This is a genomic window from Chlorobaculum sp. MV4-Y (assembly GCF_025244685.1).
Taxonomy (GTDB): domain Bacteria; phylum Bacteroidota; class Chlorobiia; order Chlorobiales; family Chlorobiaceae; genus Chlorobaculum.
On the sequence record NZ_CP104202.1, the window covers coordinates 1160849 to 1218519 of the forward strand.

The following is a 57671-nucleotide window of genomic DNA, read 5'->3' on the forward strand; positions in this document are numbered from 1 at the left end:
GCTTCTCCACATCGTAACCATCAAGAGCCATGAAGGTTTTGGAGAATCCCTTGATGCCGATGCCGACGGGGTCCTGATCCTTTTTGAGAGCGTAAACGCCATCTCCGATGAAGGCAACGGAGAGATCCTGCTCGTAAGCCGCCATGATGAGGATCATTTCCAATCCCTCGTAGGTGTAGATCGAACCATGCGGCGCGCGGCGCATCACGTGCATGATCTTCTTGATATCCTGTTCTTCACTCATGTTCAGTCTCCGAAAGTTAAAAGTCTGTCGTTACGGATGGCGATGTCGGTCAGGGTGCCAAGGCCGGTGATTTCACCGCCTTCGATCATCACATCGTCGTTGATGCCGCGGCGCTTCGAGGCCGCGATGCAGGCAAGTATTTCGACGCCGTGCTTCTGGCTCAGCTCAGTCCAGCGAGCGGCGATGTTGCGGTCGTCCTGCGGCGGATCGCCCAGCCTGGTCGCGTTGATGACGCCGTCATTGTACAGAAAAATGGCATCGACCTTGTGCCCTTTCGCGATAGCTGCCTCGGCGAACTTGAATGCCGTGTCAGCCGCCTGATGGTTGTAAGGTCCCTCCTTCAGCAGGATTCCTATGTTCATCTTCGGTTCTTTCTTGAGAGATTAAAGAAAATCACAGTCCGTCGCCCATGCCCATCTGGATGTAACCGCAGGGGCAGACCAGAGAGCAGAGGTGGCAGCCGACGCATTTCGAGTAATCGGTGTAGACTTTTTCGCCTGCCGGGTTGTCGCGGAAGCGGGTGATGGCCTCCTGCGGGCAGAACGAGACGCACTGCTTGCAGTCGAAGCAGAACCCGCAGCTCATGCAGCGCTTCGATTCCGTGAGCGCCTGTTCGTGCGTCAAGGCTTCGAGCAGTTCGTCGTGGTTGCCTACCACCACCTCCGGCTCGATGCTCGTGCGTTTGGCCTGCGGGGTGTGCAGAAAGTAGAGCAGGTCCTGCTTGTGCGGTTTGGTGATCTCGCGGTACGGCGTCTCGGGCATCGGTTCGCCTTTCAGGAAGGCGTCGATGGCGTAGGCGGCTTTGCGGCCGTGGCCGACTGCCGTGGTGATGAGATCGACCTTCAGGGCGTCGCCGCCGCCGAAGAGTTTGTCGCGTCCGGGGATGCGGAAGTTGCGGTCAACCTTGAGCCACGGGCCGCTCGCCGCGCTGCCGAGACCCGACAGGTCGGTCGCCTGGCCGATGGCTGCAACCACCATGTCCGCTTCGATCTCGAAGGTTTCGCCATTGGGCTTGTAGCGCAGGAACGGGATCGGTGAGTTCCAGCCTTCCTCGCCTTTTTCTTTTTTGACCATCTTCGTGCAGCGCAGGCCGGTGACGCCCGACGCTCCGCCGAGCACCGCTGTCGTGCCGGTGAGGAAGTGCATCGTCGTGCCCTCTCTGTTCGCGTCGTCGAATTCGTTCTCGAAGCAGGCCATCTCTTCGCGCGGTACGCCGGAGATGATGGTGGCTTGCGAGCCGAGACGCAGCGCAAGTCTGGCGACGTCCATGGCGACGTTACCGTCGCCGATGACCACTACCTTCTTGCCAACCGGGATGTCGTCGCCCAGCACTTCGTAGCTTTTCAGAAAGTCGATGGCGTTGGTGGCACCGGGCGTGCCGTCGAAGCCGGGCACGGGCAGACCTCTTCCCTTCTGCGCACCGACGGCGATGAAGACCGCGTCGTAGTCAGCTTCGAGCTGTTCGAGGGTGATGTCTTTGCCGATGGTGACCCCCATCTTCGTCTCGACGCCGAGCTCGATGATACGGCCGATTTCGGCTTCGAGCACCTTGCGATCCACGCGGTAGCCCATGATGCCGTAGAGCACCATGCCGCCGAGCTTTTCGTTGGCGTCGTAGATGGTGACGGCGTGGCCTTTGCGGCGAAGCTGGTAGGCTGCCGACAGGCCTGCCGGGCCGCCGCCGATGATGGCAACGCGTTTGCCGGTGTCAGCGCCGGGGCCTTTGAGTTTCAGATTATGTTCGATGCCATAGTTGCCGAGCACCTGCTCGATGGCGTTGATGGCTACGCTTTCGTCGTGCACGCCGCGATTGCATTTGCTCTGGCACGGGTGCGGGCAGATGCGGCCCATCACCGCCGGGAACGGGTTGGTGTCGGTCGCCGTTTCCCAGGCCGATTTCAGCGGGTCGTCCGACGGATCGGTGCCGTTCAGATACCGGTTGATGGCCCGGATGTCTTCGCCTGCCGGGCACTCGGCGGTGCACGGCGGCGTCTGCTTGACGTAGATCGGGCATTTATGGCTGTGATCCCCGAAGGCGACGATCTTGTCGGTCCCTGTCAGTTCGCTGAAGGCAGGAAAGACATACTCTGTCGCAAAATCGAGAATCGGGTTTGATTCTGCATTCATGAGGTTGCTCCTTTGCTTTTCAGCTTAAAAACGGATGTGCGCCGACTGGTTGAAGGTGGTTCGGGCGTGACGGTAGCTGTCGATCATGTTGTCGTCGAACTTGAGGCCGGTCTCTTCGAAGAACCGTTTCCAGCCGATCCGGTTGATCCATTCGCCGATGCGCTCCCACGGACGGCCTCCGGCTTTGTAGGCCGTCAGGATGCGGCCAACCACGTCGGTCACTTCCGGCCAGCGTGGCGGGTTGTTCGGCAGGTTGTGCGCGACGAGGCTCATCGTCGAGGGCTTGCTTCGGGCGTTGCTGTTTTTGCCGCCGACCCAGACGGCGAACTTGGAGTGCTCGGGGTGGTTGATCTCCATGGCCGGGCAGGCGCCGAAGCACGCGCCGCAGCAGATGCACTTGGCTTCGTCAACCATGAGCGTCTTTTTGCCGTCGACGACCGTCGGGCGGATGGCTGCAACCGGGCAGCGGGCGACCGCTTTGGGAAGCTCGCAGGTCTTGACGAGGTGGTCGTGGTTGATGCGCGGCGGGCGGGTGTGCTTGACGACGACCGCGATGTCGGCCTGGCCGCCGCAGTTGATCGAGCAGCACGAAGTCGAAAGACGCACCTTGTTGGGCATCTGCATGTCCTTGAATTCGTTGTAAACCGTGTCCATCATCGACTTCACCACGCCCGAGGCGTCGGTGGCCGGAATGTCGCAGTGCAGCCAGCCCTGGGTGTGCGAGACCGCCGAGACGCACATGCCGGTGCCGCCGACCGGAAAGCCGAGCGATTCGAGTTCCTGGATCATCGGTTCGATGTTGCCCTCGTTCGGCGTCAGGAATTCGACGTTGTTGCGCACCGTGAAGCGAAGGAAGCCGTCGCTGTATTTGTCGGCGATGTCGCAGAGCTGGCGCACCTTGTCGACGGTGTCCTGGCGAGGCGTGCCCGCGCGGACGGTCCAGATGATGTCACCGCTCTCGGCTACGTGCTTCAAGACGCCCGGCTTCGGAATTTCATGGTATTTCCACTTGCCGTAGTTTTTCCTGACCACCGGATGCAGCGCCTCTTCGTAGGTGTGCGGACCCGACTCTATGGTCTTCCAGGTTCTTTCCTGACTGCTCATGCTCGTTCCTGTAGGTTGATGCGCACCGGCTCCTTTCGCGGGAGCCGGTACGGCTGAGTTTGTGCTGTTGTTTCGTAGCGTCTCTGGTGCTGTCCAGAAAGGCGGCTCTCAGTACTTGGCTTTGAAATACGGGTTGTCCCTCGGGCGCGAGATCTGGTTGATGTCGTACTCGATGCCGACGCCGTCGAGGAACTGTTTCAGACCCACGCGCTCAATGGTTTCGCCGATGCGCTCGTGGTCGAGGCCGGCGTCGTCCCACCAGTCGATGATCTCTTCGATCAGTTCGATGAAGGCTTCACGGTCTTCGTCCGTCTCCATCTTCATGAACGGCACGATGAGCGAGCCCATGTTGACACCGACTTTCAGCGTGTTCTTGCCGCCCATCAAAAGCGCGATGCCCTTTTCCTTGCCGGGCGAGAGCGCTTTGGACATGGCGTTGATGCAGTGCATGCAGCGCACGCAGTCGCGCGTCGAGATGTCGATGTCGCCGTCCTGCAGCCGGATCGCTTTGGTCGGGCAGTGGTTGATGACGTTGTTGACCAGAGCATCGACGCCCTTTTCGGCGATCCACGCTTTCACCTCGTCGTGGTCGATCTGGATCGCGTCACGCCACGTGCCAATGACGGCCAGGTCGGAGCGCATGATGGCGTTGGTGCAGTCGTTCGGGCAGGCGGAGAATTTGAATTTCAGCTTGTAGTTCCATTCGGGGCGGTGCACCTGCGGAGAGAAGTGTTTGAGCGCGTCGAGGTGCAGCTTGAGGTTGTCGTAGCAGGCGTTGTCGCAGCGGCCTGGCCCGATGCACGACACGCCGGTGCGCATGCCGGCGCCTGCGCCGCCGAGATCCCACCCCTTCTGGTTCAGCTCGTCGAAGCACGCCTGCACCTTGTCCTGCTCGATGCCCTGCAGCATGATGTCGCCCGTCTGACCGTGCAGGGTGATGATGCCGCTGCCGTATTTCTCCCAGATGTCGCACAGTTCGCGCAACATCGCCGTGTTGTAGTGCAGGCCCGGAGCCGGCTGGATGCGCATCGTGTGGAATTCGGCCGCTTCGGGGAACTTGTCTTTAATCATCGAGTAGCGCGTGATGATGCCGGCGCCGTAGCCGTCCACCGTGACGAGACCGCCTTTCCAGTAGCCCATCTTCGTTTTGTAGGAATATTCGAGCTGGTCCAGCACGCCACGAAGCATCGGCTTCTCTGTCCGCTCCGCAAGCTCCTTGAAGCCCGAGATGAAGCTCGGCCACGGTCCGCTTTCAAGCTGGTCGAGCATCGGCGTTTCGTTCAGGAACTTGCCGTTGACCGATGATCCGCACCCGCCGCAATGGCACGACTCGTTCACAGCGCTGTCGTTAGCACTCATGTTGCCTCCTTTGGTTCTCAGATACTTTGGTGACCGGCGCACGCTCCGGTGCGCCCGTCAATTTCGTTGTGGGTTTGCATCAAGCGCCGCGACTCAGACGCAGCCGGTCGGCTTGGGAAGGCCGGCAATCTTGCAGGCCTGCAACGCCGGGCCTTTCGGGAACATCGCGTACAGGAACTCTGAGGCCTCTTTCTTATCCATCCCCTTCTCGGTGGCTACCGCCTTGGTCAGCACCTTCACGGCTGGCGCAATCTGGTACTCCTTGTAGTAGTTCCTCAGAAACTTCACCAGATCCCAGTGCCCCTCTTCCATCGTGATATCCTCACCTTCAGCGATCTTTACCGCTACCTCTTCCGTCCAGTCATCCAGATTCACCAAATAACCGTTCTCGTCCGTCTCGACGCTCATGCCATTGACTTCAATTGCCATAATGAAGCACTCCCTTTAAAATAATTGTGGTAATTGTGATTTATGATCCTGAACCGGAGAACGCTCCTCAAGCAAGGAGACTCGATTCTGAATCAGGGCAATCGTTATTGAAAAACCAAATCGCGCTGTGTGTTGCTCGGAATAACCTTGTAGCTGTATGATTATATAGTTAATTATCAGAATTTTTCAAAGTGGCCACTGTTTTTTTCGCGCCCTGCCAAAAATTCGCATCAGGGTAACGGTAAAGATTGTTCGCAGCGTTTTTAAGCCATGAGGCATTTCCGGAAACGGAGAAATTCAAGACTCCCGAAAGGAGATCAAAAAGGGAAAGAGCCGCTTTGCGAACAGAAACCATCGGGAAAAAACAGTTTGTGAAGATCGGTATCGCTCCGTACCGGAACCGCTGACTCGGCATGACAAGACAGCCGCTGGCGTGCCTATGGCGTGAAAGCAGGTTCGAGGTCAGGAAAAATCGATAGTTCATCGCATTCGGCATGGCTGTGGTTTCAGTCTCGCCATAATGATTGATCATCATATGTCAGAACTGTTCAGAAAACCGGGATTTCAAAAAGCGATACCAAAAAACCCAGTCAGCCCCAAGATGTTCAGAAACGGCGCTCTCCACGCCTTTGGGCAAAAAAGAGAGCGCCGCGCCGCATTATTTTTTCTTGATATAGAAGGTATGCTTGCCACCCTCTTCGGTGTGCTCGACCAGATCGTTGCCGGTGCGCTTTGCCCATGACGCCATGTCGTTGACCGAACCGGGATCGGTGGCGATCATTTTGAGCACCTGACCGCTCTGCAAGCTGTCGATGGCTTTCTTGGTTTTGAGGATCGGCAAAGGGCAGTTCAGGCCTTCACAGTTCAGCTCCAGATCGCTTGCGATTCCGCTCATAAAAAACTCCTTCTTGAAATTGCTTGGAGATTGTTTTTCCTGTAACAAAAAACAGCTCGCCACTCGCATTTAATTACAATGCTACGGGGCAGCCGAAAAGTCTTTTGCTGATTTTCCGGCTATTATTGATTGCATCCGGGGTGAATTGCTGCTATCAGGTGAAAACCTTTTTCATTCAGAGACCCAATGAACGCAATAGAAATTCGGCAAAAAATAATTGAGAAATTTAAACAAATAAACTCATTCCGGTCAAAACAAAAAACACATGAAACGCAAAAAAAGCGCATATATCAAGCAAGAAACCCGTACAATAAAGCGTGGCTTCCTTTTCTACCGACGCGCAACCTTTTGCCAAAGTGACCAGCGAGCCGCCGGGCGCGGTCACGACATCCAGACCACCGAGCCGAGCACAAGCGCAGCGAGAAACACTGTCTCTGCGATCATGATCGAAACCGGCTTCCAGCCAACCTCGAACAGCGATTTCAGCGACGTTTTCATGCCGAGTGCACCAATGGCTGTAACCAGGCACCAGCGGGAGGCGTCGTTGATGAACTGAGTGGCCGGTTTCGGCACAACGCCAAGACTGTTGATTCCGACAAACAGTACAAAGAAGATGATGAATGGCGGAAGAAGCATGCGTTTTGGCGCGTTTCCATCTTTTTGTTTCTCGTATGGAAAATAAGTGAAAGAATAAACACGACCGGCACCAGCATGGATACCCTGAGCAGCTTGATAACGGTCGCCGTGTCACCGGTCTGCTCCGATACGGAATAACCGGCACCGACCACCTGCGCGACATCGTGAATCGTGCCACCGAGAAAAATACCCGCCGCCTGGTGGTCGAGCCCGAACCAGTGAGCCACGACCGGATAGGCGATCATAGCCAGCGTACTCAGCGCGGTAATGCTGATGACCGTGAAAATGGTATTGCGCTCGCTGTACTCGTCCTGGGGTAAAACGGCGGCAATAGCTAGCGCTGCGGAAGCGCCGCAGATGCCAACGCTGCCGCCGGTCAGCACGCCGAAACGTTTTCCGCGACCCATAATTTTGGAAAGCCCGATACCGAACAAAATAGTGAGCAGTACCGAGAAAAAAACCATCGCAACCGGCTTAACGCCAAGCGACTGGATCTGGCCGAGGGTGATGCGCATACCAAGCAGTGCCACGCCGATTCGAAGCACCGTGGTGGAAGCGAACTGGATGCCGACCAGCGCCCGGCCCTCGTCTTCGGAGAGAAAGCGAAATGCCATGCCGATGAGCAGCGCGAAGAGCATCGTCGGCGCACCGTAGTGATCAGAGAGAAAGGTGGCCGCAGCGGCAACGGTTATCGATGCCAGAACGCCGGGAAAGTATTTGTCAAACCTGATTTTGGCCGCCTGAACCTGGCCATGGAATCCGTATTTTTCAGCCTCGTGAATCTGTTCTTCGGTTGGGATTTCCGTATCGACATGTTTCAACGATTTATCGGTGACCTCGTCGTCATGGACGTGCTTCTTGCTCTTCATCAGGCTCCTCCTTTAATGTCAATGTGTGTTACTGATGCCCGGAATGCTGAGTCCAGGTACTCTTCGATGAAAACAATCGTGAGATTGCGGAATAAAATAAGAAAAGAACGCTCGAAGGCAAGCAGAAAAATCACTATATGACCATGCAGTGATATAAATTCACCGGAGTCTTTCAGGAAGCTGTCTTGGGGCGCATCTGATCGGGTCGAAGCTTGGCGGTAAAGTATTGATCCGCAAAATCAGGATCGACCGCCTCGCCCGCCTTGTTCACCAGCGGTTCCTCATAGTCGTTCCAGCCGCGCAGTCCCGATTTGAGCGAAACGACATTTTCATATCCGAGCACATGCAGCGAGTGAGCAGCAAGAATGCTGCGATGGCCCGACCGGCAGACCACCACGATTTCGCGCTGCCGCGCATTGACCAGTTCAGGCTCCGTCTCTTCGAAGTCCCATTCGCAGGCCGACTCGAGTATGCCGCGCGGCACGTTGAGCGAACCGGCAATGTGCATGGCGTCAAACTCGTTCGGCTCGCGAACATCGAGAATGAGCAGGCCAGGATTCTCCTTCAGGCGATCCACAAGATTCCAAGGCAGGATTTCCTTGACGTCCAAAAGACAGTGCCGAACCAGCTCTATAAAACGAACCATAGCCGATAACCCCTCATTGTTAATACGTTCAAAACACAAAGGAGAAAGGCTCTCCCCTTCCTGATAAACGAAGTCCCCTTCAAGGCAAACAGCAAGACGCTGTTACATTTGAGAATATCATCACTTACTCACTCTACCCACGGACGGGCGTAAATATACTCAACGCACCGGCAGGCAGACAACCAGGGACAAGCTGATTGCGATAAAACCCTTTACGTTGAGAGCCTGAACCGTGACCTCTTCAGGCAAAACAAAGCAAAACCGGAAGCTTCAAAACCCCGGTTTTGCCGGACAAGAGAGAACGGTCAACGTATCGAATCGAGGAACCGTTCGGCTTCGATGGCGGCCATGCAGCCGGTACCGACAGCGGTGACGGCCTGGCGGTAGGTGAAATCCTGCACATCGCCGCAGGCAAAGACGCCCTGGACGCTGGTCTCGGTGGAGTGAGCCTTGGTGAGGATGTAACCGTAATCGTCCATGTCGAGCTGGCCTTTGAAAAGTTTGGCGTTCGGTTCGTGGCCGATAGCCATAAAGACACCATCGCAGGCGTGCTCGGTCAGCTCCCCGGTCTTGACGTTCTTGAGCCTGATGCCTGTCACCTTCATGTCATCACCGAGAATTTCATCTACCACCTCGTTGAGCATGGTGGTGATCTTCGGGTTCTTGCTCGCCCGAAGACTCATGATCTTGGAGGCCCTGAACTCATCACGCCGGTGAACGAGCACCACTTCGGAAGCGAACTTGGTGAGGTAGAGCGCCTCTTCCATCGCCGTATCGCCACCGCCGACCACGAACACGCGGCAGTTGCGGAAGAAAAATCCGTCGCAGGTGGCGCATGCCGACACGCCGCGTCCGCGATATTTCGCTTCCGACTCGATGCCGAGCCACTTGGCATTTGCACCGGTGGCGACAATGAGCGTTCGGGAAAGAATCTCCTGGCCGTTGTCAAGCGTCAGAGAGAAGGGGCGGCGTGAGACATCGGCTTCAGTGATGCTGCCGAACTGGAACTCGACGCCGAAACGCGCTGCCTGCTCGCGCATCCGGCTCATCAGCTCCGGGCCAGGAATGCCCTCCGGAAAGCCGGGAAAGTTCTCGATGTCGGTGGTAATCATGAGCTGACCACCAGGCTGATGCCCCTCGATGACCAGCGGCTTGAGATTGGCCCGTCCGGTGTAAATGGCCGAAGTATATCCGGCAGGGCCGGTTCCGATAATGACGACGTCCCTGATTTCTTTATCCATCGTATGCCTCCGGGAGGTAGGGTTGGGATTATAACAAAACTATCCCGGCTTGAACCGGGATAGCAAAGAATAAAAAACGGATGGAAGATCAGCCGATATGCTCATCGAGCTTCTTGGCGATCATGTTCTTGGGCAGAGCGCCGACCATCTGGTCAACAACCTTGCCGCCCTTGATGATCAGCATGGTGGGAATGCTGCGGATACCGTACTGTCCGGCAGTATTCGGGTTCTCATCAACATTGAGTTTGGCGATGATGGCTTTGCCTTCGTAATCACCGGCAAGCTCCTCGATAACCGGGCCAAGCATCATGCACGGACCGCACCATGCAGCCCAGAAATCGACCAGGGCAACTTTGCCGGAATCGAGAATTTCTGCCTGGAAATTCTTGTCAGTCGCTTCGAAATATTTTCCGCTCATAAGTACTCACATAAAAGGTTAACAATTGATAAGAGAAACAATTTTACTCTGTGCAAATATAATTGAATAAAATTCAACTTGGCAACAAATGCCGAAAATCTATCCGGTTATTTTGACGTTGTCCGGCCCGAGAATCTCTTCGAGCTGATCGAGCACCTCGTCGTCAGCCTCTATCGGCGTGTTGCGGGCAAAGAGCTTCAGGGTTTCGCTGTTGGGGCCGATGGTGGCCCGCACCTCGAAATCAACCGGCGTGCCGCCCTTGTGCTTCTCGAAAATCTCGCGCACCTGTTGCAACTTGCCGAGCTGGGCTGAGTCGTCGGCGTCGATGCGCAGTACCACCTTTTTGACCATCGTCGAGCGCACCTTCTTGAGCGGCGCAACCTCGCGCACCAGCAGCTTGAGGCTGCCATCCTTCGCCTCGGCCTCGACGCTGAGCATCACCGCTTCGTCAGGCTGAAGCATGTGGCGATACTGCTCGTAAACGCTGGCGAAAACCGTGAAGTCCGCCTTGCCGGTGAAGTCTTCGAGCACGCCGAAGAGCATCTGCTTGCCCTTGCGATCCTGATAGGGCTTGACCGACACGATCACGCCGATCGCCTTGTAGAGCTTCGATGGCGTCACCTCGCGCATGTCAAGCGTGAGGTTGGCGAAGGCCTCCCAGTCACGCCGGTAGCGCTCGAGCGGGTGGTGGCTGAGGTAGAAGCCGACCAGCCGCTTCTCGTGCTGGAGCTTTTCACTGTCCGGCATCGGCTCGGCGTTGTCGAGGTCGGGATAGTGTACGCCAGCCTGCTCGTCACTGAAGTCATCGTTGAAAAAGCCGCCCTGACCAAGCGTAACCGCCTTGTTCTGAATCTGGCCGAACTTGATCGCCTTGTCCACGTTGGCAAGCAGCTTGGCGCGGTTCGGGTCGATCTCGTCGAGCGCTCCGGCCAGGATGAGGCATTCGAGCGCCTTGCGGTTCATGGCTCGCAGATCGACCGAGACCGTCAGGTCGAAAAGATTGAGAAAGGGCTTGCCGTCACGGCGCAACCTTGCAGCAACAATCGCTCTCGCTCCGCCGCCCACCTGCTTGATGGCCGACAGACCAACGCGGATGCAGGGTTTGCCCTTGAATTCTTCAACCGAAAAGAGCGCGTCGCTCTGGTTGATCGACGGCGGTAGTGTGAAAATGCCGAACCCTTTGGCCTCGTCGGTCAGGTGCTTCATGCGCTCCGTGTCTCCAATCTCGCTGTTCAGAACCGCCGTAATGAACTCGATGGTGTAGTGCGCTTTCAGGTAGCCCGTCCAGTAAGCCAGGACGCCGTAAGCCGCCGAGTGGCTCTTGTTGAAGCCGTAGCCGGCGAACTCGGCCATCAGGTCGAAAATGCGCGTAGCGAGCGCCTCGTTGACGTTGATGCTCACCGCGCCGTTGACGAACTCCTCCTTGAATTTCTGCATCAGCTTCGGGTCTTTCTTGCCCATCGCCTTGCGCAGGTTGTCCGCCTTGCCGAGCGAGAAGCGCCCCATCACCTGCGAAATCTGCATTACCTGCTCCTGATAGACGATGACGCCGTAGGTCTCCTTGAGAATCTCTTCGAGCATCGGGTGCATGTAGTCGATCTCCTCGCGCCCGTGCTTGCGGTCAACGAAGAGATCGACGGCGTTGCGATGCTCGTCGATCACGGCGTTCAGAGCGCCGGGGCGGTACAGGGCACTCATGGCGATGATGTCGCCGATGGTCGTTGGCTGGAGCCGCATCATGTAGCTCTGCATGCCGGAGGACTCGAACTGGAAGATGCCGGCCATCTTGCCCTCCTGGAAGATGCGGAAGGTCTGGCGGTCGTCCATCGGCACCTTTTCGAGATCGATATCGATGCCGTGGCGCTTTTTGATGAGGCGCAGGGTCTCGTCGATCACGGCAAGGGTTTCGAGGCCGAGATAGTCGATCTTGAGCAGGCCCGCCTGCTCGATGCAGTTCTTGTCGAACTGCGTCACCACCTGCTTCTCGTCGCTGCTGTCGGCCTTGGTGCCATCGATGTCGCGCTGGTCGAACTCGTCGGCGTACTTGCGCTCCTCGGTCTCGATCTTGTTGGAGACGTAGAGCGGCACCTGCTCTTCGAGCGCGCCATCGGTGATCACCACCGCGCCCGCATGCATCGAGACGTTACGCGCGCGTCCCTCCATCGCCCGCGCATACTGCATGAGCTGCTGGTACTGCGGATCGGTATCGACAAGCCGCTTCAGCTCCTTGACTTCACGGAAAGCATCTTCGAGTGACGTACCCGGTTTGGACGGCACCAGCTTGGCAAGCTGATCGACCGCCTTGAGCGGCACATCGAGCACGCGCCCCGCGTCGCGGATGGCCGCCTTCGCGCCGAGTGTGCCGATGGCGACGACCTTCGCCACACTGTCCGGGCCGTACTTCTGTACAGTGTATTCAAGAACCTTCTGCTTGCCAACCGGCGTAAAATCGATATCGATATCAGGCATCGAAATACGCTCCGGATTCAGGAAGCGCTCAAAGAGCAGCTTGTACTTGAGGGGATCGATCCGGGTGATGCCGGTCAGATAGGCGATAATGCTGCCCGCCGCCGAGCCTCGGCCGGGGCCGACCGAATAGCCCATTCTGCGCGAGGCGGCGATGAGATCGCTGACGATGAGGAAGTAGGCACTGTACCCCATCTTCTCGATCACGCCAAGCTCCAGCTCGATACGAGCCTTCACATCTTCAGGAATTTCGCCATCCCCTGCGCCATACTTTTCTTTTGCGCCTTCCCATGTCAGGTGGCGCAAATACTCCTTTTCGCTGTCGAAACCTTCCGGAAGCGGAAACTTCGGCAGGTGCGGCTCCTGGTTGACAAACGTATAGGAACAAAACTCGGCGATCTTAACCGTGTTGTCGAGCTCGCCGTGAGCGTTATCGAAGAGCGAGGCCATCTCCGCTGCCGACTTGAAGTAGTGCTCGTGACCCAGCAAACATTGCAGGTTCTGGCTGTTGAGCCGCTCCTTGGTGCGGTTGGCGATCATCGCCCGGTAGCAGCCGGAGTCGCGCCGGTCGAGATAGTGCACGTTGTTGGTCGCGACCAGAGGAATGCCAAGCTGTTCGGCAAGGCGGATCGTGCCGGGCACGAGCTGCTCCTCGTAAGGGGCGCCGTGCTTCTGGAGTTCGAGATAGAAGTGCTCGCCAAAGAGGTCGCGATAATACGTTGCAAGCCGCGCCGCCTCGGCATCGTCACCGGAGAGCAACGCCCGACCGACAAGACCGGAGTGCGCCGCCGAGAGGCAGACCAGGCCTTCATGATACTCTTCGAGCACGGCGCGATCGACGTGCGGCAGGCCATTCGAGAAACCGTCCCGCGCCGCCCGCGACAGGATGACGCACATGTTGCGGTAACCGATGCCTTCGCGGATGAGCAGGACAAGCGTGGCCGGTTTGCTGCTGTCACGCGAGTCAGTGCCTGCAAGATAGATCTCCGAGCCCATGATCAGCTTCACCTCGGCCTTCTTCGCCTGAGCGAAAAGCTCCGGCATGTTGAACATCGCGCCATAATCGGTCACGGCAACCGCCATCATGCCATGCTTTTTGCAGGCCGCGAAAAGCTCGCCCGGAAAGATCGGGCTGCTCTGCATCGAATAGTGGGTGTGGGTGTGAAGATGAACGAACTCCAAGGCGCTTTTCAAGTCTGGTTGCAATCGCCGGACGGCGCGGAAATCATCCTCCGTCCCGGCACGTCATCCATCATAATAACCTTTCGAGCCGTTCCTGCAAGATCAAAATTGGGGTTCAAAGCGCAACTTCTGCCCATGGTTTGGTTATGGTGCCGGAGATAGCGACTCAGCGGCCGATGAAGCAGCAATGACTTTCCGGTACAGGGCTTCATAGTTGTCAACCATGTGACGCTGGGTGAAGCGCTGCTCGAATTCGCGCCTGCACGCAGCTCTTGAAATCGCGCCGATGTTGTGAATCGCATGGATGAAATCGAGCCGGTTGTCGCAGACAAATCCGCTGACTCCATCGGAAATCACCTCCGGACTGGAGCCGCAGCGCCGCACGATCACCGGCGTACCGCAGGCGAGCGCTTCGATCATCACCAGCCCGAACGGCTCCGGCCAGTCGATAGGGTTGAGCAGCGCACGAGCGTTCCTGAGCAGTTCGCCTTTCCGGCGGTCGTCCACCTCGCCGATGTACTCGATGTAGGGACTGTCGAGCAGCGGTTCGACCTTTGCCTTGAAATATGCCTTGTCGGCGGTATCGATCTTGGCGGCCAGCTTCAGGTGAATCTTGCACGCCCGCGCCAGCCGGATCGCCTCGTCGGGCCGTTTCTCCTCCGAAAAACGGCCAAGGTAAAGAAAGTAGTTTTCCGGATCGGGGTTAAACTCGAACAGGTTCTCCGGATAGCCGTGATAGACCGTGCTGACCCAGTTGATATCCGGCACCGGCGCACGCTGCGAGTCGCTGATCGAAACCCACGCCATAGAGCTGTAGCGCTTCAGAATATCAACGTAGTCGGGCACATCGAGCCGTCCATGCATGGTCAGCACCGTCGGCATCCGGGAACGGCTGGCATAAGGCAGAGTCAGATATTCGAGATGCGAATGGACGATGTCGAACTCTCCCGACATCTCTTCGTACACCTTCGAGAGCATCAGCATGTGCATGATGATGGTCGAATGGGTTTTCCGCCCAAGCCGGAGACTCTCTTTGACCGGCGCGACCAGTCGGGCGCTGGTGACGGAGTCCCCGGATGCAAAGAGCGTCACCTCGTGGCCACGCTCAACCAACCCTTCGGTGAGGTAGTAGACAACCCGCTCCGTTCCGCCATATTTCTTCGGCGGAGACTCTCTTTGACCGGCGCGACCAGTCGGGCGCTGGTGACGGAGTCCCCGGATGCAAAGAGCGTCACCTCGTGGCCACGCTCAACCAACCCTTCGGTGAGGTAGTAGACAACCCGCTCCGTTCCGCCATATTTCTTCGGCGGCACGCTTTCAATCAGGGGGGAAACCTGCGCGATTCTGAGCTTTTTCATCGTGTCACTCCTGTTTCATCTGGACGGACAGTAACGCAGGGTAACTGGTTCATTGGTACGAATCTTGTGCGTCTGGCCGTAGAGCGTGCAGGGCAGCGTCATCTCCGAAACGGCTTCGATCGTGATCGTCACTTCGTTGTGAGTGATGTCGAGGTGGACGGTGCGATCGCGCCATTTGACCCGGAACGACAGTCGATCCCACTTTTTGGGCAGCCACGGGTTGAGCACGATGCGGTCGGATTTGAGTGCGAGGCCGCCGAATCCGTGAATAACCGTCTGCCAGCTCCCGCCGACCGACGCCGCATGAATGCCAAGCTCGGTGTTGTTGTGCAGGTTTTCGAGATCGAACAGCGCGGTCTTCATGAAGTAGCGGTAGGCGTTGTTACGCTCCGAAACGGCAAGCCCCATCATGGCGTAGGTGCAATGGCTCAGGGAGGATTTGTGCGCCGTGCGCGGCTCGTAGAAATCGTAGTTGACCTTCTTCTCCTCGAAACTGAACGAATGCGGAAAGAGCAGCATCATGAGCAGCACATCGGCCTGCTTGATGAGTTGGGTGCGACCGATGTTCCGGTAGTTCACGCCCGGCGGCAGCACCGGATGGCCTGAGCGGTCGTGGCGCTCGATCACGTGATCCTTGAGGTCAAAGTAGCCGTCGAACTGCTCAACGAGACCCGTTTCGGCATCCTGTGTAAACTTCAGTTTGCGGCTGATGTCGTGCCAGCGATCCGGTTCGCCGTCGCGGAGGGAAATCTTCTCGACAAGCTCCCGCAGCACCTCCGGCGCGGTTTTGCCCACGTGCCGGTAAAGCATGGATGCCAGCCGCAGGTGCCACTTGACCAGCCAGTTGGTGTAGGCGTTGTTGTTGACGTGCTCGTGAAATTCATCGGGGCCGATCACCTTGTGGATTTCATAGTTCTCACCCCGCCTGATCACCCGGCTCGCCCAGTACCGCGCCGTCAGGAACACCATCTCCAGCCCGCAGTGCAAGAGGAAACTTTCGTCGCCGGTCACCCTGAAGTAGCGCTCCACGCCATAAATCACGTCGGAGACGATGTGCTCCTCCTCGACGCCAGTGTAGATGAAGCGGATCGTCTTTTCAAGCTTGGAGGCGAAACGCGGCGTCACGTCCTCGCCGGTTGTGGCCGACTCCCAGGCGAACCGCGCCCCCTCGCAGCCCGACTTTTCGGCGTTCACGATCGCGCCAGGCAGCGTGTTGAAACGGTACATCAGCGCGTTGCGCGCCATCACCGGGAAGTTGTGAATGTAGAACGGCAGAATGAAAATCTCGGTGTCCCAGAACACGTGCCCCATATACCCCTCCGAGCTGAGGAACTTGGCTCCGATGGGACCGGGCCGCGCCGGACCGTTGATGAGCAGTTGGTAGATGTTGTAGCGAAGCGCCTTCTGGGCGGTGTCGTCGCCGTCGATGCGCACGTCGGCCTGCTTCCAGAGTTCTCGCCACACATCGATATGCCGCCCGATCTCGACTGGCGCTCCGGTGCGGACGTAGAATTTGAGATTGCAGATCGCCTCCCGCATCATGTTGCGCGCACGCTCCGTCGGCACGTCACGGTTGGTCATGACAACGGCGAGCTTTTCAAAGGTGGTGGTATGCCCTCTCGAAGCGTCAATGGTGATCTCGCTGGTGAACTTCTCCCCGTAAATCCTCGGCTCCCAGCGAAGCATCCGGCCCGGATCGGAAACCATCTTCCACGACGCAGCCACAGCGATACGGATGCCCCGCTCGCGGGTCTTCATTTCGAGATACATGAAGTTCCGGCCCCGTTCGATCTTTTCGAGCTGGAGGTGCTTGTACTGCTCGCGCGGGAAGAATCCGCGGTTGTACACCTGACCGTTCAGCCCCGAAAGGACGCGGATCTGCCCCGAAAAATTCCTCGGCGTGATCTTCACCCGCATGTAGCCGCGATGAGGATCGTGCATGAAGACAAGCCGCGAAGTTTCGAAGGTAAGGATTTTGCCGTGCGGATTTTTGAAGGTGGTGCGGCGGTGAAGGATTCCTTTTTTCATATCGAGCACCTGCTCGTGCTCCAGCGCCTGGCAGCACGACAGGCAGAACTTCTCCCCCTCGTGCCACACCGAAACATCGGTCCACATCGGGCACTTGACCAGCTCTTCGACATCAGCCTCTGACTTGTCGTACACGCCAGCCAGATACATGCCGCCGCAATGGCCCGGCGGAAGCTCTTCGAGGCTGCCGCGGACATTGAGGTAACCGTTGCCCGTGGTCAGCAGGGTTTCGGTGATCTGAATCGCTTTCGGAGTTTTACGAAACCCCTTCTTCCTCAACAGCCACTCTTCCGGTGAAAGCCCGAACAAGGCATCCAGCTCATCCACCGGCTTGTCAACTTCTGAAACTGAACTTCCGGTCATGACTCCTCCCCTGAGCACAGGCCCATTGCATGGCTGATCAAACGATCAACGCCGTTTCATGGAGAAATTTGCATCGGCACAGGAGCCTCATCATACAGATTTGAACCCCTCTGCCGCCCTGAACTTTAAGTAACAAAGTTATAAAACCAGAAAGTTCACTGTTTCGCAATCGAGCTTTTCGAACGCCATTGCACACTGTCGAAAAGCCCCAAGCGTCACAGAACGGAAAACCGGCGCGGGCCGGATGTGGTTTGAGGTGGTTTTTTNNTATTTTGCGCAAAGATAGCAGGCTAACCCAATCCTACAAGGTCATACCCAATTGGAGCAGAATATTTACAAGCAGTGCCCGGTCTGCGGCTTCCCGCTGACCCAGCAGAATGCGATCTGTCCGAGATGCAGCAACGACATTCTCGAAGACATCAATACGCTTGACGAACAGAATCTCGACAAGCACTACCGGATCATCGAGGAGAAAAAGGCCGACTGGTATATCCGTTGTCTGGCCGAAAGCCTTGACACCGGCAAATCGCCGGTCGTGAGCTTCCGGAACGACTACACCGGCCCGATGCACTCGGGCTTTCACAGCCGCCTGACCGCCGCCGAACAGGAGGCGCTTGCCGCATCGCGAGCCGTGCTGCTGCGAGACCCGCAGAAGCGGCACAACTGGTTCAAGGCGCTGGGCAACGACTGGAAAGAGGCGGTCAAGAACACCCTGAAAATCCAGCGTGACCCCTCGGACGAAGAACTGCTTGATTTCCTGAACGCCACCAGCGTCCGTTGCGACAACATGAGGATTCACAACCTCGCACCGACGAGCCTGCTCGAAAACCTTCAACAGTTACGATGCGACGAAACGCCGATCGAGAGCCTCGAACCGCTCCGCAACCTCCGCAACCTCAAGCGTCTGTATGCCTTCGACTGCGACTTCACCTCGCTCGACCCGCTGCGCGACATCCTGTCGCTGAAGCTGCTCTGGGTATCGAGTACCGAAATCAGCGACCTCGAACCGCTCAGCGCTCTGGTCAATCTGGAGGAGCTGTACTGCTCCGAGACGATGGTAAATGACCTGGCACCGCTCAGCGGACTTTTCAGGCTCGAAAAGCTGAGCTGCTACAAAACGGAGATTACCTCGATCGAGCCGCTCCGGAATCTGACCAATCTCTCCGAACTCGGCATCAACAGCACCGGCGTCAGTTCACTCGAACCGCTGGCCCGGCTCGAAAATCTCGAATACCTCCGCTGCAGCCGCACGCAGATTACCAGCCTCGAACCGCTGCGAAACCTGACTGCGCTGAAGGAGCTGAGCATTGAGCAGACCGCCATCCACACCCTCGAGCCGCTGTCGGGCCTTGAAGAGCTTGAGGAGCTTTTCATCACCGGCACGCTTGTCGATTCGATAGCGCCGCTGATGAACCTGATGAGTCTCGAAAAACTGGAGCTGTCCGCAGGCCGAATCCCGCAAGCCGAACTTGACCACTTCATGCAACTGAACCCGGCGTGCGAGGTAATCGTTAAATCGAATAATGGCTGACGGATTGGGCTAACGACGCAGGAATAGAATGCAAAAGGGGAAAAGTATCCGTGATAGAGCCTCTTCCCCTTTTTTCATTGGTGGATGAATTTGCTTTGTACCAAGATGGTGAAACGGTGGTAAAAAAATCACAAGATTAAGTTATACAGCTTTATCTAACACCTCACATCAACTCGATGCTTTGGTTATGTTTGCTGGATTTAGCACGAAACCTGCTTCCTGTAACCGATTAACCAGCTTTGACACAGTTTCTTTTACATGGTCATTAAACGGAATATACAATATTGCCTGAGCATCTGAGGGAACTTCAATGTCTCCCTTTTTCAGAATTGCCACATTACCACGTCCAATTGCAGAGATAAGCATGCCTATTTCAAGAACAACATTTTGACGCGCCCTTGGTTGAACATTCTCTTGTCCATCGGCTTTTGCGTATCCCATATCATCTGGTGCCATAAGAACAATGCCAAAACGAGCTTGGTTTGTGTTTGGGCCAATTTCAGATTCGAGAGCCTCGATTATTGTTAAAACACCTCCGCCAGTATTTGTCAGTACAAATGGATCAAGGCCTAATTTATGAAGTACTAACTCAAGCTGTTCCCTTGCCGTTGTGTCGTGACCATGAATAAGGAAAACTTTCTTATTCGCTATGGCAGGGTTTAATGGGGCCTCGGGATCTGGGGCGTTTGCTATTGCCAATTCTGGCTTAGATGAAGTTCCAGTATATGAACCCAATGCAGCTATTAGCTTTTCTTTTGGCGCATTTTTGCCTTGGACATTCAGCGTCCCCGTTGAGGTGTGAGGTACTCCCCAGTTATAGGACAGCTATCGAGAGAAAATAAGTTTGTTCATGCGGCTTTCGGAATCAGTCGTTTATTGGCAGAATAGACTTTTGCCGGAACCTGACCATCAAGCGCTTTGTGGCGACGAACCGTGTTGTAGTCGTTGAACCAATGCTTCAGGCCTTTGTAGAGTTCGAGACCATCGGCTGGTGGGTTCAGGTAAATGTACTCATACTTGACGCTCCGCCATAACCGTTCGATGAAGACGTTGTCAATTGCTCGGCCTTTGCCATCCATGGAGAGTGCAGACTTGGACTCTGTGATGACGGCTTCGGCAAAGACCTCGCTGGTGAACTGGCTGCCCTGATCGGTGTTGAGAATCTTGGGTGCCCCGTGCAACCGCACGGCTTCAAGCAAGACCTCGGCACACCATTTGGCATCCATGGTATTCGACACCGACCAGTTCAGCACATAGCGGCTTTTCAGGTCGATGATGGCCATCTGAGATACTCCCCAAAAATAGGACGGCTGGTTAAATTGGATCAACAAAAACCCAGCAGTCACTATGAAACAAACACGCCGCAAGTTTACGCCTGAATTCAAAACAAAGGTCGTCCTGGAAGCCCTCAGTGAACGGCTTCCCATGGCAGAACTCGCCCAGAAGCATGAGCTTCATCCGAACCAGATCACTCAATGGAAACGGGAGTTCCTCGACAAGACCTCCGATGTCTTTTCGAAAGGTGAAAAGGCTAGGAAAACCGAGCAGGATTATCAGCAGGAGAGCGAAGAACTCTACAAAACCATCGGCCAATTGAAGGTTGAGGTCGACTGGCTCAAAAAAAATTGCAGTCGTAAAATCGCTCTCGGAACGACGCTCCATGGTTGAGAAAGAACATAGCGGTATCAGCATGCAACGCCAGTGCGACCTGCTTTCGATCCACCGATCAGGCCTGTATTATCAGCCGATAAAGACCTCGAAGCTGAATCGTGAGCTCATGCGGCTGATTGATGAGCAGTACCTGCTGAGGCCATACTACGGCGTTTACCGTATGTGGCAATGGCTGAGTATGGACAAAGGCTACAAGATCAACCTCAAACGGGTACGGCGGCTCTATCGCCTTATGGGTCTGGAAGCCATCGGCCCCAAGCCGAACACCTCGAAACCGGCGCCGGGCCATAAGGTCTATCCGTATCTGCTCCGGGGACTTGCGATCAAGCACAGCGACCATGTTTGGGCAACTGATATCACCTATGTGCCGATGGCCCATGGATTCATGTACCTGATGGCCATCATCGACCTGAAAAGCCGCTATGTGCTGAACTGGTCGGTGTCGAATACCATGGATGCCAAATGGTGTGCCGAGGTCTTGCTTGAAGCCGTGCGGTTGCACGGGGCACCCAAGATTCTCAACACCGATCAGGGCAGCCAGTTCACCAGCGAGGTCTTTGCCGAAGCCGTCATCACAGAGTCCAAGTCTGCACTCTCCATGGATGGCAAAGGCCGAGCAATTGACAACGTCTTCATCGAACGGTTATGGCGGAGCGTCAAGTATGAGTACATTTACCTGAACCCACCAGCCGATGGTCTCGAACTCTACAAAGGCCTGAAGCATTGGTTCAACGACTACAACACGGTTCGTCGCCACAAAGCGCTTGATGGTCAGGTTCCGGCAAAAGTCTATTCTGCCAATAAACGACTGATTCCGAAAGCCGCATGAACAAACTTATTTTCTCTCGATAGCTGTCCTATAACTGGGGAGTACCTCATACCACTANGGGTGACGGCCTGTANTTTCATGCGGTATTCACGACAGTTCAGCTACATAGCGGCNTTTCAGGTCGATGATGGCCATCAGGTACATGAATCCATGGGCCATCGGCACATAGGTGATATCAGTTGCCCAAACATGGTCGCTGTGCTTGATCGCAAGTCCCCGGAGCAGATACGGATAGACCTTATGGCCCGGCGCCGGTTTCGAGGTGTTCGGCTTGGGGCCGATGGCTTCCAGACCCATAAGGCGATAGAGCCGCCGTACCCGTTTGAGGTTGATCTTGTAGCCTTTGTCCATACTCAGCCATTGCCACATGTAAATGCCGTGGTATTTCGCATGCTGGTTTACTGGCTCATCATCAGCCGCATGAGCTCACGATTCAGCTTCGAGGTCTTTATCGGCTGATAATACAGGCCTGATCGGTGGATCGAAAGCAGGTCGCACTGGCGTTGCATGCTGATACCGCTATGTTCTTTCTCAACCATGGAGCGTCGTTCCGAGAGCGATTTTACGACTGCAATTTTTTTTTGAGCCAGTCGACCTCAACCTTCAATTGGCCGATGGTTTTGTAGAGTTCTTCGCTCTCCTGCTGATAATCCTGCTCGGTTTTCCTAGCCTTTTCACCTTTCGAAAAGACATCGGAGGTCTTGTCGAGGAACTCCCGTTTCCATTGAGTGATCTGGTTCGGATGAAGCTCATGCTTCTGGGCGAGTTCTGCCATGGGAAGCCGTTCACTGAGGGCTTCCAGGACGACCTTTGTTTTGAATTCAGGCGTAAACTTGCGGCGTGTTTGTTTCATAGTGACTGCTGGGTTTTTGTTGATCCAATTTAACCAGCCGTCCTATTTTTGGGGAGTATCTCAGTGTACCAATTTACAATTGCCCCCTCTGAAGTTTTTATCTGATACACGTGCTTTTGATCTTTAACATCGGAAATGTTGAAGCCACATCCACGGATTATGGTTTGTAAATCTTCATGTTCCTTCATGCTTCATGATTGCTCCAATTCTTTTAATACATAGGCCGCAGATGAACAGTACTCCGCGACAGGAAATTTATTTTTCCGTGCAAAGGACAAGCTCAAGCCACGAGTGCACTCGCCTACGGCCAACCTGAAAAACGCTTGATAAAGCCATATAGAACGCTCGACTCGTTATAGACGATGACAACAAAAAACGATTACACCAAACTTACCACCTAATCAGCAAACAAAAAAAGGCAGACCTTTTGAGTCTGCCCTTTGGAATTGCACTGTAGGAAATCCTTTCCGCCCCTTCTCACTCGATATACATCAGCGCCTGGTCGGCGGAAACGGCGTCTCCGGGCTTGGCGAGAACGACTGTGACGATGCCCGATTTTGGCGCTTTGACCGGGGACTCCATTTTCATGGCTTCCATCACCGCGACCTCCTGGCCCTCCTCCACCTTTTGGCCAGCCTCGACCTCCATCTTGAAGACGTTGCCCGGCATGGATGGCATGACCGGCGTGCCCCGATGCTGCTGGGGTGCGGAGACCGTCGGCATGGGCATCACGAAGGGCTGCGCACCAGGCGCGACCGACTGCGCCATCACCATGCCGTTGGCGATCACCACGTTGAACGACTTGCCATCGACCATCACCATGTAGTTGCCCGACAGGTCGCGCGATGACGGCCTGATGAGGTCGGAGAGGCGATCCTGCAACGAGTTGCCGTGCGAGGTGACCTTCAACTCCTCGGCGTCCTTCTTGGCCTCCTCCTCGACTTCGACGTCCGCCTTGTAGCGGATACCCATCGGCTTGTCGCCCTTGAGGAAGCCGATCCCCTTCGCACCGCAGGTGGCCGCGATGAAGATATTCTCGTCGGTCACTTCGAGTCCCGCCTCTTCGAGCAGTTTGCGGTTGTGCTCGACGCCAAGCTCTGGATTGCGGTCGTTGATGTCATGCACGTCCTGCACGGTCGGTTCGAGACCGAGCTGCTCGGCGGCGAGCGCTACGACTTCGGGATCGGGCGTGGCGGGCGTTTTGCCGAAGTAGCCGAGCACCATCTTGCCGTAGCCATCGACGATCTTTTTCCACGGCCCCTGCACGGTGTTGGCGAAGGCCTGCTGGAAGTAAAACTGCGAAACCGGCGTCACCGACGAGCCGAAGCCGCCCTTGGCGACAACCTCGCGCATGTTGCGGATCACCTCCGGGAAGAAGTGCAGCGTGTCGTGGTCGCGCATCATCTGCGTGTTGGCGGTCAGCGCACCTCCCGGCATCGGCGAGAACGGAATGACCGGATTGACCTCTTTGGCTTCCGGCGGCATGTAGTATTTGTCCATGTGCTCGATGAACATCGACTCGACCTTGAGGTACTTCTCCTGATCGATGTCGAGCGTGTAGTCGGTGTCGCGCAGGCGGTGCCACATGGTGAGGATGTCAACCTCGGCGGTGCCACCGCTGACGGGAGCCATCGCGAGGTCGATGATGTCGATGCCCGCCTCGATGGCCGCATAGTTACAGGCAACGCCCATCCCGGCGGTGTCGTGCGTGTGGAACTGGAGCACGGTGCTTTCGGGAAGCATCTTGCGAGCGCCCCTGATCGTTTCGTAAATCACGGCGGGTGTTGTGGTACCGGAGGCGTCCTTGAAGGCTACGCTGTCAAACGGAATGCCCGCGTCGAGAATCTCCTTGAGCTTGTCGAGGTAGAACTGCGGTGTGTGGCAATAAGACTCGTTCAACCCCGGAGGCAAGCCCATCAGGGCGATCACCACCTGGTGCTTCAGCCCGGCGTTGACGATGCACTGGCCCGACCAGGCGAGGTTGCGCACATCCATGAGCGCGTCGAAGTTGCGGATGGTGCTGACGCCGTGCTTCTTGAAAAGCTTTGCGTGCAGGTCGATGATGTCTCGCGACTGCGAAACGAGGCCGACCACATTTGCACCCCTCGACAGGGTCTGGAGATTGATGTCCGGCCCGACCACGCGGCGGCAGGCGTCCATCATCTCGAAGGCGTCCTCCTGACAGTAGAAGTAGAGGCTCTGGAAGCGTGCGCCTCCGCCAATCTCGAAGTTATCGGTGCCCGCCTCTACGGCGGCTTCGAGCACCGGAAGGAAATCCTCGGTTTTGACCCTTGCTCCGTAACAGGACTGGAAGCCGTCGCGGAAAGAGACATCCATGAACCGTATTTTTTTCATATAACGCTCTCGCTGGTTTTATTACTACGGCGATTAAACTTCTCAAATAATTGCCCTGGACTTTAGTCCGGGGTTTATGGATAACACAAAATAAATCAGGGCGTTAGCCCAATTTCTTTTACCAGTGACTTTTGTGAATTATTGCCGCCAGGATAATAACTGAGCCATTACAGCCGCCCCCGTCACGCTGTGCAGATGGCAAAACGCCGCCTCGAAAGTAAACTGTTTTCCGAGTGAGAGTTACGCAAGCTCCTTGCTGATGGTTTCGAGCTTCTCAAACGAATCCTCATCGACCTGTTTGTGCAGGCTGTTGCCATGCGCGTCCATCGTGACGATGCACGGGAAGGCTTTGGCCTGCAGGTGCCACATCGCCTCCGGCACGCCCATCTCTTCGAGGAAATCGACGCCGGTCACCTTTTCGATGCACTTGGCGTAGTACTGCGCCGCGCCGCCGATGGCGTTGAGGTAAACCGCGCCGTGCTTCTGCAATCCGGCAAGCGTCTTCGGCCCCATGCCGCCCTTGCCGATCACCGCGCGAAGGCCGAGCTTCTCGATCACGTCCGCCTGATAAGGCTCTTCACGCGCCGAAGTCGTCGGGCCTGCCGCCACGACGGTGTACTCGCCAGCCTCGTTCTTGAGCATCACCGGGCCGCAGTGGTAGATGATGCCGCCGCGAATGTCAAGACCCTCGGGCAGATCGTGGTGCATGATGTAGTGGTGGAAGGCGTCGCGTCCGGTGTGCATTTCGCCATCGACGATGACGATGTCGCCAACCTTCAGCGAGCGGATTGTCTCTTCGCTCACCGGTGCGGTGAGCACCACCTCGCGGCCCGTCAGCGGAATGCCCGCGCCGCGCGCCATGCGCTTGATCTCGCCCGGATAGCGGTACTGCCACTCGGTGATCGAACCCTCTTTCGGGTCGATGATGACGCCAAGACGACGGTAGGCCCAGCAGTTGTAGGCGACCGAGACGTAGAAACTCGCCGGGACGCGATGTGCTTTGCCGATCTTGCAGCCAAGCAGCGTGGTCTTGCCGGCGAAGCCCATCGGGCCAATGTTCAGCATGTTGGCTTTGTCGAGAATCTCCGCTTCGAGTTCGGCCAGCGCCGCATCGGGATTGGTATCATCGACCGAACGAAGCAACTGATGCTTGGCGAGATCATAGCTGCTGGTGCGGTCGCCGCCAACGCCAACCCCGATGAAGCCGGGGCTGCACCCCTGACCCTGCGCCTGATAAACAGCGTGAAGGATGCACTTGCGCACGCCGTCGATGTCGCGAGCCGCGCGACCAAGTCCGGGAATATCAGCGGGAAGTGAGTACTGGATGTTCTTGTTTTCGCAGCCACCGCCCTTGAGGATGAGCTTCACCTCGATCTCGTCCCGATCCCACGGCTCGAAGTGAATCACCGGCACATGCTCGCCGAGGTTGTTGCCGGAGTTCTTGCCGGTGAGCGAATCGACCGCGTTCGGGCGAAGCTTGCCGGTGCGGGTCGCCTCGACGATCGCCGCCTTGATATCTTCCTTCATGGCAAGCAGATCGGCCCCTTTCGGCGCGTGCACGAAAAAAGTCGGCATACCGGTATCCTGGCAGACAGGAGCGACCCCATCGACCGCCATGTCGATATTGAGCGTGATAGCGGACATGGCCAAACCGGCCCGCGAATCGGCGCGTTCCTTTTCCGCAGCATCGGCGATAGCCTTGCGAACGTCGCTCGGCAAATTCGCGGAGGTTTCGGTGATCAAGGCTATCATTGAATCCCTGAACTGTTTCATAGTCGGCAAGCTTGTGGTGAACAGAAATAGTGGACGCTTCTCCTGCAACAGCCTTGTCATATGCATCCGGACGGACGATCAGCGAGGAACGGGACATCGCTCCGGTGAAACCGCTTGTCATCTGGTGAAGCGGGCCGTACAGACAAAGAATATGGAAACTCTATCATCGATTACGCTCTTATTTGCTGATAATTCAAGCGATAATCGAGGGCTGGCAGTGAAACGTGGAATTTACAATTTTTTTTGAGAAACCCTGAACCAGCAATGACTTCAGCGGGAAATACGCCGGAACCTGCGAGACGATGCCGCTGAAGCCAAGCTCTGGTTATACCGAAATTTTTGCCTTAGCTTGTGGATGAAACCGACAAACGCGTGAAAAACCTCGAACAAGCATGATCCAGCCAGCCGAAGCCCTTCGCCGCCCGGAAGCCTATCCCCATCCGGTCCAGCAGGAGATCGCAGTGGTCGAGACCCATATTTCGTGGATATTCCTCACCGGCACGTTCGCCTACAAGCTCAAGAAGCCGATTAATCTCGGCTTCCTCGACTTCTCGACGCTCGAACGGCGCAAGCATTTCTGCGAGGAGGAGCTGCGCCTCAACCGGCGTCTCTGCCCTGACCTCTATCTCGCCGTGCTTCCGGTCACGGCGTCAGCGGACGAAATCCACATCGGCGGGAGTGGCGAGGCGGTGGACTATGTGGTTCGCATGGCGCAGTTCGACCGGTCGTTCGAGCTCGACCGGCTGCTCCGCAACAACGAGCTCACGAAACGCCAGATCGAAGAGGCTGCCAGCGTAATCGCCACCTTCCACGCCGAAACCCCACGAGCCAATCCCGCCGCGACGTTCGGCACACCGGAGGTGATCCTCAAGCCGATGCTCGAAAATCTCGACCTGACCGAAGAGGTCGCCCGCACCATCGAGGAACGGAGCGACATCGAGAAAATCCGCTACTGGACGCTTGCCGAACACCGAAAGCTCAGCGGCATCGTCCGGGAACGCAAGGCGCTCGGCATGGTGCGGGAGTGCCACGGCGACCTGCACACGGGCAACATGGTAATACGCAACGGCAAGATCACCATTTTCGACTGCATCGAGTTCAGCCACGCGCTGAGCATCATCGATGTCATGAGCGACGTGGCCTTCCTCTTCATGGATCTGGAGCACTCCGCCCACCCCGAACTGGCTTGGCACTTTCTGAACGCCTGGCTCTCGAAAAACGGTGATTACAACGGGTTGCAGGTGCTGCGTCTCTACTGCGTCTATCGTGCGATGGTACGGGCCAAGGTCACCTCGATCCGGGTTGCACAGGAGTCAGACGAGAAGGAAAAAGCCAAAACGCTCGCCGAGCACCACTCCTACATTCGCCTCGCGCTCGCCTACACGCAGCCCCGAAAGCCGATGCTGCTCATCACCTACGGCGTCTCGGGGAGCGGCAAATCGACCTGGGCAGCGCAACTCGCCGATATGGGCGGCTTCATCCACATCCGCTCTGACATCGAACGCAAACGCCTTTTCGGCATCGACAGCCTCGAACGCAGCGCCGCAAAAGGAATCGACATCTACACTCCCTATGCGACGCAGAAGACCTACGACACCATGCTCGACGCCGCCTCGACCGCCCTGTCCGCAGGCTTTCCGGTGATCGTCGATGCCACCTTCCCCGACGCCCATCGCCGGGCCCCTTTCATCCGCCTGGCAAGAACGATGAACTGCGAGTGCCGCATTCTCTGTTTCCACGCCACGCACGAGACGCTACGCAAGCGGGTGCGGGCACGCCACGCGGCAGGAAGCGACGCCTCCGAAGCCGACCAGAAGGTTCTCGAAGCCCAGCTTCACAGCACTACTCCGCCGGACGGAGACGAAAAAACCCTCTGCATCCAGATCGAAACAGAGGGCGAAGTCACCGTCGAAAAGCTGCTGAAGGCGCTGGAAGTGTAAAAAGAGTTACACCTCGATACCGAAGAAGTAGCGGATACCAAGTCCGGCCAGAAAGCTGATGCCGGAGACAACCACAATCAGCCCGGCCATTTCGAGAAAGCGGCTTTTGAACGACACCTCCTGGGCAACGGCAACGTAGAAATTGAAAAGGGCAACCACCAGAAACGCTCCGACAAACGCCAGGGCAAGGCTCAGATAGATGTCGTCCAGCAAGAGATAAGGCACAATCAGCACCGCCACGGCGATGATATAGGCCACACCAGTGTATATCGAAGCCTTGACAGGGCTTTTCACTCCGGCTTCAGCTTTCGTGGAGAGATACTCCGAGGAGGCCATCGAAAGGGCGGCAGCAAAACCGGTGATCATGGCCGTCAGCGCAACCAGCCGGGCGTTCTGCAAGGCGAAGGTCAGGCCCGCCAAAGCGCCTGTCAGCTCGACCAGCGCATCATTCAGGCCAAGCACGATCGAGCCGGTGTATTGCAGTCGCTCTTCGTCGAGCACAGCGATCAGCGCCTGCTCATGCTCCTCCTCGTCCTTGACGAGGCCGCCGATTTCACTGCCCATGCTCGCCACGCGTTCGTAGGCCAGCTGCGCATTCCGCTCTCCGTTTTCCATCAGCTTGACTGCGAACGTGAAACCAAAAAGCATGGCAATCATCGAAAAAATCCAGATTCGGAAGCGATCAGGCTCCACATCCTGCCCGGTAAATTTTTCCCAGACATTATAATGGCGAAGCTCGTCGTCGGAAATCTGCGCAAAGATGCGACGGTTCTTCACCCCTTCAACCTTCTCGGCGAGATGCTTGTAAATGTAGTGCTCGGTAATCTCGTTTTTCTGGAATCCGGCGATATGGCGCAGATCGGTTTCAGACAACTGGTTCACGAATGGGAGTGCTTAGTGGTTAAAGTTCAGCCTGTCTGCCGGAGCGAATCGCCACTCCATCAGACCGGCTGATCATAAAAAAGAAAAGGAAGACTCCGCAAGAGTACAGTAATGGAAGAAATTGGGCTAAAGCCCTGAATTATTTTGCGGTACCCATAAACCCCGGACTGAAGTCCGGGGCAATTTTCAAGAGTTTACTTGTCGAAACAATAATTGCCCCGGCTTTCAAGCCGGGGTTCAGAACTGACAATTATTTCATGGGCTTTAGCCCCATATCTCTTTTTTCTTTTACGCCCGCGTCGCCGCCTCGACCAGTTCGTTCATGCGCGACACGTAATCGGCGACCGAGTCGAGATCACCTTCGAGCAGGAGTGCGCTCTCGAAAAGCTGCACCACCGCCGCGCGCACAACCGGATCGTTTGAAAGACCAACTGCATGTTTGCCGGCAAGGTTCCTGATGATCGGATGCGCGGTGTTGACTTCGAGAATCTTCTTCGAAGCAGGCATATCGGCATCCTTGCTCATCATCTTCATCATCTTCTCGAACTGGCTGTCGGGCGCATTCTTGTCGCTGACCAGCGTCACCGGCGAGCTGACGAGGCGCCTGGACTCAACCACATCGGCCACGCGCTCGCCGAGCACCTCCTTGAAGAGCGAAATCACACCGGCAGTGCCCTCCGCGCCGAGGCGCTCGCCTTCGGGCTCCACAGTGCTCGTGTCGATTTCAGCTTTTTCGATCGACTTGAGCGGCTTCTTGTCGTACTCGAAAATCGAGGGAATCACGAACACATCGACCGGGTCGGAGAGCAGGAGCACTTCGATGTCGCGCTTCTTGAAATATTCGAGGTTTGGATGGGCAAGCATCTGCGGGCGGCTGCTGCCGGAGTGGTAGTAAATTTCGCTCTGCCCCTCGGCCATGCGCTCCGCGTATTGCTTGAGGGTGACGTACTCGCCCTCGCCGGTTTTGGTGGTCTCGAAACGCAACAGGTCGATCAGCTTGTCGCGATTGGTGAAGTCGGTATTGAGGCCGATTTTCAGAATCGTGCCAAACGCTTTGTAGAAGGTGCGGAACTTCTCCGGCTCCTCTTTGGCGATGGTGTCGAACCAGCCAAGCAGCTTGCCGGTCAGAATCTGTTTGATTTTCGCCATCACCGGGCTTGCCTGCACCAGCTCGCGCGAAACGTTCAGCGACAGATCCTCTGTATCGACCACGCCGCTGACAAAGCGCAGGTATTCCGGAAGCAAATCGCGGCACTCGTGCTGGATGAGCACCTTTTTGACGTAGAGCTGCGGCCCGCGTTTTTCGAGCGCGCCCTGGTTGTAGAGCAGCTCCATCGGCGCTTCAGAGGGGATGAAAAGCAGCGCCTTGAAACTCACCGCACCCTCAACCGACACGTGCAGGTAGTCAAGCGGATCCTTGAAGTCGTTAGCAATGAACTTGTAGAACTCGTTGACCTCCTCCTGCTTCAGCTCGCTCTTCGGACGCTGCCAGAGCGCGGTCATGCTGTTGATCTGGCGGGTGCCGATGCAGATGGGATATTCGACGAAGTTCGAGTACTTCTTGATAATCTGCTCGACGCGGTACTCTTCGGCGAACTCCCTGAACTCCTCCTTGAGAGTAAACGAAATCCGGGTGCCGCGAGCCTCGCGCTCGACCGGCTCGATGGTATAGGAGCCCTGGCCGGATGATTTCCAGCGCCATCCCTGCGAGCCGCTCTCGATGCTTTTGGTCTCGACGGTCACCTCGTCGGTCACCATGAAGACCGAGTAGAAACCAACACCGAACTGACCGATGAGGTTGGCGTCGAGCGGCTGGCCCTCCTTCTGCTGCGCTTTGAGCGCCTCCATGAAACCGAGCGTGCCGGACTTGGCCACCGTGCCGAGATTCGAGATCAGCTCCTCCTCGCTCATGCCGATACCGGTGTCTTCAATGACGAAGCTTCCCGACTCCTTGTCGGCGGTGATGGTGATCTTCAGCTCGCCGGACTTGTCGATGCCCTCATCGGACGAGAGCATCCTGAAGCGCGCCTTGCCGAGCGCGTCGGAGGCGTTGGAGATCAGCTCGCGTAAAAAGATTTCGGGATGAGTGTAAAGCGAATGGACGATCAGGTTCAGAAGCTGCTTCATTTCAGCCTTGTATTCGAATTGCCTCACTGACGAAGTATTATGCTCACTCATTGCAAGTTGTCTTTTGATTCTGTATGAATTCGCCTGCAAGAATAGAGTAAAACAACACAGGCGAACAGATGAATTTTCGGGGTAAATTTAATGGCGAGAACCAAATAACGCAAGCGCTCATGGTAAGGACACCCGAGCGCCTGGAAGTGCATTATTCTTCTTTCGAAACAAGGGCAGGAAGAGATGAGAGTCCTGCAGGTACTGAATCAGGCAGTCAGAAAAAGTCAGGATACAGAACCACCATACCACTCAGCTCACACCCTTCTGAGCTTTTTGCGCGCGGCGGCTTCGCCATCGTACACCCGCTTGACACCGTCGCCAAGTGCTTTTTCGATATCTCGGATATTATTGACGAGCCTCGACATGCCGGAAATTTCCACCGACGCCGCCTGGTCGGAACCCCACATGGCGCGGTCGAGCGTCACGTGACGCTCCACGAAGGTCGCGCCGAGCGCCACCGCCGCCCATGTCGTGGCCAGTCCGACCTCATGGCCCGAGTAGCCGATGGGGTTGTCGGGGTAGCGCTGCTGAAGCGTGTGGATCATGCGCAGGTTCAACTCCTCGACCGGGCAGGGGTAGGTGGAGTTAGTGTGCGCGATCAGCAAATTCTCCCTGCCGAGTTCCGCGACCGCGGCATCGACCTCCTCCATGGTGGACATGCCGGTCGAGATGATGAGCGGGCGCCCCGTTGCCTTGGTCTTTTTCAGCAACGCGAGATCGGTCAGCGAGGCTGAGGCCGCCTTGTAGCACGGCGGGTTGAACTGCTCCATGAAATCAACCGCCTCCTCGTCCCAGCACGACGCGAACCAGGCAATGCCCTTCTCGCGGCAATAGGCATCGATCTCGGAATAGTCGTCGAAACCGAACTCCACCTTATAGCGGTAGTCCATGTAGGTCATCCGCCCCCACGGAGTATCGCGCTCGATCAGGCGCTGATCCATCGGCACGCACAGCTCGGGCGTCCGCTTCTGGAACTTGACCGCGTCGCAACCAGCCTGCGCCGCACCTTCGATCAGTTTTTTGGCCACTTCGAGTGAGCCGTTATGATTGATCCCAATCTCCGCGATCACATAAACACGATGGCCGTCGCCGACCATGGAATTTCCGATTTTCACTTCAGCCATAGATTTCAATTCAGTCAAATAATGAAAAAGCGCGCGCCGCAAGACGGCGGTTGATTCTATTAATACGGGAATAAACGAGAAGATTTTATGAAGCTCTCAGGGCAATCAGCCACTCGGCGTACTCCCGGAAGGCTCCACGACCGCCTTGCGCGGTGCACCGGTAGTGAACGCAGGGTTCGACCAGATGCATTGCATCACCCGGACAGGCCACCAGGCCGAATGGCGCGATAGCGTTCATGATACCAATGTCGTTCACGTCGTCGCCGATATAGGCGATTTCGGCCTCGGAGAGACCGGTATCCGAGAGCACATCCGCCAGCCTCGACTGCTTGTCCTTGACTCCGAGGTACAAGCGTTCGATATGCAGCTTCTGCGCCCTCCTGACAATGCTTGGCGAAACCTCGCCGGTCATGATGCCGGTTTCGACGCCGTGCTCGCGCAGGCGTTCGACGCCCATGCCATCGCGGATTGAATATCGCTTGAACTCTTCTCCCCTTTCTGAGTAGTAGACGCCGTTATCGGTAAACACACCGTCGTTGTCCGAAAGAACAAGCCGGATGCGCGAAGCTCTCGCTTTCTGTTCCTGCGGGGAGAGAAGAATCATGAAATGATGAGGTTTTGTAGTAAAACGCTTCTGTACAAAATACCGGCCAATATATCACTTTTCCGTAATATCTTCGACGATCCGTCTTTGCGGCGCAGAATTTCAATATCTGTCAAAGCACATTTCAACAAGTTATCCACACTCCTTCCACATGCCACCAACCCCTTGAGCAATGGCATGTTACGAACTTTTCATAGCAAAAACGGATTCACGGAAGCCAAGCGAAAAGCACCGATATCGCTATTATTCAAAATAACTTACAGCAAAAAGAGAAAAAAATTGCTCGCAGGAAGGTCACTCAACAGCCGACATCGGCGCTCCGCGCGCCCGATCGCATCTATCAACGGGTCAACATGCTCTGCCACGCCGACCGGCGCATCGACGATACAGATCAAAAAGGGCGGCATGGTTTGTATTCCATGACGCCCCTTTTCATACGCTAGATCAATAAACGTGCTTATCTGAATCAGGTATACGTTTCCTTGTAGCGCTTGATCGAATCAAGCAGAATCTGTTTGGCTGTGGCCGCGTCCTGAAATTCTTCAACCAGAACCGTCTTTTGCTCAAGCGCCTTGTACTCTTCGAAAAAGTGCTGAAGTTCCATTTTGAAGTGCTTTCCGAGATCACCAATGTCGTTGATGCCGCTAACGCTCATGTCGTCTTCAGCCACGGCGATAATCTTGTCGTCGCCCTCGCCGTGATCAATCATGCGCATAGCGCCGATCACCCTCGCCTGCACGACGCACATCGGCACGATGGAGCACTGGGAGATGACGACAATGTCGAGCGGGTCATGGTCTTCACCGAGAGTCTTGGGAATGAATCCGTAGTTCTCGGGATAAAGAAGGGAGGAGAAAAGTACGCGATCAAGCTTCAGCATTCCAGTCTTTTTATCGAGCTCATACTTGGTTTTACTGTCTTTGGAAATCTCGATGATCGCGTTAACAACATTCGGGCACTCTTCACCGATTTCAACGTGGTGCCACGGGTTAAAATTCATAGTTGACTGTCCTTATCTTGATGGTGTTGATGAAAAGGTGAGCAAAGATAGAATATTTTTTCAAACCTTCCAGAAAAAAGACAAGGCCGCCCTTGTCTGGTTACCAAAAATAATTTGCAGAAGCTGACAGATCAGCCGGATCAGCCGGATCAGCCAAATCTGACCGATCTGCCTCCATTTTTGATCACTCTTTTCGCTCAAAATAGTCCCTCGTCTCACTGGCGATCACCGGACTCAACAGCAGCAAGGCAACCAGGTTTGGCACCGCCATGAGACCATTCGCGATGTCGGCGAAGGTCCAGACCACCCGCAAAGAAGCAACGGAACCAACCATCACCGCCGCGACCCAGAGCCAGCGATATAGCTTGATCGCCCGGCCACCAACAAGATATTCGAGCGCTTTTTCGCCGTAGTACGACCAGCCAAGGATGGTCGAAAAAACGAATGTCAACAGGCCAAACGAAAGCACTAGCGGGCCGATATGTGGAATCTGCGAGAACGCGGCGTTGGTCAGGTCCGCTCCTTTCAGTCCGTTCATCCACTCACCCGAGTTGACCACCACGATACCTGTGGCAGCGCAGACAACCACCGTATCCCAGAAGGTGCCGGTCGAGGAGATCAGCGCCTGGCGCACCGGATGCGAAGTCTGCGCCGCCGCCGCCACGATGGGCGCACTGCCAAGGCCCGACTCGTTGGAGAAAAGTCCACGGGCAATACCGTAGCGCACCGCCTCGCGAGCCCCGGCACCTGCGAATCCACCGAGCGCGGCCTGGCCGGTAAAGGCCGAACTGACGATCAGGCTGATCGTGTCGCCAATTGAATGGTGCCCCATCACCAGCAACGCAACGCAACCGATCAGGTAGAGCGCGGCCATCAGCGGCACAAGGTACTCGCAAACGCGGGCAATCGACTTGATGCCGCCGATAATCACCACGCCGGTGAACACAGTCAGCACCGCGCCGCTCAGCCACGGCGAAACCTGATACTTGGTCTGCAACAGCGTGGCGATGGAGTTGGCCTGCACCATGTTGCCAATGCCAAACGAGGCCACAACGGTGAAGATGGCAAAAATAACGCCAAGCCATTTCATACCGAGGCCCTTTTCGAGCACATACATCGGCCCGCCAGCCACCGTCCCATCCTCGTTTACCGTGCGATACTTGACCGACAGCACTGCCTCGCCATATTTGGTGGCAATGCCAAACACGCCGGTCAGCCACATCCACAGCACCGCTCCCGGCCCGCCCATCGCCACGGCCGTCGAAACGCCGACGATGTTGCCTGTGCCGATCGTCGCCGCCAGCGCCGTTACCAGTGCCCCGAAATGGCTGATCTCCCCCGTCCCCTCGTGCGAGCGGGTGAACGAAATACGGATAGCATAAAGCAAGTGCTTCTGGATAATGCCGAGTCTGAACGTCAGAAACAGATGCGTCCCGAACAGCGCCACCAGGAGCGGAATACCCCAGACAAAGTCGGCGATTTGCGAAAGAAGAGCTTCAAATGATTGCATGGGAGTGGGTTAGGATGAAGTGATAAAAATTATTTCTCAGACTTCAAATTTCGCAGAAGCCGCTCGAAGGCACATTTGTACGAATCGTGATCTTTCCATCGTCTAAAATCTCCGATGTAGCGCTGACGTCGGACGTTCCCGGCCCAGCCGGTTGTGCTGTCCATCACAGATTCATCCAGACGAACAGGAACAAGAACATTCTTCTTCTCGATCCGTTCACGGTCGAGGGCGTGTTCCAGCTCGTGTTCAACCCAATCGCTCTGAACGGAGTGCTCGGATAAAATAAAGAGAAGCTTATCGTGAATCCGGATGAATTCATCGATAACCGGTCGGATTTTATCGCCAATTTTCAGATCATGAGGCGCAAACCAGCAGCCTGAAGGTCATTGTGAATCCGCTGGGCAAGCTCTTCGTCTTTGTGGCTGTAACTGATGAAACAGGAGTAGTATTGGATTGGAGTCGAGGTCAAAGAACGAGCATACTCGATCATCTGATCTGGTACACCACAGCCACGGAGGAAAACTTCGGGAATGTTTCCTTGTGAGTAGTAAAGAGTGTCAATGCCGATGGTGGATGGTGCTCCGTGTACAATTGCTTCAAGACCTTTTACTAAACTGAGATCAACTCCGCCAAAAGAAGTAAAACCTGCGATAGCATTACTTACATTTACATCAATTAGCTTGGCGTTGTTGAGATTAGTCCCATATAAATCAGCACTGGAGAGATCAGCGTTAAAAAGACTAACATCTCTGAGCATATATCTGTTAAGATTGACGCCTGATAGATTGACCTCACTCAAATCCGGATGAATATTATAATTCTCTTCCCTCCACTGATTCCAAACCTCAACGCCTTGCTTGAGAATTGCCAGATGTTCCGGATTTGCCATGATCGAGTGATGAAAGGGTAATAATGGATGCTCCTGAAACGGCTTGGGTACTGATTGGGCTAAAATACCGAATTTTGATGAGATGTAAACGCCTTCTGCTCTCCCCTCGGCAAGCGCCACCCCATGCCCGATATTCTCGAAATTTTGATATTTTCCGCCCTCATCACAGAGAACCGGACTTGACACATCAGACAGAGAGACGAAAAGCATGGAGTTAGCAAAAGAGATCGCGCGGCGGCGGACGTTCGCTATTATCAGCCACCCGGATGCGGGTAAAACCACCCTCACCGAAAAGCTGCTGCTGTTCGGCGGCGCAATCCATACGGCAGGCGCGGTGAAGAGCAACAAGATCCGCAAGACGGCGACCAGCGACTTCATGGAGATCGAGAAGCAGCGCGGCATTTCGGTGGCGACTTCGGTGATGGGCTTCGAGTATCGCGGCAAGCGCATCAACATCCTCGACACGCCGGGTCACAAAGATTTCGCGGAAGACACCTACCGCACACTGACCGCCGTGGACAGCGTCATCCTCGTGGTGGACAGCATGAAGGGCGTCGAGGAGCAGACCGAGCGCCTGATGGAGGTGTGCCGGATGCGCCATACGCCGGTGATCATTTTCATCAACAAGCTCGACCGCGAGGGGCGCAACCCTTTCGAGCTGCTCGACGAGCTGGAGCAGAAGCTCGACATTCAGGTGTGCCCAATGACCTGGCCGATCAGCCAGGGGCAAACCTTCAAGGGAGTGTACAACCTCTTCGACCGTTCGCTGAACCTGTTTGAGGCCAATTCGTCAAAGATCGGCGAAAAGCTGACCGACATCGAGGGCATCGACGATCCGAAGCTCGAACACTGGGTCGGTTCAACTTATGCCGGGAAGCTGCGCGAAGACGTGTCGCTGATCGAGGGTGTGTACGAACCATACGAGCTTGAGATGTATCGCGAAGGGTTGCAGGCGCCGGTCTTTTTCGGCAGCGCGATCAACAACTTCGGCGTCGGCGAGCTGCTCGACACCTTCATCGACATCGCCCCCTGCCCGCACGAGCGCGAGGCGTCGGAGCGCATGGTGCACGCTTCGGAAGAGACGCTATCGGGCTTCGTCTTCAAGATTCACGCCAACCTCGACCCGAACCACCGCGACCGCACGGCCTTCTTCAAAATCTGCTCGGGCCGCTTCGAGCGCAACAAATTCTACCAGCACACACGCCTCGGCAAAAAGCTGCGCTTCTCTAACCCGACGCAGTTCATGGCGCAGGAGAAGAGCGTCATCGACGAGGCGTGGGCGGGCGACGTGATCGGCCTGTACGACAACGGCTCGCTGAAGATCGGCGACACCTTGACCGAGGGCGAAAACCTGCACTTTCGCGGCATTCCGAGCTTTTCGCCGGAGATCTTCAAGGTGCTCGAAAACCGCGACCCGCTCAAAACCAAGCAGCTCGAAAAAGGCATCCGCCAGCTCACCGACGAAGGCGTGGCGCAGCTCTTCATCCAGTACGGCACGCGCAAGATTGTGGGCACGGTGGGTGAACTTCAGTTCGACGTGATCCAGTTCCGCCTCGAACACGAATACGGCGCGCAGTGCGCCTTCACACCGCTGCGCTTCCACAAAGCCTTCTGGATCACCAGCGACAACCAGGAGCAGCTCGACGAGTTCATGCGCCGCCGCGCCAATGTGATTGCATTCGACAAGGAGGATCACCCGGTCTTCATGGCCGAAACCGAGTGGATGCTCAAGATCGCCAAAGAGGACTTCCCGGAGATCGAATTCCACTCTACCTCGGAGTTCAAAACGGAAGGTAAAGACGCCTGAAGGATGAGCCAAGAGGGCGGGCGTAAAACCCGCCCCTACGAAATATTTCAAAACACCCCACCCCTCGTAGGGGCAACCCTCGCGGTTGCCCTGCCACGAAACACCTCAACGCCACGATGAATCCTTCGCCTTGCAGCCAAACCCGCCCCTACGGTGGACAACATGACCAGCGAATGACGCGGGGAACCATTGCCTGATGGGGCTGGTAGTAGTGAGCAGTTCAAAAAACCAGCCTACCTCACCATGACCACTCGTAACTACTCGGTCAAAGGGATGCACTGCGCGAGTTGCGTGGCGATCATCACCAAAAAACTTTCGGCGCTCGACGGCATCGCCAAAGCCGATGTCAATCTGGCTACCGAGAGGGCTCGCATTGAGTTCTCCGGAGAGCCGTTGAGCATTGAGGCGCTGAACGAACTGCTTGGCAAGTACGGCTTTTCACTGGTCGAGGACGCTCCGGCGAAAGCCGCCGCGCCGGAACCCGCCGCCGACCACCACGCCTCGAAAAAGCAGGAGAAGCTCGGCGAACTGCATCGGCAGAAGCGACAGGTCCAGATCGCGCTTCCGCTTGCACTGCTCTTTTTCGCGGTGATGCTGTGGCACAGCGCCGCTGCCGCCATTGCCGGATTCCCGCACTTCCCCATCGACATGGAGAGCTGGAACTCCATCGCGCTGCTCGTCGCGGCGTGGATACTCTTCAGTATCGGCAAGCCCTTCCTGCGCGGCGTCGTTTCGTTCATCCGCACCGGCGCGGCGAGCATGGACACGCTTATCGGCCTGGGCTCGCTGGTCGCCTGGAGCTACAGCGCTTTTTCCATTCTCTTTCCGACGCTACGAAACCGCCTCGGCCTGCCGCACGAGAGCTTTGCCGACGCAGCCATCGTGGTGATCGGCTTCGTGCTCTTCGGCAAATATCTCGAAGCCCGCTCGAAGCTGAAGACCGGCGAGGAGATCGAGAAGCTCATCGGCCTGCAGGCCAAATCGGCGATTGTGTATGACAACGGCGAGGAGATCGAGGTGCCGGTCGAGAAGGTGGTCAATGGCACGATGCTCCTCGTCAAGCCGGGCGCGAAAATTCCAGTCGATGGCGTGATTTTTTCAGGCAGTTCGTCGATTGACGAGTCGATGATTACCGGCGAACCGGTGCCGGTGGACAAGCGCGAAGGCGATACGGTGATCGGCGGCACCATCAACAAGCAAGGCTCGCTCATCTTCACGGCCACCGGCGTCGGCGCGGAGACGATGCTCGCCCGTATCATTTCGATGGTCGAGGATGCGCAAGGTTCGAAAGCCCCGGTGCAGAACCTCGCCGACAAGGTTGCCGCGGTCTTCGTGCCGACGGTGCTCATCATTGCCGTGCTGGTCTTTCTGCTCTGGCTCGGCGTCGGCACGCCCGCGCTCGGCTTCCGTAACGCCCTCGCCTACGCCATCATGGCGATGGTGGGGATTCTCGTCATCGCCTGCCCCTGCGCGCTGGGCCTGGCCACACCGACGGCGATCATCGTCGGCACCGGACTCGGAGCGCGGCACGGCATCCTCGTCCGCAACGCCGAGAGCCTCGAAAGCCTCAGCCGCGTCGATACGGTCGTGTTCGACAAAACCGGCACCATCACGCGCGGTGAGCCGTCGGTCACCTCCATCGAGCCGTTCGGCGAAGCGACCACGCCCGACGAACTGCTCGCGCTGGGGGCGGGCATCGAGCGGCACTCAGAGCACCCGCTCGCCCAGGCCATCGTCAACGCCGCGAAAGAGCGGAAGGTCGAGCCGGTGCAGGTAACGGAGTTCAAGGCGCTCGAAGGGGTCGGCGTCGATGCAAAAGTCGATGACGACACGGTGCGGGTGCGCAAGCCCGGCGACGGCGACAGGCAGCGGCCGGAGATCGCGCGGCTCCAGCAGGAGGGCAACACAGTGGTCGTCGTGGAGCGAAACGGCGAGGCGCTCGGCCTCGTCGCGCTCTCCGAGGCGCTGAAGCCTGAGGCGAAAGAGACGGTCGCCAACCTTCGGCGGATGGGCAAGCGCGTGGTGATGCTCACCGGCGACAACCGCCACGCCGCACAGTTCATTGCCCGGCAGGCGGGCATCGCGGAGGTGATCGCCGAGGTGCTGCCCTGCGATAAAGCCAACGCTATCAAGAAATTGCAGGTCGAAGGCCGCACGGTCGCCATGACGGGTGACGGCATCAATGACGCCCCGGCTCTTGCCCTCGCCGACGTCGGCATCGCCATGGCGACCGGCACCGACATCGCCATCGAATCGGCGGGCATTACGTTGCTCGGCGGCGACATCGGCAAGGTCGTGCAGGCCATCACGCTCTCAAAAAAAACGATGCGCGTCATCCGCCAGAACCTCTTCTGGGCCTTCATCTACAACGTGATCGGCATCCCGCTCGCCGCCGGAGCGCTCTATCCGTTCTTCGGGATATTTCTCAACCCGGTCTTCTCGGGCATCGCAATGGCCGGAAGCAGCGTCTCGGTCGTCACCAACTCGCTGCGCCTGAGAGCGGCAAAATTGGGGAAATAACCAATAAAAAGATCGGTCGGATCGGGCCGAACCGACCGATCAAAAAAATTACAGCAATGAACAACGAAATCAGCCACTACCGCGAATTCCTGAAAGACAACGTTCGCCAAAAGGTGGACTTTTCGCAAACACCGCAGAACCGCCGCGTTCCGCCGCCGCCAATCGAAAAGCCGATACCGGAAGGAGCAAAAACAATTCCCCTGCCACCGATTGAAAAGGCAAAGCTCGCAGGCAGCATCGATCTCTGGTCGGCCATCGGCCAGCGCGAAAGCTGCCGGTTCTACTCCGATGAACCGCTCTCGCTCGACGAACTCTCGCTCCTGCTCTGGGCGACGCAGGGCGCTCGGCTGAAACTCGACGCGGGCCATGCGTTGAGGACGGTGCCCTCGGCGGGTTGTCGGCACGCTTTCGAGACCTACCTCTGCGTGCTGAACGTCGAAAGGCTGGAGAAAGGCATCTACCGCTACCTGCCGCTCGAACACGCCCTGCTCTTTTCGCACACATCGGAACACCTTGAAAGCCGCATCGTCAGGGCCACGCTCGGCCAGCGCTTCACCGGTGACGCGGCAGTGCTATTCGTCTGGACGGCGATTCCTTACCGCATGGAGTGGCGCTACGGCCTGGCCGCACACAAGGTGATCGCACTCGACGCGGGCCACGTCTGCCAGAACCTTTACCTCGCCTGCCAGGCCATCGGCGCGGGAACCTGCGCCATCGCCGCCTACGATCAGGGCGAGATGGATCGCCTCCTTGGCGTTGACGGCGAAGAGGAGTTCACGATCTATCTCGCTCCTGCCGGAAAGAAAGGGTAAATCGTCAGTGCTGACGGGCAGCCCGCCATGCCGCGAAGCGGGTTCGCGCGACCAGCGCGACGAGCGCAATAGCCGAAACGATAGCGACGACTCCCCCCTCCTCGTGCGCTCTGCGGCTCACCCAGTTTTTCGGATCCAGACCGAGCCAGGCGTAGAGGTAGTTGGCAAGAATGCCGAACAGGAGCGACATCAAAACAATGACCACGAGATAGGCCACCGTGCCCTTTTTGCCAAGCAGCTTTGAGATCACCGGCAGCGATGCGGCGTTGGTTGCCGGACCGGCAAGGAGGAAGACGAGCGCCGCGCCGGGCGAGATACCTTTCAGCGCAAGCGCCGCGACGATGGGGGTTGATGAGGTCGCGCAGACGTACATCGGCACCGAAATTGCAAGCATCATGATCATGGTAAGCAGGTCGTTCGACAGGTAACGCTCCAAGAATTGCCCCGATACAAACACCGAGATGAAACCGGCAATCAGCACGCCCACAAGCAGCCAGGCACCCACGTCACCAAGCAGTTCGCCGAACGCGAAGGAGAGACCCGACCTGATTTTCTGCAACACCCCCGGCTTCTCGACACTCTTGTAGCCACAACCGCAAGAACAGCAACTATCCGATGGCGCACCGTCAGACGGAGGTTCGGCGGCAGACTCTGCCTTTTCGGTGAAGGTAACGGCAATGCCGGTCGCAATCGCCGTCATGAAAGCCGCAACCGGCCTTATGAGCGTCATCAGGGGATCGAGCAGCGCATAGCTGATTGCAATCGAATCGATGCCGGTTTCGGGCGTGGAAACAAGGAACGACGAGACCGCCCCCTTTCCTGCACCCTGTTTTTTGAGACCGGCAGCCGCCGGAATCACCCCGCAACTGCACAACGGAATCGGTACGCCGATAGCGGAGGCTTTGACGATGCTCGAAAACCCGCCCCCGAGATGCGTCGCCACGAGCTTTTCAGGCACAAACGCCTTGACGAGGCCAGCAACCAGAAAACCGAAAAGCACCCATGGAGCAGCATCAAGCAACACAGACCACGAGGCTGTAACAATATCGATCAACACCTTCAATACCTCTGGCATGATTCACTCCATTTACTGATTGACACATTTTCGCATGATCATATATTCATGTTTTATTCACAAAAAAAATCGAGCATCACTTTTCCTGCACGTGCTCGAAGCCGATCCTGATGAGTTCGGCAATGTGGCTGTCATCGAGTGCGTAGAGGACGTTCTTGCCCTGCTTTCTCGACCGGACGATCTTGGCATCCCTGAGAACCCGCAACTGGTGCGACACCGCCGACTGGTTCATGCCGAGAATCGAAGTAAGATCGCACACGCACAGCTCTGAGCGGTAAAGCGCATTGAGCATCCGCACTCTCGTGTGGTCACCGAGTACCTTGAAAAGCTGCGCCAGATCCTGCTGCTGCTTCTCATCCGGCATAGCCTGACGCACAGACTCGACCATATCGGGATGATCACACCTCTCCAGGCAAAGTCCGTCATCTTTTTCAGTCATCGATACCATAAACACATGAACAATTATTCATATGATACCATAAAAAGAAAAACCGGATAAATCGTTTCGTGATCCGCTCGCTTCATGCAGCAAATTCAGTTTCGCCTGTGCTTGGCAAGCGCGTCGTGACAGAAGAGGAGAATATCGACCTCAGCGGCAGCACTATCGTCGCCCAGAAGCTTCTTTGTCAGAAGCAAGGCCAAACGCTCGTAAAAACTGACCGTCTGGGCAAAATGCTTCGCCACTTCGGGGTGCCCCACCCTGTCGCCGACAATGATGCGGAGGCAAGTCTGCATCACGTCGAGAGCCGTCGAGGTTTCAAGAGAGGGCAACTCGCCTGATGCTTCATTCTCCGTAACAATCGCATTCAGCGTCCTGTACGCCATCAGATAGCTCTCCGATTCAAGATATTCAAGCATATTCTCCAGGCGATGTTTCATAGTAATGTCCATAACTTCCGGGTTGTTCAGCGATATTTCTATCCTCAAATAGAGCAGAAGCGAAACAAGTTCCCGAGAAAGTTCGGGTTTCCACTCACCGGGCCAAAAGCCCTTCTACCCATTCGATCTGCCCCGGCCGGCAGATGCGCTTGAGATCGTAGTAGCGCTGGACAAACTGGCGGGCACGATTGCCGAGGAGGCGCCGCCTTTCCGGATCACCGAGCAGTGCCGAAACCTCGCGTGCAAGCGCTTCTGCATCAAAGAAATCGACAAGACAGCCGGTTTCGCCGTGGCGTTCGCGCTCCTGCTCGGACGCAGCGAAGGGGCCGATCCGCTTACGATCCCAAGCTGCGCAAGGATGCCGGAGCCTACTACACGCCCGTTGAGGTAGTGCGCTGCCAGGTGCGCCTGATCGACGACCTGCTCGTCAACCGCCTGAACATGCCGCTCGGCTTTGCCGATCCCGGCGTCGTGACGCTCGATCCCGCAACGGGCACCGGCACCTACCTGCTCGGCGTCATCGAACACGCCCTCAAGCGAATCAAGACTGAACAAGGGGCGGGAGCCGTCGCGGGCCAGGCGACGGGGCTGGCCCGGAACCTCTACGGCTTCGAGCTGATGGCCGGGCCTTACGCCGTGGCCGAACTCCGCGTCAGCCGCGCTCTGCGCGACCGTGGCGCGTTGCTGCCGAAGGATGGTACGCACGTCTATCTCACCGACACGCTCGAAAGCCCCGACACCGAGCCGCTGGTGTTGTCGTACTATCTGAAACCGATTTCCGACCAGCACGAAAAAGCGCTGAAGGTCAAAAACAGCGTGCCGGTGATCGTCTGCCTCGGCAATCCGCCGTACGACCGGCACGAAGCCGCGACCGGCGAGAACAAGGCGCGAACCGGCAACTGGGTGCGCTAAGGCGGAAAGCCGAACGGCGCGGACGCGATCTTCCGCGATTTCATCGACCCCGCCGTCGCCGCCGGGCACGGCGTTCACATCAAAAATCTCCACAATCTCTACGTCTATTTCTGGCGCTGGGCGCTCTGGAAAGTTTTCGAATTTCCCACTACCCACGGCCCGGGAGTAGTAAGTTTCATCAGCGCTTCAAGCTATCTCAACGGCGATGCTTTTTGCGGAATGCGCGAGCACACGGGCCGCCATTGCGATGAAATCTGGATTCTGGACCTCGGCGGCGAAGGCCGCGGCACGCGGCAAAGCGACAACGTCTTCGCCATTCAGACCCCCGTCGCCATCGCCATTGCCGTGCGTTCGAGTAACGCCACTTTGGACAAACCCGCTACCGTCCGCTACACCCGAATCGAAGGCAGCCGCAACGAAAAACTCGCCGCGCTCGACGCCATCACCAACTTCGCATCCCTCGACTGGCATGAGTGCCCCGACGACTGGCAAGCACCATTCAGCCCGGAAGGTACAGGCGATTATTTCACCTTGCCATTGCTGACAGATTTAATGCCTTGGCAACATTCGGGGTGCAAGATGAATCGTACTTGGCCGATAGGCCCTGACATAGAAACTCTTGAGCGACGTTGGCGAGGGTTTCTCTTTGCCCAAAACCGAGCAGAAGTTTTCAAAGAAACCCGCGACAGGAAAACAAGTCTGAAGTACCCTTTGCTATTTGAAGGCGAAGACGCGAGCAAAACACTCGATCAGCTACCGAGTAATTCACCGGCACCTCCTTTTTTACCATACGCTTATCGATCATTCGATAGACAATGGGTGTTTGCCGATAGTCGGTTAGGTGACTTTATGCGCCCAGATCTCTGGAATTCACGTAGTGAAAAACAGATATTTTTAACAAGTTTGCTTAACAAGCTACTCGGAAAAGGGCCTGCCACAACGGCATCAGCTTTAATTCCTGACTGAGGTACTCCCCAGTTATAGGACAGCTATCGAGAGAAAATAAGTTTGTTCATGCGGCTTTCGGAATCAGTCGTTTATTGGCAGAATAGACTTTTGCCGGAACCTGACCATCAAGCGCTTTGTGGCGACGAACCGTGTTGTAGTCGTTGAACCAATGCTTCAGGCCTTTGTAGAGTTCGAGACCATCGGCTGGTGGGTTCAGGTAAATGTACTCATACTTGACGCTCCGCCATAACCGTTCGATGAAGACGTTGTCAATTGCTCGGCCTTTGCCATCCATGGAGAGTGCAGACTTGGACTCTGTGATGACGGCTTCGGCAAAGACCTCGCTGGTGAACTGGCTGCCCTGATCGGTGTTGAGAATCTTGGGTGCCCCGTGCAACCGCACGGCTTCAAGCAAGACCTCGGCACACCATTTGGCATCCATGGTATTCGACACCGACCAGTTCAGCACATAGCGGCTTTTCAGGTCGATGATGGCCATCAGGTACATGAATCCATGGGCCATCGGCACATAGGTGATATCAGTTGCCCAAACATGGTCGCTGTGCTTGATCGCAAGTCCCCGGAGCAGATACGGATAGACCTTATGGCCCGGCGCCGGTTTCGAGGTGTTCGGCTTGGGGCCGATGGCTTCCAGACCCATAAGGCGATAGAGCCGCCGTACCCGTTTGAGGTTGATCTTGTAGCCTTTGTCCATACTCAGCCATTGCCACATACGGTAAACGCCGTAGTATGGCCTCAGCAGGTACTGCTCATCAATCAGCCGCATGAGCTCACGATTCAGCTTCGAGGTCTTTATCGGCTGATAATACAGGCCTGATCGGTGGATCGAAAGCAGGTCGCACTGGCGTTGCATGCTGATACCGCTATGTTCTTTCTCAACCATGGAGCGTCGTTCCGAGAGCGATTTTACGACTGCAATTTTTTTTTGAGCCAGTCGACCTCAACCTTCAATTGGCCGATGGTTTTGTAGAGTTCTTCGCTCTCCTGCTGATAATCCTGCTCGGTTTTCCTAGCCTTTTCACCTTTCGAAAAGACATCGGAGGCCTTGTCGAGGAACTCCCGTTTCCATTGAGTGATCTGGTTCGGATGAAGCTCATGCTTCTGGGCGAGTTCTGCCATGGGAAGCCGTTCACTGAGGGCTTCCAGGACGACCTTTGTTTTGAATTCAGGCGTAAACTTGCGGCGTGTTTGTTTCATAGTGACTGCTGGGTTTTTGTTGATCCAATTTAACCAGCCGTCCTATTTTTGGGGAGTATCTCAATACGGATCAGCATAACACTCATCTGTTCAAACGCGACCGACCAATCAGCGTTTGTTCTCAAAAAAGGAGTTTACCGCAAATCCACCGACAAAACCAACCCCCATCACTACCCCACCCTCACCGGCATCACCAACCAAAACCCCCGTAAATCAATCACCGCTTTCGGCACCGTGAACAAGCTCTGCGAGGCGCGGAAGGTGATTTTGTCGGGGCATCGCCAGCAGCAGCCTCGTTCTTAGCGTAACGCATCGTCACCGTCGGCAAGGGATCGTGGAGGTTCGAGATCAACAGCGAACTCTACGCAGGCCTGAATCAGCCCCCATAAAAGCAAAAAGGCTGCCCAATCACTGAGCAGCCTTTAAAAGCTGAAATATAAAGCCGTTGCTTTTTACCCTGCCGCCTCGACAATCGCCATGAAGTCGTCGGCATTGAGGCTCGCGCCGCCGATGAGGCCGCCGTCGATGTCGGGCATGGCGAACAGTTCCGCAGCGTTGGAGGGTTTGACGCTGCCGCCGTACTGGATTCTGAGATGATCCGCCGCTTGCTGGCCGTAGAGTTCGGCGACTTTCGCTCTGATCATCGCGTGCACATCCTGAGCTTGCTCTTTGGTGGCGGTTTTGCCGGTGCCGATAGCCCATACCGGTTCGTAGGCGATCACCAGACTGGTGATGTCTGTCACATCGGCCAACCCCTCGACCACCTGCGTGGTAACGATGTCGGCGGTCACGCCGCACTCACGTTCGTCGAGCGTTTCTCCGACGCACATGATGACCGACAGTCCTTCGGCAAGCGCTTTCTGAACCTTGCGGTTGACGATCTGGCTGGTTTCGCAGAAATACTGGCGGCGTTCGGAGTGGCCGAGAATGACGTAGCTGCATCCGGCGGCAGCAAGCATCCGCGTGGAGACCTCACCGGTGAATGCACCCTCGTTCTCGTAATGGCAGTTCTGGGCACAGAGTCTAATGCCGCTCCATTCGATCACCTTTCCGACCTCGTGCAATGCCGGAAATGTGGGGGCAATGCCAACCTCGCACGTCACGCCGTCGCCGCCGACCTTTTCGGCAATCGCGGTTGCCAGCTCGACAGATTCGGCGATGGTGTTGTTCATCTTCCAGTTGCCGACCACAATTTTTCTGCGCATATCAGTAATCGGTTACGACTTCGCGGTAGATTTTATCGATATCGGCCACCTTGAAGGTGTGCTTCCAGAAGCGGGAGTCCTTGAGTTCGATCTTGTCCTGATCGATGGCCGTGACGTAGCCGTGCCACACCCGCTGCTCTTTGGTGATAAGATTGATTTCCTTGTCGAGCAGCTCACGGGCTCCACCGATCTGGCTGGCGGTATAAATTATCTGACGTTTTCCCATAAATATGGTGTTTGAATTGGCTCGCTATTTAACAAAAATATCGAGGATTTCATAATGCAGCTCACCTTTCGGCACGCTGATGGTAACCTTGTCGCCGACCGACTTGCCAATCAGCGACCGACCGACGGGAGAACGCACGGATATTTTGCCAAGATCGGAATCGGCCTCCTCGGACGAAACAAGGGTGTATTCGATAACTTCGTTCTCGGCATCCAGGTTACGTAGCTTTACCGATGTGAGAATATAAACCCGATCAGTCTTGATCTGCTTGGGATCGAGGATAGTAGCCGATGCCAGTTTATTTTCGATTTCACCGATCTTCGCTTCGAGTTGCGACTGCTCTTCTCGGGCAGCGTCATACTCGGCGTTTTCACTCAGGTCTCCATGCGAGCGAGCTTCAGCAATCTTTTCAAGTACCTCTTTGCGGGTCTCGGTCGTCAACAGGTGAAGTTCCTCCTTGAGCCGGTTATACCCATCCCGTGTCAGATAAATTCGATCACTCATGTCAGTTCATGGTTTTGGTTGGCGATGCTGAAAAGCGAATGATCACCAGACGTTACAGCAGCGATGGTTTGGCAAACAAAAAAGTAAAGTCAGCAGCCTGGCTGACTTTACTTCGTTTAAAAGAATTTAGAAAACTTTATTCTGCGGGCAAAGAGCATTACAGATTAAACGCAAAATACATCCGGCTCCATCCGCGCTCGACCAGCAGGAAGAGCAGATCGCCCTTTTTCTTGTTTTTAACGATTGCATTAAATGCCGCAACCGAGTCCACCGGCTTTTTATCGACGGATATGATCACGTCGCCCGGACGGAGGCCAACCGAGAAGGCTTTGCTCGATTTTCTGATCGATGTCACAACAATCCGGTGTAAGTTGGCTTTCATATTCAGCCTTCCTGCTATTTCAGCATTCAGCGGAGAGACCGAGAAACCAAGAAGCTCGCTCGCGGCCACGCCCCCCTCTGCCGAGGTTACCGCGCTTTCCGGCTGCGATTCGAGACGCACATTTACGGTAAACACAGCGCCGTCACGGTTGATCTTGACAACGGCATCGCTGCCAGGGGCCTGACTGGCAATCTGACTGCGCAATTCTGCCGCGCTGCTCACCTGGCGCCCGTTGAATTCGAGGATGACATCCCCGGTCTTCAGACCCGACTTAGCCGCCGGGCTACCCTGAAATACCGTGCCGACCAGTGCCCCTTGCACCGTGCTCAGGTGCAGTCCTTTGGCAATATTCTCATCGACGTCCTGGATGGAAATTCCCAGATAGCCGCGATCCACCTTGCCGTTTTTAACCAGCGAGGTATAGACCCGGTACGCCATGTTCGACGGCACGGCAAAGCCGATACCGTCAAACCCGCCGGTGCGGCTGGCTATCGCCGTATTGATGCCCACCAGTTCACCCCCGATATTCACCAATGGACCGCCCGAGTTTCCTGGATTGATGGCTGCATCCGTCTGGATAAAGTCCTCGTAATCGGCCACCCCGACATTAACCCGGCCCTTTGCACTGACAATGCCTTGGGTCACCGTCCGGGCGAGACTCTTGCCAAGCGGACTGCCAATAGCGATCACCCACTCGCCGACACGCAGCCTGTCACTGTTGCCTATAGCGATCGGTTTAAGACCTGAAGCGGAAATCTTCAGCACGGCCAGGTCAGTACGGGGATCCTTGCCGACGATCTTCGCCGTAAATTTCCGGTTATCAGAGGTCATCACCGAAATGGAGCCCGCTTGGTCGATCACATGGTTGTTGGTCAGAATATAGCCATCCTGGCTGACGATCACACCCGATCCCAGTCCATGGATCACCTCCTTGCGAACATTCGGTTCTTCAGGTAAAGGGAAGTTGAACATCTCTCCAAACGATTTGCCGAAAAAATCGAAGGGGGTCATAATCTGGCGATCAACTTCGGTTTCAGTATAAATCGTCACCACCGATGGGGTAGCTGACTCGGCAATCTCCACAAAAGCATCATTGAAATCGTTGAGCGTCCGTATCGGATGGTTGCGAAGGGTTTCAGCCGCAATACTCGAGTTGGGGTGACTGGAAACCGTAAAACCGTTACCCCGCCTCCGTTAAACGAAAATCGAGATTGGAAAAAGCGAGCGCCCCGGCGGTGATTCCCACAGATACCAGCGCTGCCGATTTAAGCATAGTCAGTTTCTTTTTCATAGCTGTCTTCGGTTTAAAAGTTTATCAGACAAAAGTCTCAATACTTTCAAGAGCCGTCAGGCCTGCTCTCATCTTGTTCATGGTCTCTTCGTACTCAAATTCCGGCGTCGAATCGGCCACAATGCCGCCCGCCGCCTGGAAGTAGATAACGCCGTCGCGGATCACCATCGTGCGAATGGCGATAGCGGTGTTGAGCTGCCCCCGGAAATCGAGGTAGCCCACCGCGCCGCCGTAAAGGCCGCGCTTCTCTTTCTCCAGTTCGTAGATGATCTCCATGGAACGGACCTTCGGCGCGCCGGTCAGCGTTCCCGCCGGGAAGCATGACCAGAAGGCGTCCATTGCCGTCAGACCGTCCTGCAATTCACCCCGGACGTTGCTGACGATATGCATAACGTGCGAGTACTTCTCGATCACCATCATCTCGTTGGTCTCGACCGTGCCGATTTTGGCGATGCGCCCGATGTCGTTGCGGCTCAGGTCGATGAGCATCAGATGCTCGGCCCGCTCCTTTTCATCGGAGATCAGCTCGCGGGCGTTGCGCTCGTCTTCCTCGAAGCTCTCGCCTCGCCGCCGCGTTCCGGCAATGGGGCGGGTATCGACCATGCGGCGCCCGGTGTGGTCGCGCTCCACCTTGACCAGCAGTTCGGGCGATGAGCCGACGACGTAAAAATCCTCGAAGTCAAAGAAATAGAGGTAAGGCGAAGGGTTGATCGTCCGGAGCGCGCGATAGACATCGAACGGACGGGTGTGCAGCTTGCGCTTCAGGCGCTGCGAAATCTGCACCTGGAAAATGTCACCGCTTAGAATGTACTCCTTGGCCTTGAGCACCTTGGCGTAATACTCGTCGCGCGTGGTGTTCGATATAACCGGCTCCGGTTTCTCGGGCTGGAACGGCACGAGAGCAGGCACAAGCGGCTTCTGCAACAGTGCGACAAGCTCGTCGATTTTGCGGTCGGCGCGCGCGCGGTCGGAGTCATCGAGATAGTTGGCCACGAGAAAGAGCTTGCGCATCACGTTATCAAAGATGACAAGCGTGTCGCAGAAAAGCAAACAAAGGTCTGGCATCCCCGCCGGGTCTGGCTGCTCGGCAGCGGGAATCTTTTCGATGAGGTGCATGGTGTCATAACCGAAGTAACCGAACACACCGGAGGTGCTCATCTGTTGCGAACCGCTCTTGCAGCGCGGCAGCTTTTCGGAAGAGAACATCGCCATGCAGCGATCTACGACGGCGCGAAGGTCGCGCTCCTGTTCCACAATGGCAGACAACCGGCGGAAACGCTCGTCACGAACATCGAGCGTAATCTCTCCGCCAACCGTCCCCTTGAGTACGGCTACCGGATCAACGGTGATATAGGAATAACGAGCCATGCGCTCCTCCCCTTCGACCGATTCGAGCAGGCAGGAGTAAGGGCGCTGGAGTTTGAGGTACACCGACACCGGGGTTTCCGTATCAGCCTGAAAGGTTCTGACCAGAGGGGCCAGAATAAAGAATGGCTCCTCTGCCGGCTCGGCCGTATGGTCCGAAAAAGATCTGATCATGAATTAGTGGATGCTACGATAAGGTAAAAAATTCATAGTATGACATCTTCGCTGTTTCTATATTGTTACACTTATAAACACAGCATAATACTCAGGCTGCTAACAACCATATCAAAAGCGATGATCGTCAGGCAGGTGTCTCCCATCGGTAATCAGCGAGCTGTCGCCATGAACATGGCAAGCGGATCCGGCCGGAAGTGGCTCACCGCACTTATACTCTCTCCGGGAATGATTTTCGCCTCGGCTTATCTCTTGGTTTGGGTGTCGATGAATCTCTGGCTCAATCACAACTTCAAACACCACCTCAAGCAAATCTTCGCCGCTGAAACCGGCCAGCAATACCGGATCGACATCGGCTCGCTCAGGTCAGAAGCCGACCTGAATTCACTGACGCTCAAACAGCTGGAGCTGACCTCGGTCGGAGGCACTGAAAACCAAAGAGCAAGCCGACCAGCATTTCAAATTGAAGAACTTCGTATCGAATGCGCCGACATCAGCTTCGTCCCGTTCAACACGGCAGACGAACTGCTCACCCTGCGCAAGGTCTGTCGAGCCATCCTGCTGAACAGCGTTCAGTGAACAGCCAACCCGATGCGATTCCAGCGAATAGAGGCAATCTTTTCAACCGGATCGAAAAGCAGCGGCAGATCGGGATCCCATGACCAGTACACCATCATGGCCTGTCCCACTATGTCGCTCTCAGGAAGAAAACCCCAGTAACGGCTGTCAAGGCTGTTGTCGCGGTTATCACCCATAGCGAAATAGTAGTTACGGGCGACGGTATAGCGATTTGCCGCCTGGCCATCGATGAACACCTGATCGCCGACCAGGCTGACCGTATGCCCCTCGTAGGCAATCAGATCCCGATACAACGGAAGGGTCCCTGGCGTAAGCGTGATTTCGTCGCCACTACGCGGAATGCGGAGAGGCCCGTAATTGTCCTTGTTATAATCGGACATACTCGGGAAAATCTGGAACTCAGGCACGCCTGCCGGCATTTTTATGCCAATGAACTGGGCGTGAGGCGGCAACTGCATCCCTTTGCCGTTGATGTAAACCTGCTGGTTCCGGATTTCAAGATTGTCTCCCGGCAGAGCAATGCAGCGCTTGATGTAGTTCAGGCTCCTGTCGCGAGGAAACTTGAAGACGATGATATCACCTCGTCTGACATCATGAACTTTGGGCAGAGAGATATCAGTAAAAGGCACCTTGGCACCATAGACAAACTTGTTGACAAAAAGGAAATCGCCGGCAAGCAGCGTTTTTTCCATCGAACCCGTCGGGATTCTGTATGACTCGATAACAAACATCCTGAGAATTGTCGCCACCAGGGCGGCAATGACAAGAGCCTCGAACCATTCACGCGATTGGGCCTTACCGTTTTTTTCTTTGGAGGTCGTGTTCTGTTTTTTCACACTTCAACTTTTTTTACAGGCATTACCGGAATGCTCAACCGTACACACGACTTTTTGGACGTCAAGCGGTTTAAGTTCCAGCGCAACCGTGCTGATTTTCTGACCTGTCACTGTTATTCATCGATGTTCAGAACGGCAAGGAAGGCTTCCTGCGGCACCTCGACCCGGCCGACCTGCTTCATGCGCTTCTTGCCCTCTTTCTGCTTTTCGAGCAGCTTGCGCTTACGGCTGATATCGCCGCCGTAGCACTTGGCGAGCACGTTCTTGCGCATGGCTGAAATGCTCTCGCGGGCGATCACCCGGCTGCCGATGGCCGCCTGAATCGCCACCTCGTACATCTGGCGGGGAATGATGCCCTTGAGCTTCTGGCAGAGCTTGCGCCCCCACTCGTAGGACTTCGAGCGGTGCACGATCGACGACAGGGCATCGACCGGCTCGCCATTGAGCAGCACGTCGAGCTTGACCAGATCGGAACGGCGGTAGCCGATGTACTCGTAATCCATCGAGGCGTAGCCTTTGGAGATCGACTTGAGCTTGTCGTGGAAATCGAACACCACCTCGCCGAGCGGGAACTCAAAATGAATATTCACCCTCGACGTGTCGAGATAGTCGGTGTTCTTGTACTCGCCGCGACGCTCCATGCCAAGCTTCATGATGTTGCCGATGTACTCCGACATGGTGATGATCTGCATCGACACGTACGGCTCCTCGACCCAGTTAATCTTGGTCGTCTCCGGCATCTTCGAAGGGTTATCCACCTCGACAGTCTCACCGCTGGTCATGATCACGCGGTACTCGACGTTGGGCACCGTGGTAATGATGTTGACGCCGTACTCGCGCTCCAGCCTCTCCTGGATGATCTCCATGTGCAACAGACCGAGGAAGCCGCAGCGGAAGCCGAAGCCGAGCGCCGCCGAGGTCTCGGGCGTGTAGACCAGTGAGGCGTCGTTGAGCGAGAGCTTTTCAAGCGACTCGCGCAGATCCTCGAACTCATTCGATTCGACAGGATAGAGGCCGCTGAACACCATCGGTTTCACATCCTTATAGCCGGCAAGCCGCTTCGAAGCGGGATTGTCGAGCAGCGTCACGGTGTCACCAACCTTGGCATCCTTGACATCCTTGATCGAACAGATCAGGTAACCCACGTTGCCTGCTTCGAGGGTATCGGCCGGATTGCGCTTCAGGCTCATGGTGCCGATTTCGTCAGCAAGAAAAATCTTGTCGTTGGCGAAAAAGCGCACCCGGTCTCCTTTCTTCAGCACGCCGTCCACGATTCTGATATAGGCAATCGCACCACGATAAGCGTCGAATACCGAGTCGAAAATGAGTGCACGGAGCGGCATCTGGCGGTTATCCGCCGGTGCGGGCACACGCGCCACGATCGCCTCCATCAGTTCGTCCACACCGATGCCGGCCTTGGCCGACACCTGAAGGATTTCGTCACGGTTGACGCCGATCAGGTCTATAATCTGTCGCGCTACACCCTCGACATCCGAAGAGGGCAGGTCGATTTTGTTGATCACCGGAATGATTTCGAGACCTGCCTCAATGGCAAGGTAGAGGTTGGCGATGGTCTGCGCCTCGACGCCCTGCGTGGCATCGACGACGAGCAGCGCGCCTTCGCACGCGGCCAGCGAGCGCGAAACCTCGTAGCTGAAATCGACGTGACCAGGCGTGTCGATAAGGTTGAGAATATAGTCCTGCCCATCCTTCGCCTTGTAGCGCATCTGCACCGCGTGGCTCTTGATGGTGATACCGCGCTCGCGTTCGAGATCCATGTCGTCGAGCACCTGGGCGGTGGACATCTGGTTGCGTTCAAGGGTATGGGTCACTTCGAGAAGCCGGTCGGCAAGGGTCGATTTGCCGTGGTCGATATGGGCGATAATGCAGAAATTTCTGATCATGCCGACTTCTGTTCCTGTCGAAGGCATAAGTATCTGTTCTAACGAGTAATAATAGTTACAATACCGCTTCGCCGCAACGGCGGCGGGCGTAGTAATAATAAAGCCAGTGAATATAAAAAGAAAATCGTGACGTACCGCCCGGCAGCGTTCATAAAAAGCGAAGCCTCTCCTCTCCGGCGCGAAGTCCGCGAGCGAACGATTCACCATCCATCGCCTTTTTGCCCTCGGCCTGCACGCTGAGCAGTTCGAGCCAGCCGTCGGTCCCGGCCACGAGCAGCCGCCCGTCCGCGATGCGTAGCGTCCCCGGTTCATCCGGCGCGGCTTCAATGGCACAGGGCTTCGCCTTGTAGATTTTCAGGCTTTTTTCGCCGAAAGTCGTCCATGCGGTAGGTTTCAGCGCAAGACCGCGAATGAAGTCGTGCAGGCGTTGCACCGGCTGGTTCCAGTCGATACGGGTGTTCTCGCGGGTCAGCTTCGGCGCTTTCGTGGCGAGCCGCTCATCCTGTTTCTGCGGAGTCACCGCACCATCGGCGATCATCTTCAGCGTGCGTTCGACGGTGCCCGCACCGATCTCCGAAAGGCGATTGAGCAACTCGAAAGCGTTCTCGTCGCGGCCAATCGACGTACGATCCATCGTGATGATGTTGCCGGTATCAACCGACTTCTGAAGGAAAAAAGTGGTCACGCCAGTCTCAGCATCGCCATTGATGATCGACCAGTTGACCGGCGCGGCTCCGCGATAGGCGGGAAGCAGCGAGCCGTGCAGGTTGAAGGTCCCCAGTGCAGACAGCTCGAACACCTCGGGAGGCAGGATGCGGAAAGCGGCAACCACGATCACGTCGGGACGGGCCGCGGCGATTCGCACGGCAAAGTCGTGGCTTCGAACATCGTCAGCTTCGAGCACCGGCAAGCCCAGTTCGAGCGCCGCCTGTTTGACCGGCGTCGGCTCAGGTGGTGAGTTTTTGCTGCGGCGCGGCTTGTCGCAGCCGGTGACGACCAGCACCGTCTCGAAGCGTGGCGTCATGGCCGCGATACGGCGCAGCGAAGGAACGGCGAACTCCGGAGTTCCCATAAAAACAACTCTCAACCCCACCGGTCAGGCCTCCGCTTCAACGCGTTTGGCATCACGGGCCAGCGGATAGTCGGCCTTCACCCGTCCTTCAGCAATAGCATCAAGCTCTTTCTGAATTTTGCGACGATCGCGCTTGTCCATGCGGTCAACGAAGAGCGTGCCATCGAGATGGTCGATCTCGTGCTGAAGCACACGGGCCATCATGCTGTGAAAATCGGCGGTATGCTCCTCGAACTTCTCGTCGCGATAGTGCAGGGTGATCGACGACGGGCGGACGACGTCACCTGCGACACCAGGCACGCTGAGGCACCCCTCCTCCATCATGTTGCGCCCACGAACCGAAACGATGCGCGGATTGATCACCACCATCGGTTTGAAATCGGCATACTCCTTTATTGTGGAAATATCCACCACTACCAGGCGTAGCGAGTGGCCCACCTGCGGTGCAGCAAGACCGATGCCTGGCGCTTTGTACATGGTGTCGAACATCTCGGCAATCAGCTCCTCAATTGCTGAATCGACCCCTTTCAGAGGTTTGGCTTTCATGGCGAGTACCGGGTCGCTGTATGTATTAATCGGTAAAATCATGCTCTCTCTTCTGAATTGCGCCGGCACGCGGAAGCACCGGCTTTGCTGAAACGGTAAAGGACAAAAGCACTCCGTTATTGAAAAAACCCCTCGGAAGTTGCTAATAGTTGCCCCGCCAGCAGGCCCATAAAAACTGGAATGTACGATTTTCACCCTTTTTCCACAGGCATTACCTGAACCCGATGCACGCAGTACCGACAAGTAATTCAGCGAAAAACGGTACATTTCAGCAATGAAAAAAGCAATCATCCGGCTAACGCAAGAGCAACAGAGATCAGGTGAGCAAAAAAAGCAGCGACACAACGGCAAAGGTCGAAAACCTCTTCAAGTCTTTCATGAAGGATGAGGGGCTTCGATGTACCCAGGAGCGACTCAGCGTACTCAGGGAGATTTATCGCACAAACACCCATCTCGATGCCGACGAACTTTTTGTCCGGCTGCGCGAAAAGGGTGTTGCCATTTCACGGGCCACGGTCTATCACACCCTCGACCTGCTCTTCAGATTCAACCTCGTCACCAAGATCGATCTCGGCCACAAGCACACCCACTACGAAAAATCCTGGGGCGTGGCCAACCATCTGCACATCATCTGCCTGAAGTGCGGCCATGTGTCGGAAGCAACGAGCAGCGAACTGCCCGGCATGATGGAAAAACTCTGCGGAGAGCACGGCTATTCGCTCGGCAGCTTCAGCTTGCAGCTGTTCGGGGAGTGCCTCGACAAAGAGGCCTGCGCCGGGCGGATCAAAAACAAGCACAAACAGAAAGCCTGAAACAACGAAAATCATGCCCTGGCTCTACCTGATCCTCGCTATCGTCGCCGAAGTCTCCGGCACCACCAGCATGAAGCTCTCGGCGGGCTTCACCAAGCCG

At 56.2% G+C, this 57671-nt stretch carries 55 protein-coding genes and 1 pseudogene (2 of these 56 running past the window's edge); 12 read left to right on the forward strand and 44 right to left on the reverse strand.

Annotated features, from left to right (window positions below; genetic code table 11):
• From tusC to NY406_RS05680, 16 genes and pseudogenes are all read right to left on the reverse strand, one after another.
• Positions 1-244: the 5' portion of a sulfurtransferase complex subunit TusC gene (gene tusC / locus NY406_RS05600; protein ID WP_260533120.1), read on the reverse strand. The gene continues 131 nt to the left of window position 1, outside the view; 244 of the gene's 375 nt are visible here — the first part of the coding sequence; the start codon lies at positions 242-244; its stop codon lies beyond the left edge, outside the window.
• 2 nt (positions 245-246) lie between these two features.
• Complete coding sequence (gene tusD, locus NY406_RS05605; RefSeq protein ID WP_260533122.1) at positions 247-606, reverse strand: sulfurtransferase complex subunit TusD; 360 nt, start codon at positions 604-606, stop codon at positions 247-249.
• Between the two features lie 31 nt (positions 607-637).
• Positions 638-2371: an NAD(P)-binding protein gene (locus NY406_RS05610; protein WP_260533124.1), complete on the reverse strand. Its 1734-nt coding sequence runs from the start codon at positions 2369-2371 to the stop codon at positions 638-640.
• A 24-nt stretch (positions 2372-2395) separates the two neighbouring features.
• Positions 2396-3475 (reverse strand): dissimilatory-type sulfite reductase subunit beta, encoded by a 1080-nt coding sequence (dsrB, locus tag NY406_RS05615; RefSeq protein ID WP_260533126.1) that lies wholly within the window; start codon positions 3473-3475, stop codon positions 2396-2398.
• A gap of 108 nt (positions 3476-3583) precedes the next feature.
• Positions 3584-4834, reverse strand: a complete 1251-nt coding sequence (gene dsrA / locus NY406_RS05620; RefSeq protein ID WP_260533128.1) for a dissimilatory-type sulfite reductase subunit alpha — start codon at positions 4832-4834, stop codon at positions 3584-3586.
• 93 nt (positions 4835-4927) lie between these two features.
• A complete protein-coding gene (locus NY406_RS05625; protein ID WP_260533130.1) occupies positions 4928-5263 on the reverse strand; it encodes a TusE/DsrC/DsvC family sulfur relay protein in 336 nt (111 codons plus the stop codon).
• Positions 5264-5432: 169 nt separating this feature from the next.
• On the reverse strand, positions 5433-5798 hold the full coding sequence (locus tag NY406_RS05630) for a hypothetical protein (RefSeq protein ID WP_260533132.1): 366 nt from the start codon (positions 5796-5798) through the stop codon (positions 5433-5435).
• Between the two features lie 123 nt (positions 5799-5921).
• Positions 5922-6158, reverse strand: a complete 237-nt coding sequence (locus NY406_RS05635; RefSeq protein ID WP_129052470.1) for a sulfurtransferase TusA family protein — start codon at positions 6156-6158, stop codon at positions 5922-5924.
• Positions 6159-6539: 381 nt separating this feature from the next.
• A pseudogene (locus NY406_RS05645) lies at positions 6540-7615 on the reverse strand (YeiH family protein).
• 220 nt (positions 7616-7835) lie between these two features.
• Positions 7836-8309 carry a rhodanese-like domain-containing protein gene (locus NY406_RS05650; protein WP_260533134.1) on the reverse strand — a complete coding sequence of 158 codons (474 nt, stop codon included), beginning with the start codon at positions 8307-8309 and terminating at the stop codon, positions 7836-7838.
• A gap of 305 nt (positions 8310-8614) precedes the next feature.
• Positions 8615-9550: a thioredoxin-disulfide reductase gene (gene trxB, locus NY406_RS05655; RefSeq protein WP_260533136.1), complete on the reverse strand. Its 936-nt coding sequence runs from the start codon at positions 9548-9550 to the stop codon at positions 8615-8617.
• Between the two features lie 88 nt (positions 9551-9638).
• A complete protein-coding gene (gene trxA, locus NY406_RS05660) occupies positions 9639-9968 on the reverse strand; it encodes a thioredoxin (protein ID WP_260533138.1) in 330 nt (109 codons plus the stop codon).
• Positions 9969-10067: 99 nt separating this feature from the next.
• Positions 10068-13616 (reverse strand): DNA polymerase III subunit alpha, encoded by a 3549-nt coding sequence (dnaE, locus tag NY406_RS05665; RefSeq protein ID WP_260633752.1) that lies wholly within the window; start codon positions 13614-13616, stop codon positions 10068-10070.
• Positions 13617-13760: 144 nt separating this feature from the next.
• Positions 13761-14729 carry a glycosyltransferase family 4 protein gene (locus NY406_RS05670; RefSeq protein ID WP_260533140.1) on the reverse strand — a complete coding sequence of 323 codons (969 nt, stop codon included), beginning with the start codon at positions 14727-14729 and terminating at the stop codon, positions 13761-13763.
• A complete protein-coding gene (locus tag NY406_RS05675) occupies positions 14705-14974 on the reverse strand; it encodes a glycosyltransferase (RefSeq protein WP_260533142.1) in 270 nt (89 codons plus the stop codon). Before NY406_RS05675 ends, NY406_RS05670 begins: the two co-directional genes overlap by 25 nt.
• Positions 14975-14989: 15 nt before the next feature.
• Complete coding sequence (locus tag NY406_RS05680) at positions 14990-17365, reverse strand: glycoside hydrolase family 65 protein (RefSeq protein WP_260533143.1); 2376 nt, start codon at positions 17363-17365, stop codon at positions 14990-14992.
• A gap of 319 nt (positions 17366-17684) precedes the next feature.
• Here NY406_RS05680 and NY406_RS05685 point away from each other — a divergent pair, with 319 nt between their 5' ends.
• Positions 17685-18896, forward strand: coding sequence for a leucine-rich repeat domain-containing protein (locus NY406_RS05685; protein ID WP_260533145.1), 1212 nt, complete (start codon positions 17685-17687; stop codon positions 18894-18896).
• A gap of 168 nt (positions 18897-19064) precedes the next feature.
• Here NY406_RS05685 and NY406_RS05690 read toward each other — a convergent pair whose 3' ends face one another.
• Together NY406_RS05690 and NY406_RS05695 are read right to left on the reverse strand one after the other, a co-directional pair.
• The gene (locus NY406_RS05690; protein WP_260533147.1) at positions 19065-19631 is read right to left on the reverse strand and encodes a nucleotide-binding protein; all 567 of its coding nucleotides are present in this window, start codon (positions 19629-19631) and stop codon (positions 19065-19067) included.
• A 113-nt stretch (positions 19632-19744) separates the two neighbouring features.
• Positions 19745-20179, reverse strand: a complete 435-nt coding sequence (locus NY406_RS05695) for a transposase (protein WP_411267071.1) — start codon at positions 20177-20179, stop codon at positions 19745-19747.
• Between the two features lie 64 nt (positions 20180-20243).
• Here NY406_RS05695 and NY406_RS05700 point away from each other — a divergent pair, with 64 nt between their 5' ends.
• On the forward strand, positions 20244-20564 hold the full coding sequence (locus NY406_RS05700; RefSeq protein ID WP_260533149.1) for a transposase: 321 nt from the start codon (positions 20244-20246) through the stop codon (positions 20562-20564).
• Positions 20557-21396, forward strand: a complete 840-nt coding sequence (locus NY406_RS05705) for an IS3 family transposase (RefSeq protein ID WP_260533150.1) — start codon at positions 20557-20559, stop codon at positions 21394-21396. Before NY406_RS05700 ends, NY406_RS05705 begins: the two co-directional genes overlap by 8 nt.
• Before the next feature lie 398 nt (positions 21397-21794).
• Here NY406_RS05705 and NY406_RS05715 read toward each other — a convergent pair whose 3' ends face one another.
• From NY406_RS05715 to NY406_RS05730, 4 genes are all read right to left on the reverse strand, one after another.
• On the reverse strand, positions 21795-21935 hold the full coding sequence (locus NY406_RS05715) for a hypothetical protein (protein WP_260533152.1): 141 nt from the start codon (positions 21933-21935) through the stop codon (positions 21795-21797).
• 23 nt (positions 21936-21958) lie between these two features.
• Positions 21959-22249: a transposase gene (locus tag NY406_RS05720; RefSeq protein WP_260533154.1), complete on the reverse strand. Its 291-nt coding sequence runs from the start codon at positions 22247-22249 to the stop codon at positions 21959-21961.
• A 477-nt stretch (positions 22250-22726) separates the two neighbouring features.
• Positions 22727-24604, reverse strand: a complete 1878-nt coding sequence (locus tag NY406_RS05725) for a biotin/lipoyl-containing protein (protein ID WP_260533156.1) — start codon at positions 24602-24604, stop codon at positions 22727-22729.
• A gap of 240 nt (positions 24605-24844) precedes the next feature.
• Complete coding sequence (locus NY406_RS05730) at positions 24845-26377, reverse strand: fumarate hydratase (RefSeq protein ID WP_260533158.1); 1533 nt, start codon at positions 26375-26377, stop codon at positions 24845-24847.
• A gap of 392 nt (positions 26378-26769) precedes the next feature.
• Between NY406_RS05730 and NY406_RS05735 the strand changes: the two genes are divergently transcribed.
• A complete protein-coding gene (locus tag NY406_RS05735) occupies positions 26770-28317 on the forward strand; it encodes an AAA family ATPase (protein ID WP_260533160.1) in 1548 nt (515 codons plus the stop codon).
• Positions 28318-28323: 6 nt separating this feature from the next.
• On the opposite strand, the gene NY406_RS05740 is transcribed toward NY406_RS05735, so the two are convergent.
• From NY406_RS05740 to NY406_RS05775, 8 genes are all read right to left on the reverse strand, one after another.
• On the reverse strand, positions 28324-29199 hold the full coding sequence (locus NY406_RS05740; protein ID WP_260533162.1) for a VIT1/CCC1 transporter family protein: 876 nt from the start codon (positions 29197-29199) through the stop codon (positions 28324-28326).
• Between the two features lie 288 nt (positions 29200-29487).
• Positions 29488-31377, reverse strand: a complete 1890-nt coding sequence (gene htpG, locus NY406_RS05745) for a molecular chaperone HtpG (RefSeq protein WP_260533164.1) — start codon at positions 31375-31377, stop codon at positions 29488-29490.
• A gap of 254 nt (positions 31378-31631) precedes the next feature.
• On the reverse strand, positions 31632-32501 hold the full coding sequence (locus NY406_RS05750; RefSeq protein ID WP_260533166.1) for an N-acetylneuraminate synthase family protein: 870 nt from the start codon (positions 32499-32501) through the stop codon (positions 31632-31634).
• Positions 32502-32586: 85 nt separating this feature from the next.
• Complete coding sequence (locus NY406_RS05755) at positions 32587-33105, reverse strand: KdsC family phosphatase (protein WP_260533168.1); 519 nt, start codon at positions 33103-33105, stop codon at positions 32587-32589.
• Between the two features lie 466 nt (positions 33106-33571).
• Positions 33572-34105 carry an inorganic diphosphatase gene (locus NY406_RS05760; protein ID WP_260533170.1) on the reverse strand — a complete coding sequence of 178 codons (534 nt, stop codon included), beginning with the start codon at positions 34103-34105 and terminating at the stop codon, positions 33572-33574.
• Positions 34106-34289: 184 nt separating this feature from the next.
• A complete protein-coding gene (locus tag NY406_RS05765; RefSeq protein WP_260533172.1) occupies positions 34290-35615 on the reverse strand; it encodes an alanine/glycine:cation symporter family protein in 1326 nt (441 codons plus the stop codon).
• Between the two features lie 29 nt (positions 35616-35644).
• A complete protein-coding gene (locus NY406_RS11310; protein WP_411267101.1) occupies positions 35645-35968 on the reverse strand; it encodes a toll/interleukin-1 receptor domain-containing protein in 324 nt (107 codons plus the stop codon).
• On the reverse strand, positions 35965-36714 hold the full coding sequence (locus tag NY406_RS05775) for a toll/interleukin-1 receptor domain-containing protein (protein ID WP_260533175.1): 750 nt from the start codon (positions 36712-36714) through the stop codon (positions 35965-35967). Before NY406_RS05775 ends, NY406_RS11310 begins: the two co-directional genes overlap by 4 nt.
• Between NY406_RS05775 and NY406_RS05780 the strand changes: the two genes are divergently transcribed.
• From NY406_RS05780 to NY406_RS05790, 3 genes are all read left to right on the forward strand, one after another.
• Positions 36713-38311 carry a peptide chain release factor 3 gene (locus tag NY406_RS05780; RefSeq protein WP_260533177.1) on the forward strand — a complete coding sequence of 533 codons (1599 nt, stop codon included), beginning with the start codon at positions 36713-36715 and terminating at the stop codon, positions 38309-38311. The genes NY406_RS05775 and NY406_RS05780 overlap by 2 nt on opposite strands.
• A 243-nt stretch (positions 38312-38554) precedes the next feature.
• Positions 38555-40831, forward strand: a complete 2277-nt coding sequence (locus NY406_RS05785; protein WP_260633753.1) for a heavy metal translocating P-type ATPase — start codon at positions 38555-38557, stop codon at positions 40829-40831.
• A 56-nt stretch (positions 40832-40887) separates the two neighbouring features.
• On the forward strand, positions 40888-41643 hold the full coding sequence (locus NY406_RS05790; protein ID WP_260533179.1) for a SagB/ThcOx family dehydrogenase: 756 nt from the start codon (positions 40888-40890) through the stop codon (positions 41641-41643).
• Positions 41644-41647: 4 nt separating this feature from the next.
• On the opposite strand, the gene NY406_RS05795 is transcribed toward NY406_RS05790, so the two are convergent.
• The 3 genes from NY406_RS05795 to NY406_RS05805 all read right to left on the reverse strand — a co-directional run bounded on the left by NY406_RS05795 (position 41648) and on the right by NY406_RS05805 (position 43597).
• Positions 41648-42718 carry an SO_0444 family Cu/Zn efflux transporter gene (locus tag NY406_RS05795; RefSeq protein WP_260533181.1) on the reverse strand — a complete coding sequence of 357 codons (1071 nt, stop codon included), beginning with the start codon at positions 42716-42718 and terminating at the stop codon, positions 41648-41650.
• 76 nt (positions 42719-42794) lie between these two features.
• Positions 42795-43106, reverse strand: a complete 312-nt coding sequence (locus tag NY406_RS05800) for an ArsR/SmtB family transcription factor (RefSeq protein WP_411267072.1) — start codon at positions 43104-43106, stop codon at positions 42795-42797.
• 146 nt (positions 43107-43252) lie between these two features.
• Positions 43253-43597, reverse strand: a complete 345-nt coding sequence (locus NY406_RS05805; RefSeq protein WP_260533183.1) for a hypothetical protein — start codon at positions 43595-43597, stop codon at positions 43253-43255.
• Positions 43598-43822: 225 nt separating this feature from the next.
• Here NY406_RS05805 and NY406_RS05810 point away from each other — a divergent pair, with 225 nt between their 5' ends.
• Together NY406_RS05810 and NY406_RS05815 are read left to right on the forward strand one after the other, a co-directional pair.
• Positions 43823-44509, forward strand: coding sequence for an N-6 DNA methylase (locus tag NY406_RS05810; protein WP_260533185.1), 687 nt, complete (start codon positions 43823-43825; stop codon positions 44507-44509).
• Between the two features lie 219 nt (positions 44510-44728).
• On the forward strand, positions 44729-45475 hold the full coding sequence (locus tag NY406_RS05815; protein WP_260533187.1) for a type ISP restriction/modification enzyme: 747 nt from the start codon (positions 44729-44731) through the stop codon (positions 45473-45475).
• A gap of 46 nt (positions 45476-45521) precedes the next feature.
• On the opposite strand, the gene NY406_RS05820 is transcribed toward NY406_RS05815, so the two are convergent.
• From NY406_RS05820 to trpE, 7 genes are all read right to left on the reverse strand, one after another.
• Entirely contained in the window at positions 45522-46361 is an 840-nt protein-coding gene (locus tag NY406_RS05820) for an IS3 family transposase (RefSeq protein ID WP_260533150.1), read from the reverse strand.
• Between the two features lie 23 nt (positions 46362-46384).
• Positions 46385-46675 carry a transposase gene (locus tag NY406_RS05825; protein ID WP_260533189.1) on the reverse strand — a complete coding sequence of 97 codons (291 nt, stop codon included), beginning with the start codon at positions 46673-46675 and terminating at the stop codon, positions 46385-46387.
• Positions 46676-47127: 452 nt separating this feature from the next.
• Positions 47128-47880: a triose-phosphate isomerase gene (tpiA, locus tag NY406_RS05830; RefSeq protein WP_260533191.1), complete on the reverse strand. Its 753-nt coding sequence runs from the start codon at positions 47878-47880 to the stop codon at positions 47128-47130.
• Position 47881: 1 nt separating this feature from the next.
• Positions 47882-48106: a hypothetical protein gene (locus NY406_RS05835; RefSeq protein WP_260533193.1), complete on the reverse strand. Its 225-nt coding sequence runs from the start codon at positions 48104-48106 to the stop codon at positions 47882-47884.
• 24 nt (positions 48107-48130) lie between these two features.
• Complete coding sequence (gene greA, locus NY406_RS05840) at positions 48131-48610, reverse strand: transcription elongation factor GreA (protein WP_260533194.1); 480 nt, start codon at positions 48608-48610, stop codon at positions 48131-48133.
• A 157-nt stretch (positions 48611-48767) separates the two neighbouring features.
• The gene (locus NY406_RS05845) at positions 48768-50075 is read right to left on the reverse strand and encodes a DegQ family serine endoprotease (protein WP_317618637.1); all 1308 of its coding nucleotides are present in this window, start codon (positions 50073-50075) and stop codon (positions 48768-48770) included.
• A 232-nt stretch (positions 50076-50307) separates the two neighbouring features.
• A complete protein-coding gene (gene trpE / locus NY406_RS05850) occupies positions 50308-51822 on the reverse strand; it encodes an anthranilate synthase component I (protein ID WP_260533195.1) in 1515 nt (504 codons plus the stop codon).
• A 120-nt stretch (positions 51823-51942) separates the two neighbouring features.
• On the opposite strand from trpE, the gene NY406_RS05855 reads away from it, so the two are divergent.
• Positions 51943-52401 (forward strand): hypothetical protein, encoded by a 459-nt coding sequence (locus NY406_RS05855; protein WP_260533196.1) that lies wholly within the window; start codon positions 51943-51945, stop codon positions 52399-52401.
• Here the strand turns inward: NY406_RS05855 and lepB are convergent.
• The 4 genes from lepB to def form a co-directional block, all read right to left on the reverse strand.
• On the reverse strand, positions 52395-53237 hold the full coding sequence (gene lepB / locus NY406_RS05860; protein ID WP_260533197.1) for a signal peptidase I: 843 nt from the start codon (positions 53235-53237) through the stop codon (positions 52395-52397). The genes NY406_RS05855 and lepB overlap by 7 nt on opposite strands.
• A 113-nt stretch (positions 53238-53350) precedes the next feature.
• The gene (gene lepA, locus NY406_RS05865) at positions 53351-55168 is read right to left on the reverse strand and encodes a translation elongation factor 4 (protein WP_260533198.1); all 1818 of its coding nucleotides are present in this window, start codon (positions 55166-55168) and stop codon (positions 53351-53353) included.
• Between the two features lie 121 nt (positions 55169-55289).
• A complete protein-coding gene (gene fmt / locus NY406_RS05870; protein ID WP_260533199.1) occupies positions 55290-56228 on the reverse strand; it encodes a methionyl-tRNA formyltransferase in 939 nt (312 codons plus the stop codon).
• Between the two features lie 9 nt (positions 56229-56237).
• A complete protein-coding gene (gene def / locus NY406_RS05875; protein ID WP_260533200.1) occupies positions 56238-56801 on the reverse strand; it encodes a peptide deformylase in 564 nt (187 codons plus the stop codon).
• Positions 56802-57136: 335 nt separating this feature from the next.
• On the opposite strand from def, the gene NY406_RS05880 reads away from it, so the two are divergent.
• Together NY406_RS05880 and NY406_RS05885 are read left to right on the forward strand one after the other, a co-directional pair.
• Positions 57137-57571, forward strand: coding sequence for a Fur family transcriptional regulator (locus NY406_RS05880; RefSeq protein ID WP_411267102.1), 435 nt, complete (start codon positions 57137-57139; stop codon positions 57569-57571).
• A gap of 13 nt (positions 57572-57584) precedes the next feature.
• Positions 57585-57671, forward strand: the 5' end (the start) of a protein-coding gene (locus NY406_RS05885) for a DMT family transporter (protein WP_260533202.1). The gene runs 240 nt beyond the window's last position; 87 of the gene's 327 nt are visible here — the first part of the coding sequence; its start codon is at positions 57585-57587; the stop codon falls past the right edge of the window.

Bases quoted from the DNA above. Each gene is read 5' to 3' on its own strand.
- tusD (WP_260533122.1), bottom strand. From the start codon at position 606: ATGAACATAGGAATCCTGCTGAAGGAGGGACCTTACAACCATCAGGCG.
- NY406_RS05610 (WP_260533124.1), bottom strand. From the start codon at position 2,371: ATGAATGCAGAATCAAACCCGATTCTCGATTTTGCGACAGAGTATGTC.
- dsrB (WP_260533126.1), bottom strand. From the start codon at position 3,475: ATGAGCAGTCAGGAAAGAACCTGGAAGACCATAGAGTCGGGTCCGCAC.
- dsrA (WP_260533128.1), bottom strand. From the start codon at position 4,834: ATGAGTGCTAACGACAGCGCTGTGAACGAGTCGTGCCATTGCGGCGGG.
- NY406_RS05625 (WP_260533130.1), bottom strand. From the start codon at position 5,263: ATGGCAATTGAAGTCAATGGCATGAGCGTCGAGACGGACGAGAACGGT.
- NY406_RS05630 (WP_260533132.1), bottom strand. From the start codon at position 5,798: ATGATGATCAATCATTATGGCGAGACTGAAACCACAGCCATGCCGAAT.
- NY406_RS05635 (WP_129052470.1), bottom strand. From the start codon at position 6,158: ATGAGCGGAATCGCAAGCGATCTGGAGCTGAACTGTGAAGGCCTGAAC.
- NY406_RS05650 (WP_260533134.1), bottom strand. From the start codon at position 8,309: ATGGTTCGTTTTATAGAGCTGGTTCGGCACTGTCTTTTGGACGTCAAG.
- trxB (WP_260533136.1), bottom strand. From the start codon at position 9,550: ATGGATAAAGAAATCAGGGACGTCGTCATTATCGGAACCGGCCCTGCC.
- trxA (WP_260533138.1), bottom strand. From the start codon at position 9,968: ATGAGCGGAAAATATTTCGAAGCGACTGACAAGAATTTCCAGGCAGAA.
- NY406_RS05675 (WP_260533142.1), bottom strand. From the start codon at position 14,974: ATGAAAAAGCTCAGAATCGCGCAGGTTTCCCCCCTGATTGAAAGCGTG.
- NY406_RS05680 (WP_260533143.1), bottom strand. From the start codon at position 17,365: ATGACCGGAAGTTCAGTTTCAGAAGTTGACAAGCCGGTGGATGAGCTG.
- NY406_RS05695 (WP_411267071.1), bottom strand. From the start codon at position 20,179: ATGGCCATCATCGACCTGAAAAGCCGCTATGTGCTGAACTGGTCGGTG.
- NY406_RS05700 (WP_260533149.1), top strand. From the start codon at position 20,244: ATGAAACAAACACGCCGCAAGTTTACGCCTGAATTCAAAACAAAGGTC.
- NY406_RS05705 (WP_260533150.1), top strand. From the start codon at position 20,557: ATGGTTGAGAAAGAACATAGCGGTATCAGCATGCAACGCCAGTGCGAC.
- NY406_RS05715 (WP_260533152.1), bottom strand. From the start codon at position 21,935: ATGGTTGAGAAAGAACATAGCGGTATCAGCATGCAACGCCAGTGCGAC.
- NY406_RS05720 (WP_260533154.1), bottom strand. From the start codon at position 22,249: ATGAAACAAACACGCCGCAAGTTTACGCCTGAATTCAAAACAAAGGTC.
- NY406_RS05725 (WP_260533156.1), bottom strand. From the start codon at position 24,604: ATGAAAAAAATACGGTTCATGGATGTCTCTTTCCGCGACGGCTTCCAG.
- NY406_RS05730 (WP_260533158.1), bottom strand. From the start codon at position 26,377: ATGAAACAGTTCAGGGATTCAATGATAGCCTTGATCACCGAAACCTCC.
- NY406_RS05735 (WP_260533160.1), top strand. From the start codon at position 26,770: ATGATCCAGCCAGCCGAAGCCCTTCGCCGCCCGGAAGCCTATCCCCAT.
- htpG (WP_260533164.1), bottom strand. From the start codon at position 31,377: ATGAGTGAGCATAATACTTCGTCAGTGAGGCAATTCGAATACAAGGCT.
- NY406_RS05750 (WP_260533166.1), bottom strand. From the start codon at position 32,501: ATGGCTGAAGTGAAAATCGGAAATTCCATGGTCGGCGACGGCCATCGT.
- NY406_RS05755 (WP_260533168.1), bottom strand. From the start codon at position 33,105: ATGATTCTTCTCTCCCCGCAGGAACAGAAAGCGAGAGCTTCGCGCATC.
- NY406_RS05760 (WP_260533170.1), bottom strand. From the start codon at position 34,105: ATGAATTTTAACCCGTGGCACCACGTTGAAATCGGTGAAGAGTGCCCG.
- NY406_RS05765 (WP_260533172.1), bottom strand. From the start codon at position 35,615: ATGCAATCATTTGAAGCTCTTCTTTCGCAAATCGCCGACTTTGTCTGG.
- NY406_RS05780 (WP_260533177.1), top strand. From the start codon at position 36,713: ATGGAGTTAGCAAAAGAGATCGCGCGGCGGCGGACGTTCGCTATTATC.
- NY406_RS05775 (WP_260533175.1), bottom strand. From the start codon at position 36,714: ATGCTTTTCGTCTCTCTGTCTGATGTGTCAAGTCCGGTTCTCTGTGAT.
- NY406_RS05785 (WP_260633753.1), top strand. From the start codon at position 38,555: ATGACCACTCGTAACTACTCGGTCAAAGGGATGCACTGCGCGAGTTGC.
- NY406_RS05790 (WP_260533179.1), top strand. From the start codon at position 40,888: ATGAACAACGAAATCAGCCACTACCGCGAATTCCTGAAAGACAACGTT.
- NY406_RS05795 (WP_260533181.1), bottom strand. From the start codon at position 42,718: ATGCCAGAGGTATTGAAGGTGTTGATCGATATTGTTACAGCCTCGTGG.
- NY406_RS05800 (WP_411267072.1), bottom strand. From the start codon at position 43,106: ATGGTCGAGTCTGTGCGTCAGGCTATGCCGGATGAGAAGCAGCAGCAG.
- NY406_RS05805 (WP_260533183.1), bottom strand. From the start codon at position 43,597: ATGAAACATCGCCTGGAGAATATGCTTGAATATCTTGAATCGGAGAGC.
- NY406_RS05815 (WP_260533187.1), top strand. From the start codon at position 44,729: ATGCGCGAGCACACGGGCCGCCATTGCGATGAAATCTGGATTCTGGAC.
- NY406_RS05820 (WP_260533150.1), bottom strand. From the start codon at position 46,361: ATGGTTGAGAAAGAACATAGCGGTATCAGCATGCAACGCCAGTGCGAC.
- NY406_RS05825 (WP_260533189.1), bottom strand. From the start codon at position 46,675: ATGAAACAAACACGCCGCAAGTTTACGCCTGAATTCAAAACAAAGGTC.
- tpiA (WP_260533191.1), bottom strand. From the start codon at position 47,880: ATGCGCAGAAAAATTGTGGTCGGCAACTGGAAGATGAACAACACCATC.
- NY406_RS05835 (WP_260533193.1), bottom strand. From the start codon at position 48,106: ATGGGAAAACGTCAGATAATTTATACCGCCAGCCAGATCGGTGGAGCC.
- greA (WP_260533194.1), bottom strand. From the start codon at position 48,610: ATGAGTGATCGAATTTATCTGACACGGGATGGGTATAACCGGCTCAAG.
- trpE (WP_260533195.1), bottom strand. From the start codon at position 51,822: ATGATCAGATCTTTTTCGGACCATACGGCCGAGCCGGCAGAGGAGCCA.
- NY406_RS05855 (WP_260533196.1), top strand. From the start codon at position 51,943: ATGATCGTCAGGCAGGTGTCTCCCATCGGTAATCAGCGAGCTGTCGCC.
- lepA (WP_260533198.1), bottom strand. From the start codon at position 55,168: ATGCCTTCGACAGGAACAGAAGTCGGCATGATCAGAAATTTCTGCATT.
- def (WP_260533200.1), bottom strand. From the start codon at position 56,801: ATGATTTTACCGATTAATACATACAGCGACCCGGTACTCGCCATGAAA.
- NY406_RS05880 (WP_411267102.1), top strand. From the start codon at position 57,137: ATGAAGGATGAGGGGCTTCGATGTACCCAGGAGCGACTCAGCGTACTC.